A 54,033-nucleotide genomic window follows, 5' to 3' on the forward strand; every position below is an offset into this window, starting at 1 on the left:
TCCGGCGGCGGCGGCAATGCGAGGGGTGCGGTGCGCGCTTCACCACCTTCGAGCGGATTCAGCTCCGCGAGTTGACCGTGGTCAAGAGCGAAGGCGCGGGCGGCGGCTTCAAGCGCGAGCCGTTCGATCGCGAGAAGCTGTTGCGCTCGGTCTCGATCGCGGCCCGCAAGCGCCCGATCGAGGCGGCGCAGCTTGAGAAGCTGGTGTCGGGCATTCAACGCCAGCTCGAGACGCTGGGCGAGAACGAAGTGCGCTCGGGCAAGATCGGCGAGATGGTGATGGAGGGGCTGAAGGGCCTCGATTCGGTCGCCTATATCCGTTTTGCCAGCGTTTATAAGGATTTCCGCGAAGCGCGCGATTTCGAGGAATTTGCCGGCACGGTGAGCGAGGTCGGCAAGGGGTGAGCACACCTTCGATCATCCCACCGCCCGTGCTCGTTCTCGTTCGTCCGCAGCTTGGTGAAAATATCGGCAAGGCCGCGCGCGCAATGCTCAATTTCGGGCTGGTCGAGATGCGCCTCGTCAGCCCGCGCGACGGCTGGCCCAACCCGAGCGCAGGCCCCGCCGCGAGCGGTGCCGATGTCGTGTTGGAAGAGGCGCGGGTGTTCGAAACCGTGTCCGACGCCGTGGCCGATTGCGCGAATGTCTATGCGACCACCGTGCGCAAACGCGGCGTGACCAAGCCGGTGGTGACGCCCGAGGGGGCGGCGCGCGCGATCCATGCCGGGCCGGGGCGATCGGCGATTTTGTTCGGGCCGGAACGCTCGGGGCTCGAAACCGACGATATCGCGCTGGCGCGGACCATCATCACCGTGCCGATCAACCCGGAATTCGGATCGCTCAATCTGGCGCAAGCGGTCATCCTCATCGCCTATGAATGGTCGAAGGCGGAGCGCCTGGCGAGCCCACCCCAGGTCGATCTGCCGCCGCCGGCACCGCAGGAAGAGCTGGACGGGATGATCGCACAGCTTGACGCGATGCTGGGCGAGACCGATTTCTTCTTCCCGCCCGAACGCACGCCGGTGACGCGACGGACCTTGCGGACCTTGCTGACCAAGCCTGGCTGGTCGGCGCAGGAGGTTCGCACCGTGCGCGGCGTGCTGAGCGCGCTGGCAGGAAAGCGGCCGCGGGACCGCTAAGCGCGCGGCACAGATTATTCTGCTTTGACGGCATCTTGCGGGCTGGTTACACCGGCGCATCGCATAAGTCGGAGATCTTCATGCTGGTCCGTTCTGCCTCGATGATGGCTGCCATCGCGCTTGCGGCATCGCCGGTGATTGCGCAAACATCCGCTGAGGGAACGTCGTCGGGTCCCACCCCGACGGCAAAGCCCAGCAAACCCGCCAAGCCGCGCAAAATTTGTCGTTCGGAAGCGACGACCAGCTCGCGGGTGCGGGCCAGCATCTGCAAAACTGCGGAGGAATGGGAGCGCGAGGCAGCGGGCAGCGAGCATATGGCTGGGGTTCTCGGCCGTTAAGGCTCGGGAATGGAGGCCGGTTGGCGTTCCGCTCACGGGTTCTCCGGCCCTACGAAGCGTCGCGGTGCCTTGATGGCGGCGATTGCCCATTATATCGCGCAGACCGTTCACTGTCGGCGCACTGGATCTCGATCGGGAGGGTATATGAAGACGTTACTCGCTGCGACTCTATTATGCCTTCCAATGGCCGCGCAGGCCATGGACACAGCCGGTTCCACAGCGGACGCGGCTAAAGAAAAGAAGATTTGTCGCTCCGAGGAAGTGACCGGCTCGATGTTTACCAAGCGCGTCTGCCACACCAAGGCCGAATGGGTCGCGCTTGAAGCCGAACGGGAGCGTGGTGCCGCGGAGCTGCGCAATCGGCGCGACGGGAACGGCTCGGATATTCCCCGCTAACCGAAAGGGATGCGCGGTCAGCGCCGGTCGAACGCCACGAGCTCATAGGCGATCGATGCTTCGACCAGCCGTTCCCACAAATCGGCGACGACGCTCTCGGGAATCCCGGCGGCGTGCGCCTCGGCGCAGGCGTTGGCGATGACTTGCGCCTTGCGCCCCTCGTCGCGCACCGCGCCGCGTTCGGGTTTGATCCGCGCCGCTGCGTCCATATAGGCAAAGCGCTGGGCGAGCAGCGCGATCAGCGCGCGGTCGACATGGTCGACGCCAGCGCGGACCTCCGCCATATTGGTGCAATCGGGGCCGGTGAGGATCGCGTTCGTCATGCGCTCCCCCTTGGCGAGCCGCGGCGCGCCTGTCCAGCTTGACTCATGCGACCGGTCCCGCTAACCGCCCGCCTTCGCATTTGGCCCCACACCCCGGTGAAGTGGTGGCCCTGCCCGCATCCCTTACAGGTTCGGATAGAGCGATACCGGGTATCGATCGTTTGCGCAGGCAGGCGGTCTTGTCACGAAGCATTTGCCAAGGAATATCTCATGTCGAAGCGTTCATCCGCAAAGTACAAGCTCGATCGCCGTATGGGCGAGAATATTTGGGGCCGCCCCAAATCGCCCGTCAACAAGCGTGAATATGGCCCCGGCCAGCACGGCCAGCGCCGCAAGGGCAAGGTCTCGGACTTCGGCATCCAGCTGCGCGCCAAGCAGAAGCTCAAGGGCTATTATGGCGACGTGACCGAGAAGCAGTTCCGCGCTTGCTACACCGAAGCCGCGCGCATGAAGGGCGACACCGGCCAGAACTTGATCGGCCTGCTCGAGCAGCGTCTCGACATGATCGTGTATCGCGCCAAGTTCGCGCCGACCGTCTGGGCTGCACGTCAGCTCGTTTCGCACGGCCACGTTCGCGTCAACGGCGTGAAGTGCAACATCGCATCGCGCCGCTGCTTCGTCGGTGACGAGATCACGCTCGGCTCCAAGGCCAAGGAAATGGCACTGGTGCTCGAAGCGCAGCAGCTCGCCGAGCGCGAAATCCCCGATTATGTCGCCCCCGATGGCGCGGCCAAGGTCACCTTCACGCGCGTTCCGACGCTCGACGAAGTGCCCTATCCGGTGAAGATGGAACCGAACCTGGTCGTCGAATTCTATTCGCGCTGATCGTTCGATCCCGATCGAGACTGCAAGAGGGCGGCCCGGCAACAGGCCGCCCCTTTTATTTGGCGGGCGGCAACGCCAGCGCGGTGCGCAGAAAGCCATCGGCCTTGTCGAGCATCGTGGCGCGCACGTTGCTGTCGTCGAGCTGGTGGTCGAGCGCGTGGAACTCGACCAGTTCGACCGACTTGCCCGCTGCTTTCAGGCGACCCGCCATCAGCCGTGATTCGCCGATGCCGACATTCTGGTCGCGGTCCCCGTGGAACAGCAGCACGGGTGCGGTGATCCGCGCGGCATTCTGCGCCGGGGAGCCTTCGCGAACATGCGGGCCCTTGCCGATCCGCGCATCCTGTTCCGTAAAGTCGGTGAAGTCATGCCGTTCCTGCCGCAGCGTCTCCAGATCGGTAACGGGCGCGACCGCGATGATCGCCTTGAACAGGCTTGGATCGAGCACCGCCGATTGTAGCGCGGCATAGCCGCCATAGGACCAGCCGACGATCGCCAGCTTGGCAGGATCGGCGATTCCCTGCTTGATCAGCCAGCGACCGCTATCGTTGACGTCGCCGATCGCGGTGCGCCACGATTTGAAGCCATTTTCCTTGAACCAGGCGATGCCGTAGCCGGTTGATCCGCGATAATTGGGCTGGAGCACGGCATAGCCGCGATTGGCGAAGAATTGCGACAGCCAGTCGAAGTTCCATTCGTCGCGCGCTTCGGGGCCGCCATGCGGCATCACGATTGTCGGCAGGTTTTTGCCCGTGCTGCCGGGCGGCAGCGTGAGATAGGCCGGAATCTGCGTGCCATCGGCGGCGGTGAAGGTGATCGGCGTGCGAGCTGCAAGGGTCGTCTTGGCGAGCGCAGCGCGCGCCGGAAAGGCTTCGGCGAGGTGGCGCGTCGTCTTGTCGTAGAGATAATAATGGCCCGGATCGACATCGCTGCCCGCGAACAGCAGCAGCTTGCTTTCGTCGGCGCTGGCATCGACGAACGTGACCAGTGGCAGGCCGGGCAAGGCGCGCGACAGCGAGGCGGCGAGCTTTTTCAGATCGGGGTCGAAGAAAATGCTTTGCCGCTTGTCGGTGACAAAGCTTGCGCCGACCACGCGGTTCTGGCGTCCGATGCGGATCACGTCATCGATATCGACATCGGGGCGGTCGAGCACCAACGTGCGCGTCAGGCTGCCGTCGAGCGCGATCGTGTACAGCGCCCTGCGCCCATCCTTGGTGTCGAAACCGTAGACAAGGTTGTGGTCGCGATCGACTGCATAGGGATTGAAGCCCGACAGCACGCCGCCCGTCGTCTTGAGCGTGCCGAGCGGCAGCCAGGTGCGGTCGCCGGACTTGCGATACGAATAGAGGATCGTATCGCTGTTATAGCCTGTGTTGAGCTTGGGGCGCTTGCCCATGATGCGGACGCTACCGTAACCGTCGCTGATATAATCGACAGCATCGTTATTGGGCGGCTCGACGTTTGCGCGGCGCAGCGAAACGGTGTCGATCCGGTCGACGCCCACACCTTCGCGACTCTCTGCGATCAGCGATCCGGTGGTTGCCTCCGGCACATAGCTACGCGTGACCAGCACCGTGCCGGGCGCACCGCCATTCCAGTCGATCACGTCGCCCCCGCCAAAGGAGGCCCCGAGCGACCGTTCGTTGGTCCGCGCGCTGAGCACCTTCAAATTCTTGCCGTCGCTGTCGACCGCGACGAGGCGGGTATAGCCATTGAAGCCGCCATGGGTCAGCCCGGTGTCGAGGATCATGTAGATCCCGCAGATCAGCCGCGTGTCGGTCGACCATTTGCAGGCGGTCAGCCGGTCGGGGTTGCCGCTGGACGCGAGTATGGGCTTTGGCACTCCGTCGGCGACCGACACCACGAACAAGCCGGCACCGTGCCCTTCAATGGCCGCGATATAGGCGATTGCCGTGCCGCTGGGCGAAAGGCTGACCTGCTGAATGTCTTCGCGCGCGCCGAAGCGCGTCGCCGCATCGCTGACGGGGGAGGGGGCGGCGGCGACGGCGGGCAGCAACGGTGTGGCGAGGCAAACGGCCAGCGCGGTCCCCAGCAGATATCGGTTCATGCTTTTCCCCTTTTTGCAGAGTGATACGCACTTTTAGGGGCGATGCAACGCGGCACCGCGCTTGGTTGCGCACGCGCACTGCGCCTGCCAAAAGGTGGCCACCCTAGCGACAGGATGATGGCCGATGCGCGCGATACCGACCCTTGCCCTCACTCTCGGTTTGCTGACAGCGGCAAACCCCGTGCTGGCCCAGAATGGGCCGCTGCCCACGATCAGCGTCGAGACGCTGAAGGACGTCACCAAGACGCTCTCCTCCGATGCGTTCGAGGGGCGCAAGCCGACCACGGCGGGCGAGGCAAAGGCGACAGACTATATCGTCGAGCGCTTCAAGGCCGCCGGGTTGAAGCCGGGGAATGACGGCAAATGGTTTCAGGACGTGCCGCTGGTCGAACTGACCGCGAAGAACGTGACGCCGCTCAGCTTCACCGGCGGCAAGGCCCCGGTGAGCCTCGCCTATCGCAGCGATGTCGTGATCGCCACCTATCGCGTTACGCCCAGGATCGACATTCGGAACAGCCCGGTGGTGTTCGTCGGCTATGGCATCACCGCGCCCGAGCGCGGCTGGGACGATTATGCGGGCGTCGATGTGAAGGGCAAGACCGTCGTCATCCTGGTCAACGATCCCGATTGGCAGACGCCGACCAACCAAGGCCTCTTCGAGGGGCGCGCGATGACCTATTATGGCCGCTGGACCTACAAGTTCGAGGAAGCCGCGCGCCACGGGGCGGCGGCCGCGATCATCGTGCACGAAACCGCGCCCGCCGCTTATGGCTGGGGCGTGGTGCAATCGAGCTGGACCGGCCCGCAATTGGAGCTGGACGAAGCGGGCGACCATGCCGACCAGAGCCAGGCGGTCGGCTGGATGCAATTGGCCAAGGCGCGCGAACTGTTCGCGAGCGCCGGGCAGGATTTCGATGCGCTGAACGCGGCGGCAAAGGTGAAGGGCTTCAAGGCGGTTCCGCTGGGCGTCACCGCGTCGGTATCGTTCGACAACACGATCAAGCGGCAGGCGTCGAAGAATGTGATCGGCATCCTTCCGGGTACGACGGCGCCGAACGACTATGTCTATTACACCGCGCATTGGGACCATCTCGGGCATTGCGATGCGGTGAAGGGCGACGACATCTGCAATGGCGCGCTTGACAATGCGAGCGGGGTCGCCGGGCTGGTGGCACTCGCCGAGGCGAATGTGAAGGCGGGCCCGGCGCGGCGCACGCTCGTATTCCTGTCGGTCACCTGCGAGGAATGCGGGCTGCTGGGGTCGCGTTATTATGCGCAGCACCCGATCTACCCGATCGCGCAGACCGTCGGCGGCGTGAACATGGACGGGCTTAACACCGTTGGCCGCGCCAAGGATTTTGTGGTGACGGGGGCTGGCAAATCCGAGCTGGAAGACCGCATGAAGCTGCTGGTCGAAGCGCAGGGCCGCGTGGTGAAGCCCGAACCCAATCCCGAGCGCGGCAGCTATTTCCGCTCGGACCATTTCAGCTTCGCCAAGCTCGGCGTGCCAATGTTCTACGGCGAATCGGGCGAGGATCTGCGCGTTGGCGGCGAGGCGGCGGGGCACGCCGCAACGCTCGATTATATCGAGCATCGCTATCACAAGCCGCAGGACGAATATAATCCGGCGTGGGACTGGTCGGGCGCGGTCGAGGATGTGCAGCTTTATTATGCGCTCGGCCGGTCGCTGGCGGATGGTGCCGATTGGCCGAATTGGTACAAGACCGCCGAATTCCGCTCGATTCGCGATCAAAGCCGGGCGGCTGCAGGAAAGTAACGCATGACTCGTCCCTTGCCGCCCGCCGAATGGGCCCCCCACGCCGCCGTCTGGATCGGTTTTCCGAGCCATCCCGAATTGTGGGAAGCCGATCTCGAACCCGCGCAGGAAGAAGTCGCGGCGTTCGCGCGCGCGGTGCATGCCGGGGGACGCGGCGAGCGCGTGCTGCTCGTCGCCGCCAACGATGCGGCGGCAGCGGCCGCCGAGCGGCTGGCGGGCGATGTCGCGAGCGTCGTGGTCGAGCCGTTCGGCGACATCTGGTTGCGCGACACCGGGCCGATCGTGCTGTCCGACGGCAGCGCACGTGACTTTGGCTTCAACGGCTGGGGCGGCAAATATGATTTGCCGGGCGACGACGATATCGGGCGGCGGCTGGCCGCGCGCAAGAAACTGCCGGTCGAAAGCTGCGACTGGGTGCTGGAGGGCGGCGCGATCGACGGCGATGGCACCGGGCTGGTGGTGACGACCGAGCAATGCCTGCTCAACCCCAATCGCAATCCGTCCTTGACCAGGAGCGAGATCGAGCAGCGCCTGCGCGACGATCTCGGGCTGGTCGACGTGCTGTGGCTGGGCGACGGGCTGATGCACGACCATACCGACGGGCATGTCGACAATCTGGCGCGTTTCGTTGCGCCTGGCGTGCTTGTGATCCCGGAAGCGGCCGAGAACGACCCCAATTGGCTGGTCTATCAGCGCGCCGCGCAAGCCGCATCCGCCAAGGACGGCATCGAGCTGGTGCGGATCCCGTCGCCCGGTCGCGTGCTTCGCGACGACGAGATCGTGCCCGCCAGCTATATGAACTTCTACATTGGCAATGCCGCCGTCGTGGTGCCGCTCTACGGTGCGCCCAACGACGATGCTGCGGTGGCGGCGGTGCAGGCGCTGTTTCCGGATCGCGCGGCGGTGGGCTTGCGGGCGGACGCAATCCTGACCGGGGGCGGGAGCTTCCACTGCATTTCGCAGCAACTGCCGGCGTAACGGGGGGCATTGGGCTCCGCGCGCCGCCACTCTACCCGTTCGTTTCGAGCGTAGTCGAGAAACCTGCGCGACCTGTGACAGGTTTCTCGACTACGCTCGAAACGAACGGACAGGGGTACGATGGTCGTGGGGCCTCCCTCTTATTGCAAAACGAAAAACGCCAGCGACGCCACTGCCATCACGGCGGTGGCGATCCAGCCGATGACGATCATCGGCCAGGGCAGCGTCAGGCGGCCCATGATGCGGCGGTTGGTGGCGATCAGCATCATCACCGCCATCAGCGGTGCAGCCAGCACGCCGTTGACCACCGCGCTCCAATAGAGCGCCTTGATCGGGTCGATCGCGGTGAAGTTGAGCGCGACCCCGCCCAATGTGGCAGCGGCGATGGTCGCGTAAAAGGCACGCGCCTCGCGCGGTTTGCGGCGCAGGCCCGAGGTCCAGCCCAGCATCTCGGACACGCCGTACGCAGCCGACCCAGCCAGCACCGGCACGGCCAGCATCCCCGTCGCGATGATCCCAACGGCGAACAGCGCGAAGGTAAACACCCCGGCGATCGGGCGCAGCGCTTCGGCGGCCTGCGACGAGGTCTTGATATCGGTCACCCCGTGCGCGTTGAGCGTGGCGGCGGTGGCGAAGATAATGAAGATTGCGATCAGGTTGGAAAAGCCCATCCCGATTACCGTGTCGTTGCGCACGCGCGCGAGCTCCGGGCCGGCCGCGCGGGGGGTGATGCACAAGGGCTTGGCATTGCGGCGGTGCATTTCCTCCACCTCCTGCCCGCTTTGCCAGAAGAAGAGGTACGGCGAAATCGTGGTGCCGAGGATCGCGACCAGCGCCATCGCATGGTCGGCGTCCCACGTCATGCCTGGCAGTACGGTGCTTTTCAGCGCGATCGACCACGGCACCTGCGCTGCAAACACCACCGCGACATAGGCGAAAAGCGACAGCGTCGCCCATTTCAGGATTGCGGCATAGCGTGGGTAACTGACGAAGGTTTCCAGGACGATACACACGAGCCCGAAGGCGATCGTATAAACCAGCTCCGGCCCGCCAAGCAGCAGACGCAACGCCGCCCCCATCGCGCCGAGATCGGCACCGAGATTGATGACATTGGCGACCAGCAGCAGCAGCACGACTGCGCGCAGCAGATAGGGAGAATAATGCCGCCGCAGATTCTGCGCGATGCCGCAGCCGGTGACGAGGCCGATGCGCGCCGCGATCTCCTGCGTCACCACCATCAGCGGGTAGCTGAACAGCATCGTCCAGGCGAGGCCATAGCCAAATTGCGCACCGATCTGGCTGTAGGTGGCAATGCCGCTGGGATCGTCATCGGCGGCACCCGTAACGAGGCCGGGGCCAAGGGCGGCCAATATGTTTGCGGGGGGCGCGTCGTCGGGGCGATCGTGAGAAGGGCTTGGCATAACAGAGGGCTAACAGGTCGTGGGCATGGAAGCGAGGATGGTGCGTTTGAAGAGTGGCAGCGCGGTGCACGCTCCCCTATATGGCGCGGCATGACCGAAATCACCGTCGCCGCGCTGCAGCTCGCCTTCACGTCCGATCTGGACGCCAACATCGCCCATGTCTCCGAGCTCGTGCGCGAGGCGGCGGGCAAGGGCGCGCAGGTGATCCTGCCGCCCGAATTGTTCGAGGGCGAATATTTTTGCCGGGTCGAGGATGAAGGGCTGTTCGCCAACGCCAAGCCGGTGGGCGAGCATAAGGCGGTGCTGGCGATGCAGAGCCTTGCGCGCGAACTGGGCGTGACGATCCCGACCAGCTTCTTCGAGGCCGATGGCCCGCACCATTACAATTCGCTGGCGATGATCGGGCCCGATGGCGCGGTGCAGGGCGTGTATCGCAAGAGCCATATTCCGGATGGGCCGGGCTATGAGGAGAAATTCTATTTCCGGCCGGGCAATACCGGCTTCAAGGTGTGGCCGGGGCCAGATGCAACGACGCTGGGCGTCGGCATCTGCTGGGACCAATGGTATCCTGAAACCGCGCGCGCGCTGATGCTGATGGGATCGCACGTGCTGTTCTTCCCGACCGCGATCGGCAGCGAGCCGCATGACACCTCACTCGACACCGCGCGGCTGTGGTGCCGCGCGATGGTGGGGCATGCGGTGTCCAACGTCGTGCCCGTGGTTGCCGCCAACCGCATTGGCGTGGAGCATGGCCAGACCTTCTACGGCACCAGCTTCATCACCGACGAGCGCGGCGACATCCTGGCCGAACTGGGCCGCGAGGAAACCGGTGTGATCGTAGCCACGCTCGACCTCGACCGGATCAAGCGCCACCGCGCCGCCTTCGGCTTCTTCCGCGACCGGCGGCCCGAACTGTACGGGCGGTTGGTGCAGGACATCTGAGGGAACAGCACGCCCGTTATCGGGCGGTGTCGCGCCGCTTCCGTTCGTTTCGAGCGTAGTCGAGAAACAGGCCGCGAGCGCAGTGACGGGTTTCTCGACTACGCTCGAAACGAACGGTTTGCTATACAGCCTTTTGCGTCAGGACTCGCATCATGGAAATCGAAGTCAGCGCCGAAGCCAAGGACAAGCGGCTCAATCGCTGGGTGGCGATGACCGTCGTCATCCTGTCGGTGTTCATGGGGCTGGGCAATATCAAGGACGGCAACATCGTCCAGAACATGGCGCAGGCCAAAGCCGATTCGGTCGATCACTGGGCGCAGTATCAAGCGACCAAGACCAAGATCCACATCAACGAAACCGCGCGCGCCGAGTTGGTGGTGCTTTCCACCACCCCCGCCGCGCGGGCGGCGGCGGGTAGCGCGATCGCCGGGCTCGATCGCGACATCGCCAAATATCGCGCCGAGGCACCGGTGCTGGCCAAGCAGGCGCAGGGCTTTGCCGATCGGTACGACGCGCTCAACGTCCATGACGACCAGTTCGACGCGAGCGAGGCGTTGATCGCCACCGCCATTTCGATGGCGGCGGTGGCGGCGCTGGCCGAGAGTTTCTGGTTGCTCGTCGCCGGTTGGGTGTTCGGCGGCTTCGGCCTGTTCATGGGGGTGTGCGGCTTTGCCGGCTGGGCGTTCCACCCCGATGTGCTGAGCAATTTCCTCGGCTGAAACGCGTCAGCGGCGCGGCGTCCCCACTTCGGCGCGCACCACCAGCGGTTTCTGGCAGCCATCGACCGTACGCAGCACCGCCGCGACTTGCTGCGCGGGCGGTTCTTGCCCAAGCGGGCGAATGCTGGCGGTGGGGAGCGTGTCACTAGCCACGATGGCACCGTAATGTTGACACATCGGCTTGACCGCAGCCGTTTTGGCCTCGGGCGCGGCCGCGATCATCATGGGTGCCAACACCATCAAAGGGACAATCCGCATTGAAAGCCTCCGTTCAGAAGGCCGGTTCATAACCGCAAGCCGCCGTTACTGCGAGTCCCGTAGTTCCAGCGCCCGCGCGAACACCGCTTCGAACATCTCGGTCGTCAGCCGCCCGGTATTCTGATTGTAGCTGGAGCAGTGATAGCTATCGATCAGGATGCGGCCATCGGGCATGCGGTGTTCGGCGAGGTGGCCGAAGCGGCATTTGGGCAGCTTGCCGCCGAGCATCTTGACCGCCGATTGATGCGCGGTCTGGCCCAGCGCCACGAAGATGCGCGCGTGAGGGAGTGCCGCCGCCTGCCCCTCCAGGAAGGGGCGGCAGGTGCGGATTTCCTCGGGCGTCGGCTTGTTCTCGGGCGGCAGGCATTTGACCGCGTCGAGGATCATCGCGCCGTCGAGCGCCAGCGTATCGTCGGGCTTGCCTTCATACTCGCCGGTGGCGAGGCCGAATTTGGCGAGCGTGCCGAACAGCAAGGGGGCGGAGCGATCCCCGGTGAACGGGCGGCCAGTGCGATTCGCGCCATATTGCGCGGGGGCGAGGCCGATGATGCCGAGCCAGGCGGCGGGATCGCCAAAGGCGGTGACGGGGCCGTTCCACCAATCGGGATGCTCGGCCTGCAGGCTTTCGCGCAGGGCGACGAGGCGCGGGCAGCGCGGGCAATCGCGTGGGGGTTCGGTTTCGGGGATTGGGCTGGGTGCGAAGTTCATCAAGGTGCGATAGGCGTGTTTCGGTGCAAAGCTCAACCTATGCCATCGCCTTGGGCTCCAACCGGCGTGGCCGCCACGGCGGCCCGGTCGCCGAAGTGCGCGCCGCGATCGCCGCGCTGGACGGCGTAGTCGCAACCTCCCCGATTATCGGTAGCGCGCCGCTCGGGCCGTCGATCCGGCGCTTCGCCAATGCGGCGGTGCTGCTGGAGAGTGCGCTGACGCCGCCGCAGATGCTCGCTCGATTGAAAGCGATCGAGCGCAGCTTCGGGCGGCGGCGTGGCGCGCGTTGGGGCGCGCGGGTGATCGACCTCGACATCGTGCTGTGGTCAGGGGGAATGTGGTCGACGGCAGGGCTGACCGTGCCGCATATCGCCTTTCGCGAGCGCGGCTTTGTGCTTGATCCATTACGCACGATCGCCCCCGATTGGCGCGATCCGGTAGCGGGCCGGACCGTCCGGCAGCTTCATGCGCGGCTGAACAAGCCGCAACCCCTGGGTTGACCGCGCCCGAACGCGCTCCTAACGCAAGCGCCGAGTGGGCCCGTAGCTCAGTTGGTAGAGCAACGGACTTTTAATCTGTAGGTCTCGGGTTCGAGTCCCGACGGGCCCACCATTCCCAACGATCGCTCTCCGTTCCTCGCACCGCTGCCTGCGCTGCCGACGGCATCGCGCCACCGGCAGCGGGGCTGGACGTTAGGCGATCGTCGGAATGATCCCGCCCTCGGCGCGGATCGCCGCACCGTTGGTGACGGCGGCGAGCGGGCTGGCGAGATAGGTCACGATCGACCCGATTTCGTCGGCCTCGATCAGGCGGCGGATCAACGAGAGCGGGCGCAGCTTTTCGAAGAACTCGACCTCCTGCTCGGCGGCCGAGGCATCCTTATTCTCGACCACCGAATGAATGAAATCGACGATCCCTTCCGACCGGGTCGGCCCCGGCAGCACCGAATTTACGGTAACCCCGGTTCCGCGCGTTTGCTCGGCCAGGCCGCGCGCAATCGACAATTGCGCGGTCTTGGTCATGCCGTAATGGATCATTTCGCCGGGGGGCAGCAGCCCGCTTTCGCTGGCGATGAAGATCACGCGGCCCCAATCACGCGCCAGCATGCGCGGGAAATAATGCCGGGCGAGGCGGATGCCGCTGACCACGTTGACCTCGAAAAAGCGATGCCATTCCGCATCGCTGACCTCGACGAACGGCTTGGCTTCGTAAATGCCGAGATTGTTGACCAGGATATCGACCTCGGGCGCGGCAGCGATCAGCGTGGCAGCCCCCTCGGCGGTGGCGACATCGGCGAGCACGCCGCGCACCGTGCCGATGGCGGCGACTTCGGCGACGGCGGCATCGAGCTTGGCCTGGTCGCGCCCGCTGACGATGATCTCGACGCCTTCGGCCGCCAGCCGTTTGGCGATCGCCAAGCCGATGCCGGCGGTCGATCCCGTTACGATTGCGGTTTTGCCGTTCAGTTGCAGGTCCATTGTGATTTCCTCGCGCTGTCTTGGATGCTGCGAAGATAAGGCGACCGGCCATTCGTGATTAGAAGGCAGGATTACATTTCAGAAGTGATTCGATATCATGAAAGCCGATGGACAATCGGCTGGGCGATATCGAGATTTTTCTGGCGGCGGCGCGCGCGGGCAGCCTGGCGGCTGCGGCCAAAGAGCTGCGACTGACGCCGTCTGCGGTCAGCCGCAGCGTCGCGCGGCTGGAGGCGCGGCTGGGGGTCGTGCTGTTGCGACGGACGACACGCTCGCTGGCCTTGACTGCCGAAGGCGAACGCTATCGCGAGCGCATGGCGCGACTGGTCGCCGACATGGCCGAGGTGGAAAGCGGCCTGGGGCGCGAGACGCAGGAGCCGCGCGGAACGTTGCGCGTCAACGCATCGGTGCCGTTCGGAACGCAGTGCCTGCTGCCGCTGCTGCCCGCCTTCACGGCGCGCTATCCCCATGTCCTGGTCGATCTCGCTTTGTCGGATGCACTCGTCGATCTGGTGGAGGAACGCGCCGACATTGCGATCCGGATCGGGCCGCTGCGCGACACCCGCTTGCGCGCGAAGAAGCTTGGGCACAGCAAGATGCTGCTGGTCGCCAGCCCGTCCTATCTCGCGCATTATGGCATGCCGCAAACGCCAGACGATCTCGATACGCATCGCTGCCTGCAGTTCAGCTTCCGGCGATCGATCGATGGTTGGCCGTTTCGGCTTGGGCAGCGCGTGGTGCATCGCGCGGTTGAAAGTGCCTTTCTCGGCAATTCGGGCGATGTCGTCCGCCTGATGGCGGTGGCCGGTGGCGGGATCGCGCGCCTCTCGCGGTTTCACGTCGCGGGGGACCTGCAAAGCGGGCGGTTGGTCGAAGTGCTGGCCGCCTATAATCCGGGCGACGGCGAGGATATCCATGCGCTGTATTCGGCGCAGGACCGTCTTGCCCCGCGCGTGCGGGCGTTGCTCGACTATCTGGACGAAGCGCTGATCCTGCCCGGCTGATTCGTCGCGAGTCGCAGAATGGAGCGCAAATGGGTCGTGTTTGCGGTATCCAAAACGGTGCTACGGCGTTCCACCCGCAGGGAGCGACAGTGATGACCCAGATAATGGTGGACGTAACGGCATTGGGCGGCGGCACTGTGCTGTTGCTGGCGGTGGTGCTGGCGGGCGGCTTTCTTGCGGTGCAGCGGCGCTGGTTGACGCTGGTGCTGGTGGTGGTCGGGACGACGTCGGGGTCGATCGCGGTGACGCTGATCAAGGGGCTGGTCGCGCGGGTGCGACCGCCGCTCGACGAACGGCTCGTTGCGGTGTCCTCGGCCAGCTTCCCGAGCGGCCATGCCGCCAACAGCGCGATCGTCTACCTCACCTTGGCGTTGCTGCTGGTGCAGACGGTGCATGGACACGCGGCGCGTGTCTATATTCTCGCGGCAACGGCGGTGCTGGTGGTGCTGATCGGGGTCAGCCGTCTCTATCTGCACGTGCATTGGCCGAGCGACGTCGTTGGCGGCTGGGTGTTCGGTACGATTTGGGCGCTCGGCTGGTGGGCGCTTGGCCGCAAATTGGGGGCGGACACCCGCGCTCAGCGGCCGTAAGTTCCGCCGCTTCATTCATCGCGCAGCAATCTTGTACGGCGCACCCGCCCACACGGTCGAATCGTTTCCGGGAGACGACGAATTGACCTTGATATAGTATTACATAACATCTATCGCACTGCAGCATCGTTCTCTGAAAGGCCGTCCCCCGCATGTTTCGAGCCACCTTGTTGTCCAGCGCCGCTCTGTTGTTTTTCGTGCCTGCCACTGCTTATGCCGATACGGTAGCCGCTCCGGCTGCGACGGCGGATGCGCCGGGTGCCGCGACCGACAAGACCAACGGCGGACCGGATATCGTCGTGACCGGGCGGCTTGATGCCGCGCGCGCCTCGATCCAGCCTAGCCTCGGTGCGACGACCTACACCATCACCAGCGAGACGATTCGCGCCTTGCCCGGCGGTGACAATCAGCAGCTCAACCAGATCCTGCTGCAATTGCCGGGCGTGGTGCAGGATGGCGGCGGCCAGTTCCATGTGCGCGATGACCATAACAACCTGCAATATCGTATCAACGGCACGATCCTGCCCGAAGGCGTCGCCGTGTTCGGGCAGACGCTGAGCCCGCGCCTGGTCGAGCGGTTCGATCTGCGCACCGGCGCGCTGCCCGCGCAATATGGGCTGCGCACGGCGGGCATCATCGACATCACCACCAAGAATGGCTTCAAAAATGGTGGCGAAGTGTCGCTTTATGGCGGCACCAACGACACCATCCAGCCGAGCTTCGACTATGGCGGCTCGACGGGCAAAACCAATTATTTCGTTACCGGCAGCTACAAGCACAGCAATATCGGGATCGAGGCGGTCGATGGCGGCCGCACCCCGCTGCACGACGACACCGACCAATATCAGGGCTTCGTCTATGTCGACCACACGCTGAACGAGAACAATCGCGTGTCGTTCATGGGCGGCTATTCCGACCAGAGCTTCCAGATTCCCAATCCGCGCGGCCTCACCCCCAGCCACGGCTATAACGTTGGCGGCGTTACCAATTTTCTCAGCGACACTCTCGATGAGCGGCAGCACGAGCGCACTGCCTTTGGCCTTGCCAGCCTGTTGCACGATGCCGGCCCGGTCACGCTGCAGGCATCGCTGTTCGCGCGCTATTCCAGCTTGCGCTACACACCCGATACGCTCGGCGAATTGCTGTTCAACGGCATCGCGCAAAAGGCGTTCAAGCAGGACTTCACCTTTGGCGGTCAGGTCGAGGGTGTGTACCGCGCCAGCGATGCGCATACCCTGCGCGGCGGCGTGATCGTGTCGCGCGACCGCAGCAACAGCCAGACCTCGAGCCAGGTGTTCCCGGTGGATGGCACAGGCGCGCAAATCGGCCAGCCGATCACGGTCGTCGACAATGGTGCCAAGACCGAAATGACCTACAGCGTCTATCTGCAGGACGAATGGAAGATCGCGGACCCGCTGATCGTCAATTTCGGCGGCCGCTTCGACCATTATGACGGCTACCGTTCCGAATCGCAGTTCTCGCCGCGCATTAATGCCGTGCTCACACCGTCCAAGGGGCTCACGCTCCATGCCGGCTACGCGCGCTATTTCTCGCCTGCGCCGTTCTCCAATGTCGCCACCAACAGCGTGTTGAAGTATCGCGGCACCAGCGCGCAGGCACCGGGCGATGACGGCGTCAACCCGCCGCTCGCCACCGTGCCCTTTGCCGAGCGGCAGGACTATTTCGATATCGGTGCCGAACAGAAGATCGGGCGGGTCACGCTCGGGATCGACGCGTACCACCGGCGCTCGAAAAATCTGGTCGACGAAGGCCAGTTCGGTGCGCCGATCATCCTGACGCCGTTCAATTATGCGCGCGGGCGGATCGACGGGATCGAAGGCAATATTTCCTATCAGCACGGCCCGTTGCTGGCTTATGCCAATTTTTCCTACGCCAAGGCCAAAGGGTTTTCGATCGCGTCGGGCCAGTTCAATTTTTCGCCCGATGACCTGGCCTATATTGCGAAGAACTACATCTATCTCGACCACGACCAGACCTATACCGGGTCGGCAGGCGTGTCGTACCGGTTCGATCAGGGCTTTCTGCGCGACAGCCGCGTGGGCGGCAGCATGATTTACGGGTCTGGCCTGCGCAAGGATGGCGACGTGCCCAATGGCGGCAAGCTGACGCCCTATGCGGTGTTCAACCTGACCGCGAGCCATGAGTTCAAGGGGCCGGGCGTGACGATCCGTGCCGACATCATCAACGTGGCCGACCGCGTCTATGAAATCCGCGATGGGTCGGGCGTGGGCGTGGGCGCACCGCAATTCGGTGCGCGCCGCGGCTTCCTGTTCGGGATCAGCAAGACGATCTGATGCGGTGTCCCCCTCCCGCGTGCGGGAGGGGGAGCGCGCCATCAGCCGATGGTTACCCCGACGATCTGCCAGCGGCCATCGACGCGGTCGAGCGTGACCGTTTCGATCGCGTCGGCCTTGTTGGCGAAGCTGGTGCGGAATTTGACCATCGTATAGCCGGCCGGCGGTGCCGGGACGTCCTCCTCGCTGACGAATCCCCGCGAGATCACCGCGCCAAGCGGCACGCGAACCTGCTGCGAGGTCCGCGACCAGACCTGCAACGTGTTCTGCTTGCGGAACGCCGGGCCGGTGCCGCGATAGCTCGCGTCCCAGTCATAATGGTCGACAAGGTCGAGCCAGTTGAGCGCCGCCGCCACCGCCTCGGCATGTGCCGGTGCAGTGGTCGCGGTTGGCGGCGCGGTCGTGGGTCTCTGCGGCAGCGCGACAAGCACCAGGAGGGACAGGACAAGCGTCATGAGAACGACTCCGATCAGACGGGAGGTGGGGCGGTAGGTGCGCCCCGCGCCGACCACCGGCACGCCGTCCTGATCGTCGTGGGAGTCGATCGCGTCGTCCCCGATTCGCACGTCCCCTAAGAAATCGGGGGGCGGAAACCCCGCGCTGCCCTCGGCGTCGAGCAACAGGCGCGCGGCCTCGCGGCTGCTCGAAACCGCCATCTTCCGCCGCGCATCGCGCAGGCGTTCGTTGATTGTATGGACCGACAGGCCAAGGTTGCGCGCGACCGATTTCGCGTCATGCCCGCGCACGATCAGACGAAGCGTCTGCTTTTCCTTTTCGGTGAGCGCCCAAAAGGCGTCTTTCCCCGGCATCTCCATGCCTTGGCCTAGGTCGCGGACGGTAGTGCGACTACCCCCAAAAATTCGTGGGTGCGCGCGGCGGTCTAGCGATCGCCCAACTTGCGTTCCCACGCCAGCGCATCGCGCACGATGAGATCGAGATCGGCACGCTGGGGCGTCCAGTCGAGCGTCGCCAGGATCGCGCGATTGTCGGCGACCAGTTCTCCCGCATCGCCCGCGCGGCGGCCCTCGATGACGCGGTTGAGCTTGCGGTTGGTCACGCGGTCGACCGCATCGAGCACTTCGAGCACCGAGAAGCCCTTGCCATAACCGGCATTCAGTGTGTGGCTCTTGCCCGGTTCGGCGATCAGCAGGTTGAGCGCCGCGACATGCGCCGCCGCCAGATCGCTGACATGGATATAGTCGCGCACGCCAGTGCCATCGGGCGTGTCGTAATCGGTGCCATAGACCCCGACGGTCTCGCGCTTGCCGAGCGCCGCCTCTACCGCGATCTTGATGAGGTGGGTCGCCCCGATGGTCGATTGCCCGCTGCGCTGCTGCGGATCGGCCCCCGCCACATTGAAATAGCGCAAGGCGGCATAGTTCATCGGATGCGCGGCGGCGACATCGCGCAGCATCGCCTCGGTCATCAGCTTGGAGGTGCCATAGGGGTTGATTGGCACGGTCGGGTCCGTTTCGGCCACCGGCACCTTGGCGGGTGTGCCATAGGTTGCGGCGGTCGAGGAAAAGATGAAGTGCTTCACGCCCGAAACCACCGCGCTTTCAATCATCGCGCGGCTGGCGACGGTGTTGTTGCGATAATATTTCAGCGGATTGCTGACCGATTCGGGCACGATGATCGATCCGGCGAAGTGCATCACCGCCTGCACGCCGTGGTCGCCCAGCGTCGCGCGGACGTGCGCATCATCCTCGATCTCGCCGCGCACCAGCGTCGCACGGGGGTCGACCAGCCAGTCAAAGCCGGTGCTGAGATTGTCATACACCACGACGCGGTGCCCCGCATCGAGCAACGCCAGCACCGCATGGCTGCCAATATAGCCCGCTCCGCCCGTTACCAGTACCGATCCGTCCAGCATTCTACCCTCGCTCTTTTTGTCCGGGCCCCGCGTCCCTATCTTGCAGCCCTAAACGAGGAGCGAATGATGGCAAGCGAAGTCGCAACCCTGGCAGGCGGATGTTTCTGGTGCACCGAGGCGGTGTTCAAGGACGTGATCGGCGTGGAGCGCGTCGAAAGCGGTTATATTGGCGGCAGCGTTCCGCATCCGACCTACAAGCAGGTGTGCGGGGGCGATACCGGCCATGCCGAGGCGATCCGCGTGACTTTCGATACCGATCAGGTGTCCTATGGCGACATCCTCGACATGTTCTTTGCAACGCATGATCCGACGCAGCTCAACCGCCAGGGCAATGACGTCGGCACGCAATATCGCTCGGCAATCTTCCCGGCGGATGATGCGCAGCGCGCCGAGGCCGAGGCGGCCAAGGCGCGCGCGGTGGCGGACTGGCCGGCCCCGATCGTCACCACGATCGAGCCGATGGGCGAATGGTATCCGGCCGAGGATTACCACCAGCAATATTGGGAAGGCGAAGGCCAGCGGAACCCTTATTGCCTGGCGGTGATCCCGCCCAAGCTCGCCAAGCTGCGCAAGAGCTTCGCCGCGCGGTCCAAGGCGGCGGTGAGCGCTTAGGGCTTGTTCTCTCTGCGCGAACAGAAGGTTTGTTCGCGCAGAGGCGTGGAGGACGCGGACGGTGTCAGGTGTCGCGGTGCGCCGCGCGCCGCAGACGGTCGTTAATGGCTTCGCCGATGCCGTCGTTCGGGATTGGCGCGATCGCTATGGTCGTGCTCGGTGATGCGTCGGCCAAATGGAGCGCGTCGAACAGCTTGGCGGCGGCTTCGATGAGGTTGGCGGTGGGCGACAGGTTGGTGTCGCCCGCGATTGTGCCGAAGCCGATCAGATAGTCTCCCTGCGTCGCTTCGGTCGCGTTGAGGCGGAGCGCTTTGCGTGGCGCATAATGGCTGGCGAGTTGGCCGGGGGCGACGATTGTTGCCCCCTCCCTCCACCCCGGCGAAAGCCGGGGCCCAGGAGAGACGGCGGTTGTGGCGGGTGCTGCACGCAATGATTCCCCGCCCGCAACTGGGCCCCGGCGTTCGCCGGGGTGGTCGTCCGGGGTTGGGAGGGTGCCAAGAACCCCAGCCAGCGCATCCGCCGTAATCGGCCCCGGTCGCAGGATCTCGCGCCCCAGCACGATCGTCGATTCGAGCCCCGCCTCGGTCGCGCCATCGTCCACCACCAGCGGAATGCGCCCGCCGAGGCTCGCAACGACATGCTCGGCGCGGGTCGGGCTGATCGCGCCGCTGGCATTGGCCGAGGGCGCGGCGAGCGGCTTGGCGGTGGCGGCGAGCAGCGCGCGCATCGCGCGGTGGGCGGGGACGCGCAGCGCGATCGTCGGAAGGCCCGCCGTCACCAAAGCGGCAATCCCGGCATCGGCGCGGAGCGGCAGCACCAGCGTCAGCGGTCCCGGCCAGAACGCCGATGCCAGCGCCAGCGCGGTATCATCGAACGTGGCGATCGCCTGCGCGGCTGCCAGATCGAGCACATGCACGATCAGCGGGTTGAAGCTCGGGCGTCCCTTGGCCGCATAAATCCGCGCGACCGCGTGCGAATCGGTGGCGTCGGCGGCAAGGCCGTAGACCGTCTCGGTCGGGATCGCGACGGGCTGGCCCTCCGCGATCAGCGCGGCGGCGGCGGCGATGGCAGCCGCGCCGTAGGGTAAGGTCTGCGTCTCGCAAGGCGGGTTTGGCGTGGTCATTATCGCGGGCTATAGCCGGGCAAAGCCTGTTGCATAAGAGGATGCCCGATGTTCACCCCCGCCACCGCCGATCAGCGCTTCGTGCTCGATCATGTCGTCGGCATTGCCGATCTCGCCGCCACCGACCGCTTCGCCGCTGCGAGCGATGACGTTGTCGATGCCGTGCTGGAAGGCGTTGGGCAACTCGCGGCGGGCGAATGGGCACCGCTGCTGCGCGCGGGCGACACCGTCGGCGCGAAATGGACGCCCGACGGCGTGGTGATGCCCGCAGGCTTCGTGAAGGCCTATCAGGATTATGTCGAAGGCGGCTGGGGCACGATCGGCGTCCCAGAGGAGTTCGGTGGGCAGGGCCTGCCCTTTGCGATCCAGACCGCGGTGCTCGATACGCTCGGCAGCGCCAATATGGGCTTTGCGCTCGCCCCGACGCTGACGGTCGGCGCGATCGAGGCGCTGGCGCATCATGGCAGCCCCGAACAGCAGGCGCAGTATCTGCCACACCTCGCCACCGGGGAATGGACCGGCACGATGAACTTGACCGAGCCGCAGGCGGGTTCGGACGTCGGTGCTTTGCGCACCCAGGCCAAGCCGCTCGGCGACGGCAAATGGAGCATCAAGGGCACCAAGATCTACATCTCGTTCGGCGACCATGACATGGCCCCCAACATCGTCCACCTCGTGCTCGCGCGCACGCCGGGGGCACCCGCCGGGACCAAGGGGATTTCCTTGTTCCTGGTGCCGAAATATCGGCTGAACGCCGATGGCACGCCGGGTGCTTTCAACGACGTTCGCGTGGTGTCGATCGAGCATAAGATGGGGCTGCACGCTTCGCCGACCTGCGTGCTGAGCTTTGGCGATAACGATGATTGCATCGGCGAGCTGATCGGTGGCGAGTTTGGCGGAATCCGCGCGATGTTCACGATGATGAACAATGCCCGGCTCAATGTTGGCCTGCAGGGGGTGCAGGTGGCGGAAGCCGCAACGCAGGCGGCGGTGGGCTATGCGCTGGAGCGCGTGCAGAGCGCGCGCGCCGGATCGGGCAGTGCCGAGCCGGTCAAGATCGTCGAGCATCCCGATGTGCGCCGGATGCTGCTGCGCATGAAGGCGCAGACCCAGGCGGCGCGCGCCTTGGTCTATTATGCCGCGAGCCAAGTCGACCGCGCGACGCTGGGCCAAGCCGGCGGGCAGGAGCGGCTCGATATCCTGACCCCACTCGCCAAGGCGCATGGCACCGACATCGGTAATGAAGTCGCCAGCCTCGGCATCCAGGTGCATGGCGGCATGGGCTATATTGAGGAGACGGGCGCGGCGCAGTTCTTCCGCGATGCGCGCATCACCCCGATCTACGAAGGCACCAACGGCATTCAGGCGGCCGATCTGGTCGGGCGCAAGCTCGGGCTCGACAATGGCGGGGTGTTTGCCCGCCTGATCGCCGATATGCGCGGCGAGGCCGAGGATGCGGCGCTGCGCACGCTGATCGACACGTGCGACGAGATCGGGCGCGGCATGGCGGGGCTGTCGGCGGACGACAAATTGGCCGCGAGCTATCCGTTCCTGACGATGCTGTCGGTCGCGGTGTGCGGCTGGCTGATGGAGCGGTCGGGCCGGATCGCTGCCACCGCCGAGGGCGACCGCGCTTTCCTGAGCATGAAGGTGGCGGCGGCGCGCTTCTATGTCGCGCAGATCGTGCCCGAGGCGCTGGGGCTGAAGGCGGCGGCGACGGCAAAGGCGGATGTGCTCTATTCGGTCACGGCCGAGGCATTTGCCGCATGAGCGACGCCGCCTTCGATCTCGACGGCTATCTCGCCCGTATCCGCCTGCCAGCACGCCCGACCGTCGATTCCTACGGTCTGGCGGCGCTGCAGCGCGCGCACCGGCTGGCGATTCCGTTTGAAAATCTCGATGTGCTGCTGGGGCGTGGGATTGCGATCGACAGCGATGCTGTGTTCGCCAAATTGGTGCGCGCGGGGCGCGGCGGCTATTGTTTCGAGCATAACCGGCTGTTCCTCGATGCGCTGGCGGCGTTGGGCTTCGTCGCGAGCCCGGTGCTCGCGCGGGTCTGGCTGGGGGCGAGCGATGTACCGCCGCTGACGCACACCTTCAGTTTGGTGACGCTCGGCGATGAGACATGGATCGCCGATGCCGGATTCGGCGGCAGCTACACCCCGCCAATGCCGCTGATCGCCGGGGCAGAAGTGACCGCGCCCGATGGCGCGACCTTCCGGCTCGAGCAGCACGACGCGCATGGCTGGATGCTGCTGCGCGACGGCGACCCCGCGACCACCGATGGGCGCGGCACCGGCAGTGGGTTTCAACCGCAATATAGCTTTGCGGCGGTGCCGGTGCATGCCACCGATCTCGCGCTCAGCAACCACTGGACGTCGACCGCGCCCGAAAGTCGCTTTCGCCAGATGGGCGTGGTCAGCGTCGTGCTGCCCAACGGCCTGGCGTCGCTGACCGACGCGCGCTACCGCCGCCGCGCCGGGGGCGAGGAAACGCAAGCGACGATCACCGATCCGCGCGTCTACCGGATGCGGCTGAGCATGATGTTCGGGATTACGCTGAGCGCCGAGGAGGTGGCGGCGTTGGGGGTGGTGGAGGCGTAGCGGACGAGGCGGTGGCCCTCATTCCGTTCGGGCGAACGCACTGGTCCGTTCGGGGCGCTCCCCCTCATCCGTTCTGGCTGAGCTTGTCGAAGACCTGCTCTCCACAGGCGCGGCGTTCGCGCGGGGAGAGGTGCCCTTCGACAGGCTCAGGGCGAACGGAGCGGGTGCGGGCGCTCAGGCCTTTTCGCGCTCCAGCAGATCCGCGGCATCGAGCCCGAGCAGGTCGATATGCGCGGCGATGCGCGGCCAGCTGGTCTTGACGAAATGCTCGCGCTCGGCCGCGCGCAGCTTTTCGGCGGCCCCGGGCAGCACGAACATGCCGACGCCGCGCCGCACCTCGACATAGCCATCGTCCTGGAAGCTTTGATAGGCCTTGGCGACGGTCAGCGGGTTGGCACCATGTTCGGCGGCAAGCGCGCGGACCGAGGGAAGCTGGTCGCCGGCACGAAAGTCCCCGCGCAGGATCGCCGCGGAAATGGTGCCGCGCAGCTTGATATAGACCGGGCTGTCTTCGCTGTTCAGGGCTGTCATGCTACCCTAATACAGCAAGCGACGTTTTTGTCCAGTGCTTCACCCCTCCCACTTTGTGATGATCGCGCTCAGATCGGGGCGGGGGCGCTCTTCCAGCGGGCGGCTGGGCGTGCCGACAAAGAAGAATCCGGCGATGCGTTCCGGCGCTGCGCCGAAGGCATCGCGCACCGCGTCCGAATAGCTCGGCCAGCCGGTCAGCCAGCCCCCGGCAAAGCCCAACGCATGGGCTGCGTGCAGCAGGTTCATGCCCACCGCGCCGACCGACAGTTCCTGCTCCCACAGCGGAATATGGCTGGCGGTGCGTGGCGAGAAGAGCAGGACGACGAGCGTGGGGGCCTGCTGCGCGAACTGTTCGAGCGCGGCGATTTCGGTCGCGGCGGCCTGCGGGCGTTCGGCGCGATAGGCCGTGGTGATCACCGTGGCGAGCGCGTCGCGCTGTTCGGGCCCCACCACGACGAAGCGCCACGGGGCGATCTTGCCATGGTCGGGCGTGCGCGCGGCGATTTCCAGGATCTGGTCAAGCTGCGCTGCATCGGGGCCGGGCGCGACCAGATCGCGCGGGCGGCCCGAGCGGCGGGTGGCGAGGAGCGAGAGCGGGCTGGTGCGGTCGTTGAGCATGAGGCTCCTGTAGCCGGGTGCTAGCGTATTTACACCTCCGCCCGAGGCGTTAGTCTCACCTGCAACCAACGGGTGCCGGATCAATCGGTGCCGATATGCCTTTCAGGGAAACATAATGGTAGAAACGCCGACCGCGAACAGTCCGGTAGAGCCGGATATCAGCCACGTCGATCCGGCCCAGCTCACGTGGCTAGGCCATCCGCGCCAATTGCGGCGGCTGTTCACGATCGAGATGTGGGAGCGCTTCGGCTTCTACGGCATGCGCGCGGTGCTGGTGATCTATCTCACCAAGCATTTCCTGATGGCCGATCACGAAGCGAGCGGCATCGTCGGCGGTTATCTCAGCCTGGTCTATCTGACCCCGGTGGTCGGCGGATTGCTGGCGGATCGCTATCTTGGCTCGAAGCGCGCGGTGAAGTTCGGCGCGCTGGTGATGGCGGTCGGCTATTTGCTGCTGTGCTTTGGAGGGCCGCAAGGCACGCCCTATGCGACGATCGATGGCCAGCGCTATGCGGTTGCGCAGGCACCCGCTGCGACCGTCATGGGGACGAGCGACGCGCCGCAGACGGTGCAGGTCGGCGGCAAGACGCTGACGATCCACGGCCTGTCCGACGGGTCGGTCGAACTGCTCGACGGTAAGACCGTCACTCGTACCGTGCCTGCCGCATCGTTCAGCTCCGGTGCCGATCGTTCGCCCTTCTACACCGGTTTGCTGCTGCTCGCGCTCAGCCTGATTGTGATCGGCAACGGGTTCTTCAAACCCAATATCGCGACGATCGTCGGCGCGCTCTACGCCAAGGACGACCGACGCCGCGACGCGGGCTTCACGATCTTCTATGCCGGGATCAACATTGGTTCGATCCTCGGGCAGATTTTCTGCCCGTTGCTGGTCGAGCTGTTCGGCTGGTGGGCAGGGTTCCTCATCGTTTCCGCGGTGCAGGTGGTCGGCTGGGCGATGACGCAGTTCGATGGCGGACGCCTTGCGGGCTATGGCGAGCCACCGGTCCAGTCGGGGCGCGACCGCGCGCCGCTAATCTATGGGCTCGCCCTCGCCTCGGTGGCGGTGTTCTGGTTCGTCTTTCACAATGTGATGACCGCGCCGGTCGCGGCGGCGGGCAGCGGTCTCGCCGGTTATATCGCGGCGACGCCGTTCCTCGGCAAAGTGCTGTTCGTCGCCTTCCTTGGCGCGGTGATCGGCATTCCGATCTGGGCGGCACGGGTCGGCAACAGGCAAGAGTTCCAGATGATGCTCGCGGCGATCATCCTGGTTGTGTTCAACGTCACCTTCTGGACGCTGTTCGAGCAGGCTGCTTCGTCGCTGACGCTGTTCGCCGATCGCAACACCGATCTGTCGATCTTCGGCATCACCATGTCGGCGGCGACGACGCAGCAGTTCAACCCGTTGTTCGTCGTCGGCTTCGCGCCGGTGCTGAGCTTCCTGTGGCTGGCACTCGCCAAGAAGGGCTGGGAGCCGTCGATCCAGGTCAAGTTCGGCCTGGCGCTGCTGTTGGTTGGCCTCGGCTTTGTCGTGCTCGCGCTGAGCGGATCGACCGCTGACGGCGCGTTCCGCGTGTCGCTATGGTGGCTGGTGTTGACCTATTTTCTCCACTCGATCGCCGAATTGTGCATCTCGCCGGTCGGCATGTCGATGATCACCAAGCTGTCGATCGGGCGGATCGTCGGCATGATGATGGGGGTGTGGTATCTGTCGATCTCGGTTGGCGAATATCTCGCCGGGGCGGCCGCGCAGGCGGCGGCGGTGCAGACGGTGGGGGGCAAGTGACCAATCCCGAGCTCGCGCTCAACACCTATCTCGCGACCTTCATGACCGGTGGCGAACTGACGATCGGCGCAGGCATCGTGCTGCTCGTGATATCGCCTTGGCTAAAGCGGTTGATGCACGGGGTCGACTGAGCGTGTGGGTGTTTCGCGGGCGGCGGTGTATGGAGCTAGGCTAAACCAACGGGGGAGAAGCGCGAGTGGACGGTCTGGAACAGGTGGCCGCGGCGGCGGTGGCGTTTGTGGGGACGCATTTCCTGCTGTCGCATCCGCTGCGCAGCCCGATCGTCAAGGCGGTCGGGGCGAACGGGTTCATGGGGATCTACGCGCTGGTCGCCTTCGGCACGCTGGGCTGGCTGGCGCATGCCTATCGGGCCGCCCCTGCCACCGCGCCGCTCTGGGCGGTGGGCGAGGGGATTTGGGGGCCGGTGACGCTGGTGATGCTGCTGGCGAGCGTGCTGCTGATGGGATCTCTGCTCGGCAATCCCGCGTTGCCCGGGCCACCGATTGCCGCCGCGCCCGCCACCGCGCGCGGGGTGTTCAGCATCACGCGGCACCCGATGCTGTGGGCGTTCGCCTTGTGGGGGCTGTGCCACATCGCGGTCTATCCGATCGCCGCCAACATCATCGTCGCGGTGGCGATTATCGTGCTGGCGCTGGTCGGCGCGGCGCTGCAGGACCGCAAGAAGGAGGCGCTGCAACCCGATCTGTGGCGCGATTGGGAACGCAAGACGAGCTATTGGCCGTTCCTCGCCATCGCGCAGCGCCGCGCGCGCTTCGGCGGCTTCCGCCCGCATGACCTTGCGGGCGGGGTAGTGATCTGGCTGGCCGCAACCTGGGCGCATATCCCCATCGCCGGCGTGGCGGCGGGGCTATGGCGCTGGGTTTACCGCTAGAGCCGCACCATCTTCATCATCGGGGCCCCATAACGCGGCCCCGCCGTGCCGCCGCGCGGCGCGGCGCGGTCGAGCGCGGCCAGATCCTCGGCGGTCAAGCTGACCTCCACCGCCGCCATGCTGTCCTCCAGCGTCGCGCGGCGCTTGGAACCGGGGATCGGCACGATATCGTCGCCTTGTGCCAGCAACCAGGCGAGCGCGACTTGCGCCCCGCTGACGCCGTGGGCGGCGGCGATCTGCTTGACGACATCGACGATCTTGAGGTTTTCCGCGAAATTCTCTTCCGAATAGCGCGGGTCGTTGCGCCGATAATCGCCCTCGGGCAGATCGTCGCGCGACGTGATCTGACCGGTCAGGAAACCGCGCCCGAGTGGGCTATAGGGCACGAAACCGGTGCCGAGTTCGCGGCAGGCGGGCAAAATCTCCTCCTCAATATCGCGCTCCCACAGCGAATATTCGGATTGCAGCGCCGCGATCGGATGCACTGCCGCTGCCTTGCGCAGCGTGGCGGCGCTCGCCTCGGACAGGCCAAGAAAGCGGACCTTGCCCTCGCGCACCAGCTCGGCCATCGCGCCGACAGTGTCCTCGATCGGCACGTTCGGGTCGACGCGGTGCTGGTAGAACAGGTCGATCGTGTCGATGCCAAGCCGCTGGAGCGAGCCTTCGCACGCGCGGCGGATGTTGGCGGGGGTGCTGTCGACACCGGATACCTTGCCGTCGTCGCCGAAGCGGAAGCCGAATTTGGTCGCGATCACCAGGCGGTCGCGCTTGCCGCGGATGGCGCGGCCGACCAGCTCCTCGTTGATGAGCGGACCATAGACTTCGGCGGTGTCGAACAGCGTCACGCCCAGCTCGATCGCGCGGTGGATCGTGGCGATGCTCTCGGCTTCGTTTGCCGCGCCGTACATATTGGCACCGACGCCCGCCATCGGCATGCAGCCGAGGCCAAGCGCGGAAACCTTCAGATCGGGGCCAAGCGTGCGATATTTCATCAATGGTGTTCCTGCAGGAAGGTGTCGGCGGCGGATAGCGGGACCTTGTCCCCACGCGCTGCCACGGTCAGCGTAACCGCCAGATCGAAGATGACGTTCCCGAGGGTTCGGAAAATATCCGGCATCGTCTCGACCGCAACCAGCAGCCCAAGCGGGGCGACGGGCACGCCGAGCGTCACCGCAATCGGCGCAATCGCGCTGATGAAGCTGATTTGCCCCGGCAGGCTGACCGAGCCGAGCGAGGTCAGCACGGCGACCACGGTCGCTGCCGCCAGCGTTGCGAAGGTCATCGGCACGCCGAACCACGCCGCGACATAGATCGCCACCGCCAGGTTCATCGCCGGGCCAGTCGCGCGCATCATCGCAACGGCGAGCGGCAGCACCACGCCCGAAGTGGCCACCGGTACATCCATCTCTTCCGAACTGCGCAACATCGCGGGCAAGCTGGCGAGCGAGGATTGCGTGCTGAGCGCGACCGCCAGCACCGGCAGCGAGGCGCGGATGAACCGCCCAAGCGCCATGCGGCCGCCCCAGATGGCGACGGGCACCGCAAACAGGCTGACCACGATCCCGACCGAGGACACCGTCACGATATAGTGGAACAGTGCGCCGACCGCTGCCGTCCCGGTCTTGGCGGCGACGGTCAGGGCGAGCGCAAACACACCGATCGGCGCGATCCAGATGATCCAGCCGATCATCACCAGCATCGCGTCGCGGATCGCGGAAAAGAAGGTCAGCAACGCGGTACGGCCCGTGGCGTCGATCCGGGTAAGGGCGAAGGCGAAGATCAGCGCGAACAGAATCAGCGACAGGAAGCCGCCATTGGCGGCGGCGGCGATGACGTTATTGGGTACCATCCCCGCCAGAAACTCACCGAGCGGCGGCACCGCGCCCGGCGGGCCGACATTCACCAACGCGCCGCGCAAGGCAGTGGCGGAGGCGGCGGGCATCGGCACCAGGCCGAGGAACAGCGGCGTGAGCAGCGCCGCCGCGACCGCGCTGCTGACCATCACCACCAGAATGATGCTGATCGCGCGCGCCGCGACTGCGCCGCCGCGTGCCGCCTCGGCGGTCGACGCGATGCCGGTGACCAGCAGCGAGAACACCAGCGGAATGACGGTCATTTGCAGCGCGTTGAGCCAGGCCGAGCCGATCGGTTGCGCCACTGCGGTCGCTCCGGGCACTGCAGCCGGCAGCCAGGTGGCAAAAGCAATGCCAAGGAGTAATCCAGCGCCCAGCGACACGAGGATCCGTGTCGACGGGCTATTCAACGTTGCAGACATACTCGCCCTTATCCGTAAGCGGCGCTATCAGGCACCTCTGAAGATACGGGCATAACCCAATGGATGAGGGCTGATGGCAAGAAAATATTTCGGGACTGATGGGATTCGTGGCCTGACCAACAAAGCCCCGATGACCGCGGCGATGGCGATGCAGGTCGGTATGGCGGCCGGTGCGCATTTCCGCCGCGGCGACCACAAGCACCGCGTGGTCATCGGCAAGGATACACGCCTGTCGGGCTATATGCTCGAATCGGCGATGGTGGCGGGCTTCACCAGCGTGGGCATGGACGTTGTGCTGTTGGGGCCAATGCCGACGCCTGCGGTCGCCATGTTGACCCAGTCGATGCGCGCCGATCTGGGCGTGATGATTTCGGCCAGCCACAATCCCTTCTTCGATAATGGCATCAAATTGTTCGGTCCCGATGGCTATAAGCTGTCTGATGCTGACGAAACCGCGATCGAGGCGCTGATCGACGGGGATATCGCGCTGTCGGCTGCCGCCGAAATTGGCCGTGCGCGGCGCGTGGATGACGCGCAGGGGCGCTATATCCATTTCGCCAAATCGACCTTTCCCGAAAATCTGCGGCTGGATGGCCTGCGCATCGTGGTCGATTGCGCCAACGGCGCGGCCTATCGTGTCGCGCCGACTGCCTTGTGGGAATTGGGGGCCGATGTCGTTGCGATCGGCGTGACGCCCAATGGCAAGAACATCAATGACGGCGTCGGCTCGACCGCGCCGCAAACCCTGTGCGAGACGGTGGTGGCAAGCGGCGCGCAGCTCGGCATCGCGCTCGATGGCGATGCCGACCGGCTGATCGTGGTCGACGAAAAGGGCCATGTCGTCGATGGCGACCAGTTGATGGCGACGATCGCTAGCGGCTGGGCGCGCAGCGGGCGGTTGAAGAATGGTGGGCTGGTCGCGACGGTCATGTCCAATCTCGGGCTCGAGCGACATCTCGCCGCGCAGGGCATCGGCCTGGTGCGGACCGCGGTCGGTGATCGGCATGTGCTCGAGGCGATGCGCGCTCAAGGGTATAATGTCGGCGGCGAGCAATCGGGGCATATCATCCTGTCGGATTATGCGACGACGGGCGACGGGCTCGTCGCGGCGCTGCAGATCCTGGCCGAACTGGTGTGGGCCGGGGCTCCGGCGAGCGAATTGCTGCACCGCTTCGAGCCATTGCCGCAATTGCTGAAGAATGTGCGGTTCGCGGGCGGCAAGCCGTTGGAGGCCGAGGCGGTGAAGGCGGTGATCGCGCAGGCTGAGGCCGAACTGAAGGGCAAGGGCCGGCTGGTGATCCGCCCGTCGGGCACCGAACCCGTTATCCGCGTGATGGCGGAGGGCGATGACCCCGCCCAGGTCGAGGCGGTGGTCGATCGCATTTGTGACGCTGTGCGCGTGGCGGCTGGCTAACTTCGTCCTCCCCTCCCGCTTGCGGGAGGGGCTGGGGGAGGGCATGTCATCCCGTGCCGTCCGCGACAGCCCTCCCCCGACCCCTCCCGCAAGCGGGAGGGGAGAAAGATACGAAATGCTCGAAATGCGCCCCGATTGCGAACGCTGCGGCGTGGATTTGCCCGCCGATGAAGCGGGCGCGTTCATTTGCTCGTTCGAATGCACCTTCTGCGCCGAATGCGCCGAAGCGCTCGACGATCGCTGTCCCAATTGCGGCGGCGAATTGATGGACCGTCCGGCGCGCGTCGATGACGCGCTGGCGCGGCATCCGGCGAGCACCGTGCGCCGGTTTAATTCCCCTCCCGCGCGCGGGAGGGGGTAGGGGAGGGCCTGTGACGAACCTCCCCGACCAAGACAGCCACTCCCCCAACCCCTCCCGCGCGCGGGAGGGGGGCTTTGTCCCGCGCATCCTGATCATCGCGGGGTCGGATTCGGGTGGGGGCGCTGGCATCCAGGCCGATATCAAGACCGTGACGATGCTCGGCGGCCACGCGATGACCGCGATCACCGCGATCACCGCGCAGAATACGCTGGGCGTGCAGGCGGTGCTGCCGGTGCCGACCGAGATGGTGATCGCGCAGATCGAATCGTGCGTGTCGGACATTGGGGTCGATGCGGTGAAGATCGGGATGATCGGCTCGGCGGCGACCGCGCATGCGGTGGTGGACTATCTCGAACGCCTTAGCCCCGCCCCTTCAGGGGAGGGGTTGGGGTGGGGCCTCTCCCCGGATGCGCCCACTATAGGCACGGCCCCACCCCCAACCCCTCCCCTGAAAGGGAGGGGCTTACGCATCCCCATCGTCTTCGATCCGGTGATGGTTGCGACCAGCGGCGATGTGCTGGCCGATGCCGATACGATTGCGGCGTTCGAGCGGTTGATGCGGATCGCGACGGTGGTGACGCCGAATCTGCCGGAACTGGAGGCACTGCAAAAATCCCTCTCCCAGCGGGAGAGGGAGGGAGCCGCGCAGCGGCGGAAGGGTGAGGGTGACCCGGCGGCTGGAGCAGACCCTCACCCTTCCCACGCCTTCGGCGCGGGCCCCTTCCCTCTCCCGCTGGGAGAGGGATTTTTGCTCGTCAAAGGCGGGCATGGCGAAGGGGACGAGATCGTCGATCGGTTGATCGGCCCCCAAGGCGAGGTCGCGTCCTGGTCTGCCACGCGAATCGAAACCCGCAGCACGCACGGTACCGGCTGCACGCTCGCCTCGGCGATCGCGACGTTGCTGGCACAGGGGCAGTCGCTCACCGCAGCGATCGCTGGCGCGCGGCACTTTGTGCGGCTTGCCTTGCACGATGCCCCCGGCCTTGGCGGCGGACATGGGCCAATGGGGCATCAGGCGGTGCGGCTCGATATCGGGCCGGAGCGGCGGCTCAACCAGATCACGCTCGGTCTGTCCGATTATGCCGCTTCGTGCGATTTCTACCGCACGCTCGGCCTTACCCAGATCGTTGCTACCGACGATGCGCATTATGCGCGGTTCGAGGCACCGGGCGGCGCGACGCTGTCGATCGAGCAAGGCGCGGAACCGACAGTGTTTTTCGAATGCGCCGATCTCGACGCCGAAGTCGCGCGCTTGCAGACGGCGGGGGTGGTGTTCGACCAGCCGCCGACCGACCAGCCCTGGGGCTGGCGCGAGGCGCGGTTGCGCGATCCCGCAGGCAATGCGGTCTGCCTCTATCAAGCTGGCGAAAACCGCCGCTATCCGCCATGGCGCTTGCGCGATGCCTAGCCTGAAACACGAGAAACTGTGCCTTGCGCCTGTCGCCGGGGTGGACGAGGCCGGGCGCGGGCCGCTGGCTGGGCCGGTGGTTGCCGCCGCGGTGATCCTGCCGGCCAAGGGTATCCCACGCGGTATCGATGATTCGAAGAAGCTGGCCCATGCCGACCGCGCGCGGCTGCATGACCGGTTGCGTGCCTGCGCGATCGTCGGGATCGGGATTGTCGAGGCCGAGGAGATCGACACGCTCAACATCTATTGGGCGACGATGAAGGCGATGACGCTGGCGGTGGAGGCGCTTGGCTGCGCGCCGGGGCATGTGCTGGTCGATGGCAACCGCTTGCCCAAATGGGGCTTTGCCGCGACCCCGATCGTCAAGGGCGATTCGATCAGCCTGTCGATCGCCGCCGCCTCGATCATCGCCAAGCATACCCGCGACACAATCATGCTCGCGCATGCCGAGGCGCATCCGCAGTATGGCTGGCACAGCAACAAGGGCTATGGCGCGCCCGACCATTTGCGCGCGCTGCGCGAGCATGGCCCGTGTCCGCTCCACCGCCGCAGCTTCGCGCCGGTCGCGGAGGCCTATCGCGCGCGGGAAACGCTGCTGGTGTGATTCGGGTCGGAATTCGTTCCGGGGCCATCTTTTTTTATCGCAAGTGAGTCCTCGCGGCGACACCCCAGCGGTTGGGCCTGTGGATAACTCCGGACTCAACATCTGCCCTGCTTCCCGAAATGTTCCGCCTTGTTAACGATTTGGCAGAGGTTTTCGTTAACCAATGTTCGCTTGACGGGAGTCCCCACATTCGCAGGGATGCGCGCGACAGCGAATAAAGGCGGGCATGATGGGCGTTTTGGAAAAGATCAGGGTCGGGACGAAGCTCGACACGGTGCCGCGCGTGCCGATGGCGGAATTGCCGCTCGACCAGATCCTGCAGGGGGATTGCATCGCGGCGATGCGCGCGTTGCCCGCCAAATCGGTCGACCTGATCTTCGCCGATCCTCCCTATAATCTGCAGCTCGGCGGCGACCTGTCGCGGCCCGATGGCAGCCATGTCGATGCGGTGACCGACGAATGGGACAAGTTCGATTCGCTCAGCGCCTATGACAAGTTTACGCGCGAATGGCTGGTCGAGGCCAAGCGGATCCTGAAAGACAATGGCGCGATCTGGGTGATCGGCAGCTATCATAATATCTTCAAGGTCGGTGCCGCGATCCAGGATCTCGGCTATTGGATCCTCAACGACATCGTCTGGCGCAAGGCCAACCCGATGCCCAATTTCAAGGGCACGCGCTTCACCAACGCCCATGAAACGCTGATCTGGGCGTCGATGGGCGAGAAGGCCAAATACACCTTCAACTATCGCAGCATGAAGACGCTGAACGACGAATTGCAGATGCGCAGCGACTGGGAATTTCCGGTGTGCGGCGGGCAGGAGCGGCTGAAGAAGGACGGGGTCAAGGTTCATCCGACGCAGAAGCCCGAGGCGTTGATCTATCGCATCCTGCTCGCCTGCACCAAGCCGGGCGACGTGGTGCTCGATCCGTTCTTCGGTACCGGCACGACCGGCGCGGTGGCCAAGCGGCTCGGACGGCGCTGGATCGGCATCGAGCGCGAGGACGACTATATCGCCGCCGCGCGCGAGCGTATTGCTGCGGCGCTCCCGCTCGACGAATCGTCGCTGAAGACGATGCAAAGCCCCAAGGCCGCGCCGAAAGTGGCGTTTGGCGTGCTGGTCGAAAATGGGTATCTGACGGCGGGTCATGTGCTGTGCGATGCCAAGCGCAAGCACCGCGCGCTGGTGCGTGCCGATGGCAGCCTGGAAAGCGTGTGCGGCGCGGTCGGGTCGATCCACAAATTGGGCTCGACGCTGCAGAACGCGCCTGCGTGCAACGGCTGGACGTTTTGGCATTATGAAACGCCCGAGGGGCTGAAGCCGATCGACGTGCTGCGCCAGACCTATCTGCTGGCGACCCAGCCTTAAGCGTATCGGCTCTTCCCCGGCGAAGGCCGGGGCCCAGTTGCGAAGGTGGCTGTAACGACGCGCTGCCTTCTCCTATTGGCATTCCTCAACTGGGCCCCGGCCTTCGCCGGGGAAGCAGGTAAGGAAAGCGCATGACCCTCCACCTCCGCCCGATCCAGTTCGTCGACACCCCGGTGGATCGCGACGGCGCGGTCGCGCGGCTGGCGGGCGGGATGCTGTGGTTCTCCGCTTATGAAGTGATTGAGGATGGGCGGCGGCGCACCGTGCCCGTGGCCGATCTGGCCACGCTGCTGCGCGACGAGCGCGCCACCCGGCTCCACGCCGCGATCACCGCGCCGCGCGCGCCTTTGGTGCTGGGCGAGCGGACGTTGCGCTTCGATCAGCCGCTGGTGGCGGGCATCCTCAATGTGACGCCCGACAGTTTTTCGGACGGCGGCGCAGTGCATGACGATCCGGCCGCCGCCGCCAGTGCGGGCGTGGCGATGGCGGAGGCGGGCGCGGCGCTGATCGACGTTGGCGGCGAATCGACCCGGCCCGGGGCCGCGACGGTGTGGGAAGGCGATGAGATCACGCGTGTCGTGCCGGTGATCGAACGGCTCGCGCGCAGCGGAACGCTCGTTTCGATCGACACGCGCAAGGCGGGGGTGATGGAGGCGGCGCTTGGTGCGGGCGCGGCGATCGTCAACGATGTCGCCGCGTTATTGTGGGATGATCGCGCGCTGGAGGTGGTGGCGAAGGCCGGATGCCCGGTCGTGCTGATGCATTCGCCCGATCCGGCCAAGGGCGGCCATGGCAGTGTCGGCTATCGGGACGTGCTGCTCGAGGTGTTCGACTGGCTCGAGACGCGGATCGCGGCGGTGGTTGCGGGCGGCGTGGAGCGGTCCCGGATCATCGTTGATCCCGGCATTGGCTTTGGCAAATCGCTGTCGGACAATCTTGCGCTGATCAACGGCCTCGCGCTGCTGCACGGGCTTGGCTGCCCGATCCTGCTGGGTGCCAGCCGCAAGCGCTTGATTGGCGCACTGTCCAATGAAGCGCCCGCGCGCGAGCGCCTGGGCGGATCGATCGCGCTGGCGATGGCGGGGGTGGCGGCGGGCGCGCAGCTGCTGCGGGTGCATGATGTCGTGGAGACGGCGCAGGCGGTGCGCGTCTGGCGTGGCTTGCGCGATCGGGCACTGGTCGGACGCTAGCGGCACGGCTAACCCAGCCGTCAGGTTGGAGGGAAGACGCCCATGATTATCGATTCCGGCCCGCGCCTGCGCCAGATTTTCGCCGAGGTGTGGCGACCGCTGCTCGTGCTGTTCGTCTGGGATGTGGTGGTGACGGTGGGCTATTATTTGCTCCCCTTCCACGCGCCGTCGCTGCCGTTGACGCTGTTCGGGTCGGCGCTGGCGCTGTTTCTCGGCTTTCGCAGCACCTCGGCCTATCAGCGCTGGTGGGAGGGGCGTGTGCTGTGGGGCGCGATGATCAACGCCTCGCGCAGCCTGTCGCGAACGGTGCGCAGTTACTTGCCCGATGCGGAAGGCCGCGATCTGCAGCGCGCGATCATCCTGCGCCATGTGACTTATGTGAACGTCCTGCGCTGTCAGTTGCGGCGGCAGGACCCCAGGCCCGAGGTAGAGCGCTTCCTGTCCCCGGACGAAGCCAAGCCCTCGCTGGCGCGCACCAACACCGCCAATGGCATCCTCGACGGCACCGGCCGCCGGATCGACCATGCGCGCTTGCTCGGCTGGATCGACACGGTGCAACAAGCGGCGATCGAGCGGATCCTGGTCGATATCACCAACGCGCAGGGCGGTATGGAGCGGTTGAAGAACACCCCTTTGCCCAATCAATATCGCTTCTTTCCCGAGCTGTTCACCCGGCTGTTCTGCGTGCTGCTGCCGATCGGGCTGGTCGAAACGCTGGAATTCGCCACGCCGATCGGGTCGACCGTGGCGGGGGCGATGTTCCTCGCGGTGCTGCGCATTGGCGACGATCTGGTCGATCCCTTCGCCAATACCGTGCACGACGTGCCGCTGAGCGCGATGTGCCGCACGATCGAGATCGACTTGCTGCAAGCGCTGGGCGATCCAGCCCCCGAACCGATGCGTCCCGTCAAAGGGATCCTCTGGTAGGAAAAGGGCGGTAGTCGCCTACCGCCCCACCACAATCAGCAGCCGTTCTTGCGATTCTGTGCCGCGTCATGCTTCTTGTCGAGATGCTTGCCGAGCAGGGCACCGCCAACGCCGCCCGCCAGCGTGCCGAGCACGCCGCCGCCGAGCACATTGCCCGCGACCGCGCCGCCAACGCCACCGGCGATTGCTCCGGTGGTGCCGCTGCTGCGTTTGCAGCGATAATAACGGCCGTCCTCGCCGCGATAGGTCCGCTGATCGTCGCGACGATCATAGCGACGGTCGTCACGATCCTGCGCGACGGCCATGGTCGGCATGGCCGCCGGGACCAGCGAGAGCGCGGCCAGCGCCGCGAAAACGGATTTCTTCGACATGGGTAATCTCCTCGACGCTGTAACACACAGCGCTGCGGATATTTCCGCATCGGCCCTGAATTTGCGGTGAAGCGATCGTACAGGCGCGGTTAGGCTGCGGCGTTGTCGATCCCCAATTCGCCAAGCTTGCGGTACAGCGTCGAGCGGCCGATGCCGAGCCGTCGCGCCACTTCGGTCATGCGCCCGCGATAATGGCCGATCGCAAGGCGGATGACATCGGCCTCGATTTCCTCGAGCGCGCGCAAATTGCCATCGGCATGGAACAGCGTGACGCCGCCGCTGGTCGCCATCGGCACCGGGGTCGGCGTGGTGTGGCGCTGCCCGCCAAGCGCCGCGATCTGCGGGAAGTCCGCGCGGGTCAGCGCCGATCCGTCGCACAGCACGGCGGCGCGAAACAAGGCGTTCTGGAGCTGGCGCACGTTGCCGGGCCAGTCATACCGTCCCAGCAAGGCGAGCGCATCGTCGGTGATGCCAAGCTGGCGCAACCCCGGCTGTTGCGCGATCCGCGCGAGCAGATGGCGGGCGAGCGCCGGAATATCGCCGGTGCGTTCGCGCAAAGGCGGGATCGTCACCTGCACGACGTTGAGGCGGTAATAGAGGTCTTCGCGGAAGCGCCCGGCCTCGACTTCCTCGATCAAGCGCTTGTTGGTGGCGGCGATGACGCGAACATCGACTTCGCGGACGTGGCGTGCGCCGATCGGCTGGATCTCGCCCGATTGCAGCACGCGCAGCAATTTGACCTGCGCATCGAGCGGCATTTCACCGATTTCGTCGAGGAACAGCGTCCCGCCATCGGCAAGCTGGAAGCGGCCGATCTTGCGTTCGAACGCGCCGGTAAACGCGCCCTTTTCATGGCCGAACAGCTCGGATTCGACGAGGTTGGGCGGCAAGGCACCGCAATTGACCGCGACCATCGGCTTCTTGTTGCGCGGCGACGCGGCATGGATCGCCTCGGCGACGACTTCCTTGCCGACGCCGCTTTCGCCTTCCAGCAACACCGGCACGCGCGCCCGCGCCGCTTTGGCAGCGATGGCGAGCGCGGCCCGGAAATCCGGCGCGGAACCGACGATCTCGTCAAACGCCAGCAGTGCCGGGATCTTTTCGGTCAATGGTCGCAATTCACCCGCCGCCTTGCCCGCGACCGCCGCGTCGAGCGCGCCAAGCAGCCGTTCGGGCGCGAGCGGTTTCACCAGAAAATCGGTGGCACCGCTGCGCATTGCGGCGACGGCCTGCGCGACCGAGCCATTGGCGGTCAGCAACAGCAGCGGCAAATCGGGGCGGCGGGAGCGGATTTCCTCGATGAGGGCGGTCGGATCGGCCTCGGGGGCCCATTGGTCGAGCAGCACGGCATCGAGCTGCATCCCGTCCGGCGTGCCCAGCATCGCGATCGCCATTTCGCCGTCGGCTGCGAACACCGCGCGCCAACCGCGCCGCACCGCGATCGCCGCGACGAGGCGGCGCTGCGCAGGTTCGTCGTCGATCAACATCAGCAGGCGCTGTCCGTTGCGCGTCATGCTTTACCCCAATGCGTGCCAAATCCAGCCGCCAGCCATAGCGACAAGGTATGAAAGCGGGCTTAAACGCCCCGTCATGGGACGGGTGGGACAAAGTCGACCGATACAAAGGTAGCGCTGTAACAAACCTATGAGGGGTTGAGGGGCTAGCCTGCGCGGGCTAAGCACGGGTCCGAAGCGGGGGTAACCCTGGATCTTCGAGGGGAGAAACGATGGCTGCCGATAGCGAGCTGCAAGTTCACCGCGCGACCTATGAAAAGGTCATTGCTGTCCTGAAATATGGTGCGATCGCGTGCTTCATCATCGCGTTCGTGGTGGTGTGGCTGATCTCGGGCAAATAAGCGTGAAGATCGCTGTCCTGCGTGAAACCGCCGAGGGCGAGCGCCGCGTTGCCGCCACTCCGGAAACCGTCAAAAAATTCATCGCGCTCGGCGCGAGCGTCGCGGTCGAAAGCGGCGCGGGGCTGACCGCGTCGATCGCCGATGCCGATTATGCCGCTGCGGGTGCAACGCTGGGAGACCGCGCGGCGACCTTGGCGGGGGCCGAGATCGTGCTGGCGGTGCAGGGGCCTGCCGCCGATACGCTGAGCGGTGTCGCTCCCGGCGCATGGCTCGCCGCCGCGCTCAACCCCTTTGCCGACCGCGCGCGGATCGAGGGTTATGCCACTGCGGGCCTCGAAGCGCTGGCCATGGAATTCATGCCGCGCATTACGCGCGCGCAATCGATGGATATCCTGTCGTCGCAGTCGAATCTCGCAGGCTACAAAGCGGTGCTCGATGCGGCCAGCGTCTATGGCCGCGCCTTTCCGATGATGATGACGGCAGCGGGCACCGTCTCCGCCGCGCGCGTGTTCGTGATGGGCGTGGGCGTTGCCGGGTTGCAGGCGATCGCCACCGCACGGCGCCTCGGCGCGCAAGTCTCGGCGACCGACGTGCGCTCGGCGACCAAGGAGCAGATCCTGTCGCTGGGGGCGAAGCCCGTCTTCGTCGAAAGCGTTGCGGGGATCGAGGGCGAAGGCTCGGGCGGCTATGCCGGCGAGATGAGCCCGGAATATCAGGCGGCGCAGGCCGAACTGGTGTCGTCGCACATCGCCAAGCAGGACATCGTCATTACGACCGCGCTGATTCCGGGACGCCCCGCGCCACGGCTGATCTCGGCGGCACAGGTGGCGAGCATGCGGCCGGGCTCGGTGATCGTCGATCTCGCGGTCGAAAGCGGCGGCAATGTCGAGGGCGCGGTGGCGGGCGAAACCGTGGTGGTGAACGGCGTATCGATCGTCGGCCACCGCAACGTCGCGTCGCGGCTGGCGGCGGATGCCTCGGCCTTGTTCTCGCGCAATTTGTTCAATTTCCTCAGCGCCTTTTGGGACAAGGAAGCGGGCAAGCCCGTGCTCGATGCCGAGATCGGCGATGCGATCCGGCTGACGCAAGGCGGCAAGATCGTCAACGCGCGGTTGCTCCCGGCGGTATGAGCGCTGCTGTCCTACACGCCCCGGTTTCGCTACCCGTGATCGGGTGCAAGCCTGCCCGCATTTCTTCTTTTTTCTCTGCGATACGGGCGAGCATCCTGAAATTTGAGAGGTTCTGATCGGCCATGGACTTTATCTCGATCCTTTCGATCTTCGTGATGGCCTGTTTCGTCGGCTATTATGTCGTCTGGTCGGTCACCCCCGCCCTACACACGCCGTTGATGGCGGTGACCAACGCGATTTCCTCGGTGATCATCGTCGGGGCGCTGATCGCGGCGGCGGCGGCCGGGATCGGTGAGGGCGGGGCGACGTCGAAATGGCTCGGGCTGCTCGCGGTGGTGCTGGCGAGCGTCAACATCTTCGGTGGCTTCGCCGTCACCGCGCGGATGCTGGCGATGTACAAGAAGAAGGTGCCGAGTGCGGCCGCCAAACATTGATTTCGTCACCCCGGCTTTATGCCGGGGTCCACTCATCCACTGACGCCGGGGCTGATGGCGCGGTGGACCCCGGCACAAGGCCGGGGTGACGGTAAGGGGTTGAAGGCAAGTGGAACAGATAACGGTCAATCCCTGGGCATCGCTCGCTTACCTCGTCGCGGGGGTGTGCTTCATCCTCGCGCTGCGCGGGCTGTCCAGCCCGGCGACGAGCCAGCGCGGCAACCGCATGGGCATCATCGGCATGACCATTGCGGTGGTGACGACGCTGGTGACGCATGTGCCTTTCAAAGATTATCAAGACTTCGGTCAATTGGGCTTCATCGCGCACGTTGACGGCCTGACATTGATCGAAATCCTCGCAGCAATCGGCATCGGCGCGGCGATCGGCATCACCACGGCGCGCAAGATCGCGATGACCGACATGCCGCAGCTTGTCGCCGCCTTCCACTCGCTGGTCGGTCTGGCGGCGGTGCTGGTGGCGTGCGCGGCGTTCCTCAATCCGGGTGCGTTCGGCATTGCCGAGGGCGGCGTGATCTTCGCGCAAAGCCGCATCGAAATGGGGCTGGGCGTCGCGATCGGCGCGATCACCTTTTCGGGCTCGGTCATCGCCTTCCTGAAACTCAACGGCAATATGGGCGGGGCGCCGATCCTGCTGCCGGGCCGCCATGTGATCAACCTCGGCGTGCTCGCCGCGATCCTGGGGCTGGTCGCCTATTTCACCGTCGACCAGAGCGCGTGGGTGTTCTGGACGATCACGGTGCTGAGCTTCGCGATCGGCTTCCTGCTGATCGTGCCGATCGGCGGGGCGGATATGCCGGTCGTGGTGTCGATGCTGAACTCCTATTCGGGCTGGGCGGCGGCGGCGATGGGCTTCACGCTGCACAATACGGCGATGATCATCACCGGCGCGCTGGTCGGGTCGTCGGGCGCGATCCTCAGCTATATCATGTGCAAGGCGATGAACCGCAGCTTCCTCAGCGTGATCGCGGGCGGCTTTGGCGGCGAAACCGCGACGGCGGGCGGCGCGCCCAAGGAACAGCGGCCGTGGAAGCGCGGATCGGCCGAGGACGCCGCCTTCCTGCTCGAACAGGCCGAACAGGTCATCATCGTGCCGGGATACGGCATGGCGGTGAGCCAGGCGCAGCACGCTTTGCGCGAAATGGGCGACAAATTGAAGGCGCATGGCGTGCGCGTGAAATATGCCATCCACCCCGTCGCCGGGCGTATGCCGGGGCATATGAACGTGCTGCTGGCCGAAGCGAACGTGCCCTATGACGATGTGTTCGAGCTGGAGGACATTAACAGCGAATTCGCGCAGACCGATGTCGCTTTCGTGATCGGCGCGAACGACGTGACCAACCCGGCGGCCAAGACCGACAAGACCTCGCCGATTTACGGGATGCCCGTGCTCGATGTCGGCAAGGCCAAGACCGTGCTGTTCATCAAGCGCTCGATGGGCGGGGTCGGCTATGCCGGGGTCGATAATGACGTGTTCTATATGGACAACACCATGATGCTGCTGGGCGATGCCAAGAAGATGGTTGAAGAGATCGTCAAATCGCTGGACTAAGCCGGGCTGATCCGCTCAACCTGCTGATCGAACACGCAAATGGGGGCTGAGCGATGGCGACGAATGGCGCGGCATATGAGGGCGCGAGCTATGACGGGCGGACGGCAAATGGCGTGACGGTCGGCGGCATTGTCGCCGGTGGGTTTCGCCTGATCCGCGAGCGCATTGCCGCGGTTTCGGCCTGGGCCTTGCTGTATCTGGTGATGAACGTGCTGGTGGTGCTGGCGATGCGCCAGATACTGGCAGGGGTGGGGGCTGAGACGGTGACGGCGCAGACGACCGGCGTCGCGCGCGATCCCGCGCTGATGATGGCCCATATGAGCCAGATGTTCGGCGTCTACCTTATGCTGATGATCGGGCTGCTGGTGCTCTATACGGCGGGCCTGCGCGCAGCGTTGCGGCCGGGCGAGGGGCGCTTCGCCTATCTGCGCCTGAGCATGGACGAAGTGCGCATGCTGCTGGTGGCGTTGCTGCTGTGGGTCGGCTTCTTCCTGCTGTATCTGGTGCTGGCGCTGGTAGTTGGCCTGGTCGGCGGGGTGGTGGCGGTTGCCGCGCGCGGGGCGATGGTGCCGGTGTTCATCCTGCTCGGCCTCGCCGCCTTTGCGGTACTGATCTATTTCTATGTGCGCTTCTCGCTCGCCTTCGCGCTGACGATGCAGCGCGGCAAGATCATGATCGGCGAATCGTGGAACCTGACCAAGGGGCGGTTCTGGACGCTGTTCGCTGCCTATCTCGTCGTTGGCCTGATCGTGACCGTGGTGTCGGTGGTTTTGCTTGGGCTTACCCAGGGCAGCTACATTGCGGAGATGGCACAGGGCGGCTTCCGGCCCGAGGCGGTGCAGGCGGCGCAGCGCCACCAGATGGAGCAGCAATTCGGCGCGATTACCGGCCTGACCGTGGTGGGTTGGGTGCTCGGCGCGGTGCTGATGACGTTGTGGATCACGCTGGCGGCGGGCGTGGCGGGCGCGGCGACGACCGCATTGCGCGACGATGCCTTTGCCGACATCGGTGCCGTCTACGAATGAACGACGCGGCTTTGCTCCATTGCGGAGCAAAGACACGCATTCGCGTACCTTTCGCTGCCGAAACGGCGCGGCTTTCGCTGTTCCGCCTTTGGGAAATACGTACTTTGCGTACTCAGCCGCGGCCCTAGCCCGGCGTAGCGGAGCGGCAGCGATGGACAAAGACGGGCAAGCGACAGGCGGGGCGTTTCCGATCGGCGGAGTAAGAAGACAGGCCCCGGACATTCTGGCGATCGTCGCGGACGATCGGCGCGCGGTGGTGGCGGAGGTGTGCGACGCCGTGCGCGGGGAACGCTGGGCGTGGACCGACTGGCACGGCGCGACCGAGCGTTTGGAGCATGCCGGGTCGGTCGGGATCGTCCTGGCGGAGACCCGTGGGGTTAGCGAGGCGCAGCTTGCACCCGTCCTGCCGCAGCTCGACGCCTTCGCCCGCGGTGCGGGGCAGCGGGTGATCGTCGCGCTGGATTTCGAGCAGATCGATCTCATTTCCGCCGCGCTCGCGACGCCAGGGATCGAATTGTTGTGCGCGCCGAGCCTTGCCGAATATGTCGCGGCGTCGTTTGTGGCGGGGGGCGGCACCGGCGGCGTGCGCGACAGCGGGCGCGAGGCGGAGGCCGAGCGGTTGCGGCAATTGCACGAACAGGTCGCGCGCATTGCCGAAACGCTCGCCCGCTTGACCGGCGAAGCGACCGACCTGCCCGCGCGCGAAAGCGGCCATGTCGGCGAACATGGCATGTCCTATCGCGGCGGGCCTGCCCCTGCCGCTGCCAGCCCCATCGCCGCGCGCGACATTCGCGATGCGATCCGCGCGCGGCGCATGCGCGACCAGCATTTCGGGAGCGGGCTGTTCGAGGATCCGGCATGGGACATGCTGCTCGACCTGTTCGCCGCCGAGCTGGAGCGGTCGCAGGTTTCGGTCTCCAGCCTCTGCATTGCCGCAGCGGTTGCGCCGACCACCGCGTTGCGCTGGATCGCCAAGCTGACCGATGCCGGGCTGTTCGAGCGCCAGCCCGACCCGTTCGATCGCCGCCGCGCCTTTATGGCGCTGTCCGCCCGCGCAAGTGCGGCGATGCGCGCCTATTTTGGGGCGGTGCAACGGATCGGCGCGCCGATCGCGTAATTGCGCTTCGTGTCGGCGCAGAGGCTTGCAGTGTCGGCCCGGTGATGGCACAGGGCGCTTCTTCGTTCCCGCAAGCGGGTTCGCGGGCGATTAGCTCAGTTGGTAGAGCGTCTCGTTTACACCGAGAATGTCGGCGGTTCGAGCCCGTCATCGCCCACCACGCCCTGCACGGCTATTTCAGCACCAACGGCAAACCGGCGGCGACGAACACCACCGAATCGACGGTGCGTGCGATTGCCTGGTTGATCGTGCCCGCCATATCGCGAAAGCGGCGCGCGAGCGCATTGTCGGGCACGATGCCAAGGCCGACTTCATTCGATACGAGCAGGATTTTCCCCGGCGCAGCGGCGATGGCGGCGGTGAGGTCGTCGATTGCCGAGGTCAGATCAGCCTCTGCGAACAACAGGTTGGACGCCCATAGCGTCAGGCAATCGATCAGCAGGACGGTTTCGGGGCGACTGTGCGCGGCAATCGCCTCGGCCAGCGCGAGCGGCACCTCGAGCGTTTGCCAGCGCGCACCACGCTCGGCGCGATGCCGCGCGATGCGATCGTCCATCTCGCCATCGAGCGCTTGCGCGGTGGCCACATAGAGCAGCGCCCCCGGCAGGCCTTCCGCCTGGCGCTGGGCAAAGGCACTTTTGCCGGAGCGCGCGCCGCCCAGGATCAATTGTGTCCGTGTGAATGCAATCGACATCGCTTTGGCGGTTCCAACAGAGTCGCGTTGCCCTATAGCGCGGACGCGGCACTCTGCACCGTTCGATCGAGCGCGGGTGGGGCCAGACGACGGGATACTGTACGCTTGCGGGAATGGACCATACATGGCGGTCGGCTTGCGGAAGCGCAGCTTCATTACCGCGACGCGCCGACACCGTGGCTGGATCTGTCGACCGGGATCAATCCAGAGCCGTGGCCGGGGGCCGACGCGCTGACCTTCGACTGGGCGCGTTTGCCGGATGACGCCGCGCTTCGTCAGCTTGAAGCGGTCGCCACGGCCTATTTCGGAGCGCGGGGGCCGCAGGTTCTGGCGCTGCCCGGCACCGAATTCGGCTTGCGCGGTTTGGCGACGCTTGGCCTGCCCGCGCCCTTCCGCCATGTCTGGCCGGGGTATCGCACCCATGCCGAAGCGTTGCCGGGGAGCCTCCCCGTCTCCTTCGACGCCGCGATCGAGCTGGCGGGGCAGGGCGGCACGATCGTGCTGGCCAACCCGTCCAACCCCGATGGGCGCTTGCTTGCGCCTGCCGATGTGATGGCGCTGGCGGCGGTGCTCGCGCGCAGCGGGGGGTGGCTGGTGGTCGATGAGGCGTTCATCGATGCGCAGGACGGCGGCAGTATCGTGCCGTTGCTGGACGGGACCGAGCCCGTGTTGGTCATGCGCTCGTTTGGCAAGTTCTTCGGTCTGGCGGGCGTGCGTTTGGGCTTTGCCGTGGGGCCAGCCGCGATGATCGCACGTTGGCGCGCGACGGTCGGCAGTTGGCCGCTCTCCGCCGCCGCGATCGCGATTGGCACGGCTGCTTATGGTGACAGCGGCTGGATCGCCAGCACCCGCGCCGCCCTGTTCGAGCGGGCAGCGGCGCTGGACCGGGTGTTGCGCCGCCACGGACTGGAGCCGATCGGCGCTTCGCCGCAGTTCCGGCTGGTGGCGTGCGAGGCGAGCGCGCTGTTCGACCGCTTGGCGCGCGTCGGTATCCTGACGCGACCGTTCGACTATGATCCGCGCTGGTTGCGGCTGGGTGTGCCCGCATCGCACGCGGATCTCGCGCGTCTCGATCGGGCCCTGGCCGGTGGCTGAGCCGGTCGCGCTGGTGGCGCTGGCCCTGGATGCGGCGATCGGGTGGCCCGCCTGGCTGTACCGGCGGATCGGTCATCCGATCGGGCTGTTCGCCCGAATCCTGGACGCGTGTGAACAGGCATGGAACCGGCCCGACCGTTCCTTTGCGGCGCGCCGGGCGCTCGGGGTTCTCACGATGGCGCTGCTGATCGGGACGGTCGGCGGGGCAAGCTGGTTGCTGCAACGCGCGGTGCTGGAGGGGCTTGGCCCAGTCGGGTGGCTGGTGTGCGCGCTGCTCGCCTTTCCCGCGCTGGCGCAGCGCAGCCTGGAGGAGCATGTCCGCGCGGTCGCAGAGGCGCTAGAGCAAGGCGACCTGCCCGCAGCGCGCGCTGCGGTCGGACGGATCGTGGGGCGCGATCCTGACGCCCTCGATGCCGCCGGGGTCAGCCGTGCCGCGATCGAAAGCCTGGCGGAAAGCTTTTGCGACGGCGTTGCCGCGCCGTTGTTCTGGTTGCTCGCGTTGGAGCTGCCGGGTGTGTGGATGTACAAGGCGATCAACACCGCCGACAGCATGATAGGCCATCGCGAGCCGCGCTGGCGCGCGTTCGGCTGGGCGGCGGCGCGGATCGATGATGTGGCGAACCTGATCCCGGCGCGCCTTGCCGGGATCGCGATTTGCTTTGCCGCAGGCAAAGGGTGGCGGACGATGGCGCGCGATGCGGGCAAGCACGCCTCCCCTAATGCCGGCTGGACCGAGGCGGCAATGGCGGGCGCGCTTGATCTGCGGCTGGTCGGCCCGGTCTGGTATGATGGCGTTCTGCACGACAAGCCCTGGATCGGCGCGCACGGGCGCAGCGATGCGGGGGCCGTCGACATTCGCCGGGGGCTGACGATCTATCGCCGGGCGTGCCTGTTGCTGTGGGCAATCGCGGGAGGGCTGGCATGGGCGCTGTAATGTTGCAGGGGACCGGCTCGGATGTCGGCAAATCGGTGCTGGTGGCGGGGCTGTGCCGCGCGCTTGCCAATCGCGGGTTGCGTGTGCGTCCGTTCAAGCCGCAGAATATGTCGAACAACGCTGCCGTTACCGCCGATGGTGGCGAGATCGGGCGGGCGCAGGCGACCCAGGCGATTGCCTGCCGCACCGAGCCCACCACCGACATGAACCCGGTTCTCCTGAAACCGCAGGCCGACCATACCTCGCAATTGATCGTCCATGGCCAAGTGCGCGGCACCTTGCGCCCAGGCAATTACCGGCAAGCGCGCGGTGCCCTGCTGGAGGATGTGCTGGCGAGCTATCGCCGGCTGCGCGCCGAATGTGATGTGGTGGTGGTGGAGGGGGCGGGGTCGCCCGCCGAGATCAACCTGCGCAGCGGCGACATCGCCAATATGGGGTTTGCGCGCGCCGCCGGGGTGCCGGTGGTGCTGGTCGGCGATATTGATCGCGGTGGCGTGATTGCGGCGATCGTCGGCACGCGCGCGGTGATCGACCCCGACGACGCGGCGATGATCCGGGGATTTCTGATCAACAAGTTTCGCGGCGATCCGGCCCTGTTCGAAGACGGCTATCGCCAGATCGAGCAACTGGCGGGCTGGCGCGGCTTCGGCGTGGTGCCGTGGCTCGCCCCGGCAGCGCGCTTGCCGAGCGAGGATGCGGTCATTCTCGAACGCCCGGTCGTCAGCGAACAACAGCGAATCGTCATCGCTTGCCCGATCACGCCGCGCATCGCCAATTTCGACGATCTCGATCCGCTGAAACTGGAGCCGGATGTGGAGGTGCGGATGATCGCGCCCGGACAGCCAATCCCGGTGGAAGCCGCTATGGTGGTGTTGGCCGGGTCGAAGGCGACCATCGCCGACCTTGCTTTCCTACGCGCCGAAGGATGGGACATCGATATTCTGGCGCACTACCGGCGCGGTGGCCATGTGCTGGGCCTGTGCGGCGGGTATCAAATGCTGGGCGACACGATCAGCGATCCACACGGGGTCGAAGGTCCGTCCGGCCGCGTGGCCGGGCTGGGCCTGTTGAAGGTCGATACCGTTCTTGCCGGGCGCAAGACATTGGAGCGGGTGAATGGCACTGCGTTTGGTACGCCGTTCCAGGGCTACGAAATTCATATGGGCGAAACCACGGGCCCCGATACCGCTCGCCCGGTTGCCCGCATGGCCGATGGACGGAGCGACGGTGCGATCAGCGCCGACGGGCGCATCGCGGGCAGCTACGTCCATGGTCTGCTCGATCTTGCCGGTCAGCGCGCGGCATGGCTCGCGCGCATCGGGGGGACGGGCCGTGGCATCGACCAGCACGCGGCGGTTGACCGGGCACTGGACGAAATTGCCGCTTTGCTCGAAATCCATCTCGACATCGACGCGCTGGTCGCGATGTCACAGATGGCGCAGGACTAAGATCGCGACCAGTAACCCGGTTTCGACGAGTTCGATCCCCGCGCCGTGGCAATCGCCCGAAACACCACCCAGCGTTCGCCGCAACCACAGGCCCCACAGGCCAATCAACGGCAGCACGAGCAGGATCGCGGGCACCGCCACGGCGCTGGCCGCGAGCAGGACGGACCATCCGACGATGTGCGATATGCGCACATGCTCGACGAAGCGCGCGCCAAGCCCTGCATGCAGCGGCGGCAGCCACAGCGCCCACACCAGCGGCCCGATGCGCGCGGCAAAGGGCAGCAGGATCAACGCAGGGAAAACATCGCCCGCCGCGATCAGGGCGTGGACCAGCACCAGCTTGGCGAGCAATTGCAGCACGATCACGACCACGCCGAAGCTGCCGACATGCGGATCCGCCATCACCGCCAGCAAGCGGGCGCGATCCTTGTGCGCAGCCCCGCAGCCATCGGCGAGGTCCGCCAGCCCATCGAGATGCAGCGCCCCGGTCACCCCCACCCACACCGTTACCGCCGCCAGCGCCGCCACCCAGCCATCCAGCTGCGCGCCCAGCCCCGCCGCGCCCGCGACCAGCGCCCCGACGATCAGCCCGACGGCGGGGAACCAGCGCATCGATCGGGCAAAATCGCGTTCGCTCGCCACCACGCGCGGGGTGGGCAGCCGGGTGAGGAACTGGATCGCAACGAGCAGGCTTTTCATGGGCGCAGGCCAATGATCTGCGCAGCGCGCGTTTCACCGGGCCACACGCGCACCGACAACAGGCTGGCATATGGCAGATCGATTGCCCAGCTCTGGCGGGAATCGAAGCCGCACAGCACCGCCAGCGCCGCCCGCATCGCCCCGGCGTGCGTCACCACCAGAGTTGGAGCCGCCGCCAGATCGGCCAGCGCCCGCGCCACCCGCCCGACGAGATCGGACCAGCGCTCGCCCGCCGGCGGCGCGCAGCCATCGGGATCGTCCCAAAAGCGCGAGAGCGCGGCACCGTCCACTGCGTTGGGGGGCAGGCCGTCCCACTGCCCGAAGTCCAATTCGCGCCAACGCGGATCGATCACTAGCGGGATCCCTCTCATCGCCGAAATTGCCGCGCCCGCACGCCGGGCGCGCGACAGGTCCGATGCGATCAGCACCGTGACATCCAGCTCGCGCGCCTGCGCCACGCACGCGGCGATGCCAGGCGGCAGCGGGGTCGCGTCGGTGTGGCCGATCAAGCGCCCCGCGCCTTCCGGCTCGCCATGCCGCAGGAGATGCAGGACGAAGCTGCTCACAACGCCTCCGCCACCCCCGCCTCGGCAAAGGTCGCCATGCCGTTATGCGCGGCGAGCGCGCTGCGGATGACCGACACGGCCACCGCGCCGCCGCTGCCCTCACCCAGCCGCATCCCGAGCGACAGGAGCGGCTCCAGTCCCAATTGGCCGAGAAGGCGGACATGCCCCGGCTCGGCCGAACGGTGCCCGGCGATGCAGTGATCGGTGATGGCAGGCGCGTGCACGGCCAGCGGTGCCAGCGCCGCGCAGGTGATAAAACCATCGAGCACCACCGGCACGCGCTGCCGCCGCGCGGCAAGTATGGCACCCGCAATCGCGGCGATTTCGCGCCCGCCCAGTCGTCGCAACGTTTCAAAGGGGGTGCGCGGTGCCCCCGCGTGGAACGCCAGCGCGCGTCCGACCACCGCGACCTTGCGGGCGATGCCGGTCGGGTCGACACCGGTTCCCGGCCCGACCCAGTCCGCCGCCGCACCCCCGAAGCTGCGCGCGCACAGGGCGGCGGCGGCGGTGGTGTTGCCGATGCCCATCTCGCCGACCACCAACAAATCGAGCTCCGGCGTGACCACTGCGGCCCCGGCGGACAGCGCGGCCAGGCATTCGTCCTCCGTCATTGCGGGGCTTTGCGTGAAATCAGCCGTCGGACGATCGAGCTCCAGCGCGACCACCGAAAGCTCCAGCCCCGCCGCCGCCGCCAGGGCATTGATCGCCGCGCCGCCCTTTGCGAAATTGGCGACCATTGCCTCCGTCACGCTGGCGGGAAAGGCGCTGACGCCGTGGACGACAAAGCCGTGATTGCCCGCGAAAATGGCGGCGCGGCCGCAGGTGATGCGCGGTCGTGCGGTCCCTTGCCATCCAGCCATGAACAGCGCGAGATCCTCCAGACGACCGAGCGACCCCGGTGGCTTGGTCAATGCCGCTTGCCGCGCGCGCGCAGCGTCTGTCGCCGCCCTATCGGGTGTGGGCAAATCGGCCAGCGCGGCATCGAACGCGGCGGGTGTGGCAAAACCGCTCATTGCGCGACAAAGCCCGGCGGTGGCGTGCGGGTGATGAAATGCCCCTTCACGCCCTGCGGCCACTCTTTGAAGGGCACGCGGCCATGCTCGCTCTCGGCATAGGCCAGCGCGTAGTCGAGCAAGGCGGTTGCGGCATCGGCATCCGGCGTGAACCGGCCCAGCACATAGCCGACCTTGCCCGGCGCGCGCAGATGCACGGTGCAGAATTCGGCACAGGCGAACAGGCACGGCATTTCCTGCACGGCGATGCCTGCATAGCGTGGGTCACCAGCCTGTGCTTCGCGTAACGCCGCGACCAGCCGCGCGCCGCCGCGCAGGCCGACCGCATCCTCTTTCGCATCGGCGCTGTGGCGACAGGTGTTGCAGGCGACGATGGCGGGGCCATCCTCCACGGGGGTCAGCATTAGGGACGGGCCTTTTCTGTTGGGGTCATCGTTCGAAAATCCGGTCGTCCATGGGTTCGCGTGCCTGCCAGCCGTGCCGTTCGAGTTCGGGCGTAAGGGAGGCCTCGCTCGGGTAGCCGACACACAACACTGCAATCAGCGACCACTGCGCCGGCACGTCGAGCAGCGCCTGAACCTCCAGCGGATCCACGATCGATACCCAGCCTATGCCGATGCCGCGCAGCCGCGCCGTCAGCCACAGCGTGTGGATCGCCATGACGCACGAATAGCGCAGCATTTCGGGCATGGTCGCGACGCCGAGGCCGTGCCCGGCGGCGGGTTGCTCGTCGCAGAAGACTGCCAGCACTTCGGGGGCCTCGCGCAAGCCGTGCAGCTTCAGCGCCTGATAGTGATCGTACCGTTCGGTGCCGCGATAACGCGTTGCCGCTTCGGCCTTTTGCGCATCGACATGGATGGCCAGCGCGTCGCGCAGTGCACGCGTGCGCACCCGCACGAAGCGCCACGGCTGCGCATTGCCGACCGACGGCGCGAAAGCGGCCGAATGCAGGATGGCGCGTATGTCCGCTTCCGCCACCGCGCGCGGATCGAAATGGCGCACATCGCGTCGCCAGCGCAGCAGGTTGCCGAAGCGCGCCTGAAACGCGACATCGAAGGCGGGCGGTCCGTCGGTCAAAATTCGATCCCCGCCTGCGCCTTTACGCCCGCGCGAAACGGGTGTTTGACCATCGTCATATCGGTGACGAGATCGGCTGCGTCGATCAGCGCCTCGGGCGCATTGCGGCCGGTGACGATGACGTGCTTCCTCTCGGGCTTGGCAGCGAGCACCGCCAGCACCTCGTCGAGCGGCAGATACTCGTAACGCAACGCGATGTTCATCTCGTCGGCCAGCACCATGTGATAGGCGGGGTCCGCGATCATGCGCTGCACTTCGTCCCACGCACGGCGCGCGGCGGCGATATCGCGCGCGCGGTCCTGCGTGTCCCAGGTGAAGCCCTCGCCCATCGGCTTGAATTCGACATTGTCGGGAAAGGCGGCGAAGACGCGCGCTTCCCCGGTCTGCATCGCGCCCTTCACAAACTGGACGACGCCCACCTTCATGCCGTGCCCGATCGCGCGCACGACCATGCCCAGCGCGGCGCTGGTCTTGCCCTTGCCCTTGCCGGTGTGGACGATCAGCAGCCCTTTTTCGCGGGTCTTGTCGGCCATGATCTTGGCTTGCGCGGCCTGCTTCTTGCGCATCTTCTCGGCGTGGCGGGTTTCGATCGCCAAGGCAGCGTCTTCGGGTTCAAGCGACATCGGCGCGGTTCTTTCGCAAGAGGTAGATATCCATGATCCAGCCATGGCGCGCGCGCAGGTTGGCTCGCGCGGCGGCAATGCGCGGCGCGACGGTGGCGAGCGGTCCGTGGATCAGCGTTTCCTGTGGCATCCCGACATAGGCACCCCACCAGATCGAAATGCCCTCCGGCTCCAGCACCTCGAACGCGCAGCCGCTGTCGAGCATAACCACAACCGTGTCGGCCGCGTCGGGCCAGCCACAGGCGCGCAATAACCGCCCGGTGGTGATCGTGACGGCACCCGCGAGGGCATTGAGCGGGATGGCGTGCGCGGCGGTGAGCAGCTGCAGGCTGGTCAGTCCCGGCACGACGCGCACGCGGAGCGGCAGGCCGCTCGCCCGCAACCGCTCCGCGATGCGCAAGCTGCTGTCATAGAGCGCGGGATCGCCCCAGACGAGCAGCGCCAGCCGCCCGCCCTCGGGCAAATGCGCCACGATCTGAGCGCGCCATGCGGCGGCGATGGCGTCGTGCCAGTCGTCGACGGCGTGGGCATAGTCCCCGCCTGCTGCGCGCACCGGCATGTCGAAGGCGACGATCCGTGTCGGCCCGGTCAACACCCGCGCGCAGATCGCGCGGCGCAGGTCGATCAGGTCGGATTTGGCATCGCCCTTGCGCGGCAGCAGGATCAGGTCGGCGCTGTTCATCGCCTGCACCGCCTCTGCTGTCAGATGGTCGGGATTGCCGGTAGCGACGCCGATCAGGTCGAGATCGATCATGCGTCCTCCATCAACGGGCCATAGAGGATCAGCGCGGGGGCCGATCCCGCGCCCGTGGTCAGCGCATCGGCCAGCGCGGCGACCGAGCTGCGCGTTATTTGCTGACTGGCATGGCCGACATTTTCGGCCAGCAACGCGGGTGTCTGCGGCGGCAATCCGGCGGCGATCAGACGCGTGGCCAGCGCGGGGAAGGTGCGCTTGGGCATGAACACCACCGTCGTCGCCTCGGCATCGGCGAGCGCCGCCAGATTGAGGTCGTGCGGCAGCGCCCCGGTCGCATCGTGCCCAGTGATGAACTGAACGCGCCGCGCCAGCGCCCGCCGCGTGAGCGGGATCGCCGCCGCCGCCGCTGCGGCGCTGGCCGAACTGACGCCGGCAATGATCTCGAAGGGGATGTTCGCCAGCCGCAACGCCTCGATCTCCTCCTCCAGCCGACCGAAGATCCCGGCGTCGCCCGACTTTAGCCGCACCACACGCCCACCTGTGGCAGCATGGGCGACGAGCAAGCGGTTCACTTCGGCCTGGCTGGGGGAGGGGCGTCCGGCGCGTTTGCCGACATCGATCAAGGTCGTACCGGCGCGGACGTGGTCGAGCATCGCACCGGAGGCGAGATCGTCGAACAGCACGGCATCGGCCTGTTGCAGCCGCGACAGGCCCTTCAGCGTCAGCAATTCGGGATCGCCGGGGCCTGCGCCGACAAAGGAAACAAAGCCGGTCATTGTGCGGTGGCGATCATATGAAAATAGCTGCCGGTGACGCGGTCGCGC

General features: G+C 66.1%; 58 protein-coding genes, 2 tRNA genes and 1 pseudogene (2 of these 61 running past the window's edge). 35 read left to right on the forward strand and 26 right to left on the reverse strand.

Features of this window, described 5'->3' with window-relative positions; all coding sequences use genetic code 11:
• A protein-coding gene (nrdR, locus tag EJC47_RS05890; RefSeq protein WP_033964431.1) for a transcriptional regulator NrdR crosses the window boundary here: on the forward strand, positions 1-404 show its 3' portion. Its footprint begins 73 nt before the window's first position; only the last 404 of its 477 coding nucleotides appear in the window; its start codon lies off the left edge, out of view; the stop codon is at positions 402-404.
• Positions 401-1,138: an RNA methyltransferase gene (locus EJC47_RS05895; RefSeq protein WP_033964432.1), complete on the forward strand. Its 738-nt coding sequence runs from the start codon at positions 401-403 to the stop codon at positions 1,136-1,138. The genes nrdR and EJC47_RS05895 overlap by 4 nt, the downstream gene beginning before the upstream one ends.
• A gap of 46 nt (positions 1,139-1,184) precedes the next feature.
• On the opposite strand, the gene EJC47_RS05900 is transcribed toward EJC47_RS05895, so the two are convergent.
• Positions 1,185-1,403 (reverse strand): hypothetical protein, encoded by a 219-nt coding sequence (locus EJC47_RS05900; protein ID WP_033964433.1) that lies wholly within the window; start codon positions 1,401-1,403, stop codon positions 1,185-1,187.
• 217 nt (positions 1,404-1,620) lie between these two features.
• On the opposite strand from EJC47_RS05900, the gene EJC47_RS05905 reads away from it, so the two are divergent.
• The gene (locus EJC47_RS05905; protein ID WP_126845979.1) at positions 1,621-1,872 is read left to right on the forward strand and encodes a hypothetical protein; all 252 of its coding nucleotides are present in this window, start codon (positions 1,621-1,623) and stop codon (positions 1,870-1,872) included.
• 17 nt (positions 1,873-1,889) lie between these two features.
• Here EJC47_RS05905 and EJC47_RS05910 read toward each other — a convergent pair whose 3' ends face one another.
• A complete protein-coding gene (locus EJC47_RS05910) occupies positions 1,890-2,195 on the reverse strand; it encodes a chorismate mutase (RefSeq protein ID WP_126845981.1) in 306 nt (101 codons plus the stop codon).
• A gap of 210 nt (positions 2,196-2,405) precedes the next feature.
• Between EJC47_RS05910 and rpsD the strand changes: the two genes are divergently transcribed.
• Positions 2,406-3,020 carry a 30S ribosomal protein S4 gene (rpsD, locus tag EJC47_RS05915; RefSeq protein ID WP_126845983.1) on the forward strand — a complete coding sequence of 205 codons (615 nt, stop codon included), beginning with the start codon at positions 2,406-2,408 and terminating at the stop codon, positions 3,018-3,020.
• Between the two features lie 55 nt (positions 3,021-3,075).
• On the opposite strand, the gene EJC47_RS05920 is transcribed toward rpsD, so the two are convergent.
• A complete protein-coding gene (locus EJC47_RS05920; protein WP_126845985.1) occupies positions 3,076-5,088 on the reverse strand; it encodes an alpha/beta hydrolase family protein in 2,013 nt (670 codons plus the stop codon).
• A gap of 124 nt (positions 5,089-5,212) precedes the next feature.
• Here EJC47_RS05920 and EJC47_RS05925 point away from each other — a divergent pair, with 124 nt between their 5' ends.
• Together EJC47_RS05925 and EJC47_RS05930 are read left to right on the forward strand one after the other, a co-directional pair.
• Entirely contained in the window at positions 5,213-6,865 is a 1,653-nt protein-coding gene (locus EJC47_RS05925; RefSeq protein ID WP_185867574.1) for a M28 family metallopeptidase, read from the forward strand.
• Between the two features lie 3 nt (positions 6,866-6,868).
• Positions 6,869-7,843 carry an agmatine deiminase family protein gene (locus EJC47_RS05930; RefSeq protein WP_126845987.1) on the forward strand — a complete coding sequence of 325 codons (975 nt, stop codon included), beginning with the start codon at positions 6,869-6,871 and terminating at the stop codon, positions 7,841-7,843.
• A 140-nt stretch (positions 7,844-7,983) separates the two neighbouring features.
• On the opposite strand, the gene EJC47_RS05935 is transcribed toward EJC47_RS05930, so the two are convergent.
• Positions 7,984-9,213: an NRAMP family divalent metal transporter gene (locus tag EJC47_RS05935; RefSeq protein ID WP_312845337.1), complete on the reverse strand. Its 1,230-nt coding sequence runs from the start codon at positions 9,211-9,213 to the stop codon at positions 7,984-7,986.
• A 141-nt stretch (positions 9,214-9,354) separates the two neighbouring features.
• Here EJC47_RS05935 and aguB point away from each other — a divergent pair, with 141 nt between their 5' ends.
• Together aguB and EJC47_RS05945 are read left to right on the forward strand one after the other, a co-directional pair.
• The gene (gene aguB, locus EJC47_RS05940; protein ID WP_126845991.1) at positions 9,355-10,206 is read left to right on the forward strand and encodes an N-carbamoylputrescine amidase; all 852 of its coding nucleotides are present in this window, start codon (positions 9,355-9,357) and stop codon (positions 10,204-10,206) included.
• A gap of 152 nt (positions 10,207-10,358) precedes the next feature.
• A complete protein-coding gene (locus tag EJC47_RS05945) occupies positions 10,359-10,925 on the forward strand; it encodes a DUF4337 domain-containing protein (RefSeq protein WP_126845993.1) in 567 nt (188 codons plus the stop codon).
• 6 nt (positions 10,926-10,931) lie between these two features.
• Here the strand turns inward: EJC47_RS05945 and EJC47_RS05950 are convergent, their stop codons facing one another.
• Positions 10,932-11,183 carry a hypothetical protein gene (locus EJC47_RS05950; protein ID WP_126845995.1) on the reverse strand — a complete coding sequence of 84 codons (252 nt, stop codon included), beginning with the start codon at positions 11,181-11,183 and terminating at the stop codon, positions 10,932-10,934.
• Positions 11,184-11,228: 45 nt separating this feature from the next.
• A complete protein-coding gene (locus EJC47_RS05955; RefSeq protein WP_126846184.1) occupies positions 11,229-11,891 on the reverse strand; it encodes a uracil-DNA glycosylase in 663 nt (220 codons plus the stop codon).
• Between the two features lie 23 nt (positions 11,892-11,914).
• Here EJC47_RS05955 and folK point away from each other — a divergent pair, with 23 nt between their 5' ends.
• Both folK and EJC47_RS05965 read left to right on the forward strand, forming a co-directional pair.
• The gene (folK, locus tag EJC47_RS05960) at positions 11,915-12,391 is read left to right on the forward strand and encodes a 2-amino-4-hydroxy-6-hydroxymethyldihydropteridine diphosphokinase (protein WP_126845997.1); all 477 of its coding nucleotides are present in this window, start codon (positions 11,915-11,917) and stop codon (positions 12,389-12,391) included.
• A 36-nt stretch (positions 12,392-12,427) separates the two neighbouring features.
• Positions 12,428-12,503, forward strand: a tRNA-Lys gene (locus tag EJC47_RS05965).
• An 80-nt stretch (positions 12,504-12,583) separates the two neighbouring features.
• On the opposite strand, the gene EJC47_RS05970 is transcribed toward EJC47_RS05965, so the two are convergent.
• Positions 12,584-13,369, reverse strand: a complete 786-nt coding sequence (locus EJC47_RS05970) for an SDR family NAD(P)-dependent oxidoreductase (RefSeq protein WP_126845999.1) — start codon at positions 13,367-13,369, stop codon at positions 12,584-12,586.
• Between the two features lie 107 nt (positions 13,370-13,476).
• Between EJC47_RS05970 and EJC47_RS05975 the strand changes: the two genes are divergently transcribed.
• From EJC47_RS05975 to EJC47_RS05985, 3 genes are all read left to right on the forward strand, one after another.
• On the forward strand, positions 13,477-14,373 hold the full coding sequence (locus tag EJC47_RS05975) for a LysR substrate-binding domain-containing protein (RefSeq protein ID WP_126846001.1): 897 nt from the start codon (positions 13,477-13,479) through the stop codon (positions 14,371-14,373).
• Between the two features lie 92 nt (positions 14,374-14,465).
• On the forward strand, positions 14,466-14,963 hold the full coding sequence (locus tag EJC47_RS05980; RefSeq protein ID WP_033966791.1) for a phosphatase PAP2 family protein: 498 nt from the start codon (positions 14,466-14,468) through the stop codon (positions 14,961-14,963).
• A gap of 152 nt (positions 14,964-15,115) precedes the next feature.
• Positions 15,116-17,278 carry a TonB-dependent receptor gene (locus EJC47_RS05985; RefSeq protein ID WP_126846003.1) on the forward strand — a complete coding sequence of 721 codons (2,163 nt, stop codon included), beginning with the start codon at positions 15,116-15,118 and terminating at the stop codon, positions 17,276-17,278.
• A 41-nt stretch (positions 17,279-17,319) separates the two neighbouring features.
• Here EJC47_RS05985 and EJC47_RS05990 read toward each other — a convergent pair whose 3' ends face one another.
• Both EJC47_RS05990 and galE read right to left on the reverse strand, forming a co-directional pair.
• Complete coding sequence (locus EJC47_RS05990; RefSeq protein ID WP_126846005.1) at positions 17,320-18,087, reverse strand: helix-turn-helix domain-containing protein; 768 nt, start codon at positions 18,085-18,087, stop codon at positions 17,320-17,322.
• A gap of 71 nt (positions 18,088-18,158) precedes the next feature.
• Entirely contained in the window at positions 18,159-19,151 is a 993-nt protein-coding gene (gene galE, locus EJC47_RS05995; RefSeq protein WP_126846007.1) for a UDP-glucose 4-epimerase GalE, read from the reverse strand.
• Between the two features lie 66 nt (positions 19,152-19,217).
• Between galE and msrA the strand changes: the two genes are divergently transcribed.
• Positions 19,218-19,763: a peptide-methionine (S)-S-oxide reductase MsrA gene (msrA, locus tag EJC47_RS06000; protein ID WP_126846009.1), complete on the forward strand. Its 546-nt coding sequence runs from the start codon at positions 19,218-19,220 to the stop codon at positions 19,761-19,763.
• Positions 19,764-19,827: 64 nt separating this feature from the next.
• On the opposite strand, the gene EJC47_RS06005 is transcribed toward msrA, so the two are convergent.
• Positions 19,828-20,886, reverse strand: coding sequence for an L-threonylcarbamoyladenylate synthase (locus tag EJC47_RS06005; RefSeq protein WP_185867575.1), 1,059 nt, complete (start codon positions 20,884-20,886; stop codon positions 19,828-19,830).
• A gap of 48 nt (positions 20,887-20,934) precedes the next feature.
• On the opposite strand from EJC47_RS06005, the gene EJC47_RS06010 reads away from it, so the two are divergent.
• On the forward strand, positions 20,935-22,656 hold the full coding sequence (locus EJC47_RS06010) for an acyl-CoA dehydrogenase (protein ID WP_126846013.1): 1,722 nt from the start codon (positions 20,935-20,937) through the stop codon (positions 22,654-22,656).
• On the forward strand, positions 22,653-23,489 hold the full coding sequence (locus EJC47_RS06015) for an arylamine N-acetyltransferase family protein (protein ID WP_126846015.1): 837 nt from the start codon (positions 22,653-22,655) through the stop codon (positions 23,487-23,489). Before EJC47_RS06010 ends, EJC47_RS06015 begins: the two co-directional genes overlap by 4 nt.
• 174 nt (positions 23,490-23,663) lie before the next feature.
• Here EJC47_RS06015 and EJC47_RS06020 read toward each other — a convergent pair whose 3' ends face one another.
• Positions 23,664-24,020 (reverse strand): GntR family transcriptional regulator, encoded by a 357-nt coding sequence (locus EJC47_RS06020; protein ID WP_010406195.1) that lies wholly within the window; start codon positions 24,018-24,020, stop codon positions 23,664-23,666.
• A 39-nt stretch (positions 24,021-24,059) separates the two neighbouring features.
• Positions 24,060-24,638, reverse strand: a complete 579-nt coding sequence (locus tag EJC47_RS06025) for a nitroreductase family protein (protein ID WP_126846017.1) — start codon at positions 24,636-24,638, stop codon at positions 24,060-24,062.
• Positions 24,639-24,753: 115 nt separating this feature from the next.
• Here EJC47_RS06025 and EJC47_RS06030 point away from each other — a divergent pair.
• Positions 24,754-26,552 (forward strand): annotated as a pseudogene (locus EJC47_RS06030) (peptide MFS transporter).
• 65 nt (positions 26,553-26,617) lie between these two features.
• Positions 26,618-27,313, forward strand: coding sequence for an NnrU family protein (locus EJC47_RS06035; protein WP_126846019.1), 696 nt, complete (start codon positions 26,618-26,620; stop codon positions 27,311-27,313).
• On the opposite strand, the gene EJC47_RS06040 is transcribed toward EJC47_RS06035, so the two are convergent.
• The gene (locus EJC47_RS06040) at positions 27,310-28,305 is read right to left on the reverse strand and encodes an aldo/keto reductase (RefSeq protein ID WP_126846021.1); all 996 of its coding nucleotides are present in this window, start codon (positions 28,303-28,305) and stop codon (positions 27,310-27,312) included. The two genes, EJC47_RS06035 and EJC47_RS06040, sit on opposite strands and share 4 nt — an antisense overlap.
• Positions 28,305-29,588, reverse strand: coding sequence for a dicarboxylate/amino acid:cation symporter (locus tag EJC47_RS06045; protein ID WP_126846023.1), 1,284 nt, complete (start codon positions 29,586-29,588; stop codon positions 28,305-28,307). Before EJC47_RS06045 ends, EJC47_RS06040 begins: the two co-directional genes overlap by 1 nt.
• A 73-nt stretch (positions 29,589-29,661) precedes the next feature.
• Between EJC47_RS06045 and glmM the strand changes: the two genes are divergently transcribed.
• The 7 genes from glmM to EJC47_RS06080 all read left to right on the forward strand — a co-directional run bounded on the left by glmM (position 29,662) and on the right by EJC47_RS06080 (position 36,861).
• A complete protein-coding gene (gene glmM / locus EJC47_RS06050) occupies positions 29,662-31,002 on the forward strand; it encodes a phosphoglucosamine mutase (protein ID WP_126846025.1) in 1,341 nt (446 codons plus the stop codon).
• 115 nt (positions 31,003-31,117) lie between these two features.
• The gene (locus EJC47_RS06055) at positions 31,118-31,363 is read left to right on the forward strand and encodes a DUF1272 domain-containing protein (protein WP_126846027.1); all 246 of its coding nucleotides are present in this window, start codon (positions 31,118-31,120) and stop codon (positions 31,361-31,363) included.
• A gap of 85 nt (positions 31,364-31,448) precedes the next feature.
• Positions 31,449-32,771 carry a bifunctional hydroxymethylpyrimidine kinase/phosphomethylpyrimidine kinase gene (locus tag EJC47_RS06060; RefSeq protein WP_126846186.1) on the forward strand — a complete coding sequence of 441 codons (1,323 nt, stop codon included), beginning with the start codon at positions 31,449-31,451 and terminating at the stop codon, positions 32,769-32,771.
• Positions 32,764-33,375 (forward strand): ribonuclease HII, encoded by a 612-nt coding sequence (locus tag EJC47_RS06065; RefSeq protein WP_033965841.1) that lies wholly within the window; start codon positions 32,764-32,766, stop codon positions 33,373-33,375. Before EJC47_RS06060 ends, EJC47_RS06065 begins: the two co-directional genes overlap by 8 nt.
• Positions 33,376-33,604: 229 nt before the next feature.
• Entirely contained in the window at positions 33,605-34,744 is a 1,140-nt protein-coding gene (locus tag EJC47_RS06070; protein WP_126846189.1) for a site-specific DNA-methyltransferase, read from the forward strand.
• Positions 34,745-34,875: 131 nt separating this feature from the next.
• Positions 34,876-35,934, forward strand: a complete 1,059-nt coding sequence (folP, locus tag EJC47_RS06075) for a dihydropteroate synthase (protein WP_126846029.1) — start codon at positions 34,876-34,878, stop codon at positions 35,932-35,934.
• A 42-nt stretch (positions 35,935-35,976) separates the two neighbouring features.
• Complete coding sequence (locus EJC47_RS06080) at positions 35,977-36,861, forward strand: bestrophin family protein (protein WP_126846031.1); 885 nt, start codon at positions 35,977-35,979, stop codon at positions 36,859-36,861.
• A 35-nt stretch (positions 36,862-36,896) separates the two neighbouring features.
• Here the strand turns inward: EJC47_RS06080 and EJC47_RS06085 are convergent, their stop codons facing one another.
• A complete protein-coding gene (locus tag EJC47_RS06085) occupies positions 36,897-37,232 on the reverse strand; it encodes a hypothetical protein (protein ID WP_033965839.1) in 336 nt (111 codons plus the stop codon).
• A gap of 89 nt (positions 37,233-37,321) precedes the next feature.
• Positions 37,322-38,746: a sigma-54-dependent transcriptional regulator gene (locus EJC47_RS06090; RefSeq protein WP_126846033.1), complete on the reverse strand. Its 1,425-nt coding sequence runs from the start codon at positions 38,744-38,746 to the stop codon at positions 37,322-37,324.
• A 212-nt stretch (positions 38,747-38,958) separates the two neighbouring features.
• Here EJC47_RS06090 and EJC47_RS06095 point away from each other — a divergent pair, with 212 nt between their 5' ends.
• From EJC47_RS06095 to EJC47_RS06125, 7 genes are all read left to right on the forward strand, one after another.
• Complete coding sequence (locus tag EJC47_RS06095; RefSeq protein WP_086010570.1) at positions 38,959-39,087, forward strand: aa3-type cytochrome c oxidase subunit IV; 129 nt, start codon at positions 38,959-38,961, stop codon at positions 39,085-39,087.
• Positions 39,088-39,089: 2 nt separating this feature from the next.
• Positions 39,090-40,217 (forward strand): NAD(P) transhydrogenase subunit alpha, encoded by a 1,128-nt coding sequence (locus EJC47_RS06100; protein ID WP_126846035.1) that lies wholly within the window; start codon positions 39,090-39,092, stop codon positions 40,215-40,217.
• 122 nt (positions 40,218-40,339) lie between these two features.
• Complete coding sequence (locus EJC47_RS06105; RefSeq protein WP_033965836.1) at positions 40,340-40,651, forward strand: NAD(P) transhydrogenase subunit alpha; 312 nt, start codon at positions 40,340-40,342, stop codon at positions 40,649-40,651.
• A gap of 109 nt (positions 40,652-40,760) precedes the next feature.
• Entirely contained in the window at positions 40,761-42,221 is a 1,461-nt protein-coding gene (locus tag EJC47_RS06110) for an NAD(P)(+) transhydrogenase (Re/Si-specific) subunit beta (RefSeq protein ID WP_126846037.1), read from the forward strand.
• A 53-nt stretch (positions 42,222-42,274) separates the two neighbouring features.
• A complete protein-coding gene (locus tag EJC47_RS06115) occupies positions 42,275-43,246 on the forward strand; it encodes a hypothetical protein (RefSeq protein ID WP_126846039.1) in 972 nt (323 codons plus the stop codon).
• Between the two features lie 151 nt (positions 43,247-43,397).
• Positions 43,398-44,363 carry a hypothetical protein gene (locus EJC47_RS06120; protein WP_126846041.1) on the forward strand — a complete coding sequence of 322 codons (966 nt, stop codon included), beginning with the start codon at positions 43,398-43,400 and terminating at the stop codon, positions 44,361-44,363.
• An 84-nt stretch (positions 44,364-44,447) separates the two neighbouring features.
• Positions 44,448-44,523 (forward strand) — tRNA-Val (locus EJC47_RS06125).
• A gap of 12 nt (positions 44,524-44,535) precedes the next feature.
• On the opposite strand, the gene cobU is transcribed toward EJC47_RS06125, so the two are convergent.
• On the reverse strand, positions 44,536-45,057 hold the full coding sequence (cobU, locus tag EJC47_RS06130; RefSeq protein ID WP_126846043.1) for a bifunctional adenosylcobinamide kinase/adenosylcobinamide-phosphate guanylyltransferase: 522 nt from the start codon (positions 45,055-45,057) through the stop codon (positions 44,536-44,538).
• 105 nt (positions 45,058-45,162) lie between these two features.
• On the opposite strand from cobU, the gene EJC47_RS06135 reads away from it, so the two are divergent.
• From EJC47_RS06135 to EJC47_RS06145, 3 genes are read left to right on the forward strand one after another with little or no spacing between them, the layout of a single operon-like run.
• A complete protein-coding gene (locus tag EJC47_RS06135; RefSeq protein ID WP_126846045.1) occupies positions 45,163-46,152 on the forward strand; it encodes an aminotransferase class I/II-fold pyridoxal phosphate-dependent enzyme in 990 nt (329 codons plus the stop codon).
• Positions 46,145-47,086 (forward strand): adenosylcobinamide-phosphate synthase CbiB, encoded by a 942-nt coding sequence (cbiB, locus tag EJC47_RS06140; RefSeq protein WP_260591489.1) that lies wholly within the window; start codon positions 46,145-46,147, stop codon positions 47,084-47,086. Before EJC47_RS06135 ends, cbiB begins: the two co-directional genes overlap by 8 nt.
• The gene (locus tag EJC47_RS06145; protein ID WP_126846048.1) at positions 47,074-48,534 is read left to right on the forward strand and encodes a cobyric acid synthase; all 1,461 of its coding nucleotides are present in this window, start codon (positions 47,074-47,076) and stop codon (positions 48,532-48,534) included. Before cbiB ends, EJC47_RS06145 begins: the two co-directional genes overlap by 13 nt.
• Here EJC47_RS06145 and cobS read toward each other — a convergent pair.
• The 9 genes in view from cobS to EJC47_RS06190 are tightly spaced (at most 25 nt apart) and all read right to left on the reverse strand, a layout consistent with a single transcriptional unit that may run on beyond the window.
• Entirely contained in the window at positions 48,514-49,233 is a 720-nt protein-coding gene (cobS, locus tag EJC47_RS06150; RefSeq protein ID WP_126846050.1) for an adenosylcobinamide-GDP ribazoletransferase, read from the reverse strand. The two genes, EJC47_RS06145 and cobS, sit on opposite strands and share 21 nt — an antisense overlap.
• Positions 49,230-49,799: a histidine phosphatase family protein gene (locus tag EJC47_RS06155; RefSeq protein WP_126846053.1), complete on the reverse strand. Its 570-nt coding sequence runs from the start codon at positions 49,797-49,799 to the stop codon at positions 49,230-49,232. Before EJC47_RS06155 ends, cobS begins: the two co-directional genes overlap by 4 nt.
• Positions 49,796-50,812, reverse strand: a complete 1,017-nt coding sequence (cobT, locus tag EJC47_RS06160; RefSeq protein WP_126846055.1) for a nicotinate-nucleotide--dimethylbenzimidazole phosphoribosyltransferase — start codon at positions 50,810-50,812, stop codon at positions 49,796-49,798. Before cobT ends, EJC47_RS06155 begins: the two co-directional genes overlap by 4 nt.
• Positions 50,809-51,216 carry a DUF1636 domain-containing protein gene (locus tag EJC47_RS06165; protein WP_033966163.1) on the reverse strand — a complete coding sequence of 136 codons (408 nt, stop codon included), beginning with the start codon at positions 51,214-51,216 and terminating at the stop codon, positions 50,809-50,811. The genes cobT and EJC47_RS06165 overlap by 4 nt, the downstream gene beginning before the upstream one ends.
• A gap of 25 nt (positions 51,217-51,241) precedes the next feature.
• Positions 51,242-51,889, reverse strand: a complete 648-nt coding sequence (gene bluB / locus EJC47_RS06170) for a 5,6-dimethylbenzimidazole synthase (protein WP_126846057.1) — start codon at positions 51,887-51,889, stop codon at positions 51,242-51,244.
• Positions 51,886-52,512, reverse strand: coding sequence for a cob(I)yrinic acid a,c-diamide adenosyltransferase (gene cobO / locus EJC47_RS06175; protein WP_126846059.1), 627 nt, complete (start codon positions 52,510-52,512; stop codon positions 51,886-51,888). The genes bluB and cobO overlap by 4 nt, the downstream gene beginning before the upstream one ends.
• Positions 52,502-53,266 (reverse strand): precorrin-6A synthase (deacetylating), encoded by a 765-nt coding sequence (gene cobF, locus EJC47_RS06180; RefSeq protein ID WP_126846061.1) that lies wholly within the window; start codon positions 53,264-53,266, stop codon positions 52,502-52,504. The genes cobO and cobF overlap by 11 nt, the downstream gene beginning before the upstream one ends.
• Positions 53,263-53,985: a uroporphyrinogen-III C-methyltransferase gene (cobA, locus tag EJC47_RS06185; protein ID WP_126846063.1), complete on the reverse strand. Its 723-nt coding sequence runs from the start codon at positions 53,983-53,985 to the stop codon at positions 53,263-53,265. Before cobA ends, cobF begins: the two co-directional genes overlap by 4 nt.
• Positions 53,982-54,033: the 3' end of a cobyrinate a,c-diamide synthase gene (locus tag EJC47_RS06190; RefSeq protein WP_126846065.1), read on the reverse strand. The gene runs 1,262 nt beyond the window's last position; the window shows 52 of its 1,314 coding nt (coding positions 1,263-1,314); the start codon falls outside the window, past its right edge; it ends in the stop codon at positions 53,982-53,984. The genes cobA and EJC47_RS06190 overlap by 4 nt, the downstream gene beginning before the upstream one ends.

This window comes from Sphingomonas sp. TF3, assembly GCF_003985085.1.
Classification (GTDB): domain Bacteria; phylum Pseudomonadota; class Alphaproteobacteria; order Sphingomonadales; family Sphingomonadaceae; genus Sphingomonas.

Excerpts from the sequence above, each read along its gene's own strand:
- EJC47_RS05900 (WP_033964433.1), bottom strand. The coding sequence starts at position 1,403 with ATGCTGGCCCGCACCCGCGAGCTGGTCGTCGCTTCCGAACGACAAATT.
- EJC47_RS05905 (WP_126845979.1), top strand. The coding sequence starts at position 1,621 with ATGAAGACGTTACTCGCTGCGACTCTATTATGCCTTCCAATGGCCGCG.
- EJC47_RS05910 (WP_126845981.1), bottom strand. The coding sequence starts at position 2,195 with ATGACGAACGCGATCCTCACCGGCCCCGATTGCACCAATATGGCGGAG.
- rpsD (WP_126845983.1), top strand. The coding sequence starts at position 2,406 with ATGTCGAAGCGTTCATCCGCAAAGTACAAGCTCGATCGCCGTATGGGC.
- EJC47_RS05920 (WP_126845985.1), bottom strand. The coding sequence starts at position 5,088 with ATGAACCGATATCTGCTGGGGACCGCGCTGGCCGTTTGCCTCGCCACA.
- EJC47_RS05925 (WP_185867574.1), top strand. The coding sequence starts at position 5,213 with ATGCGCGCGATACCGACCCTTGCCCTCACTCTCGGTTTGCTGACAGCG.
- EJC47_RS05930 (WP_126845987.1), top strand. The coding sequence starts at position 6,869 with ATGACTCGTCCCTTGCCGCCCGCCGAATGGGCCCCCCACGCCGCCGTC.
- aguB (WP_126845991.1), top strand. The coding sequence starts at position 9,355 with ATGACCGAAATCACCGTCGCCGCGCTGCAGCTCGCCTTCACGTCCGAT.
- EJC47_RS05945 (WP_126845993.1), top strand. The coding sequence starts at position 10,359 with ATGGAAATCGAAGTCAGCGCCGAAGCCAAGGACAAGCGGCTCAATCGC.
- EJC47_RS05950 (WP_126845995.1), bottom strand. The coding sequence starts at position 11,183 with ATGCGGATTGTCCCTTTGATGGTGTTGGCACCCATGATGATCGCGGCC.
- EJC47_RS05955 (WP_126846184.1), bottom strand. The coding sequence starts at position 11,891 with ATGAACTTCGCACCCAGCCCAATCCCCGAAACCGAACCCCCACGCGAT.
- EJC47_RS05970 (WP_126845999.1), bottom strand. The coding sequence starts at position 13,369 with ATGGACCTGCAACTGAACGGCAAAACCGCAATCGTAACGGGATCGACC.
- EJC47_RS05975 (WP_126846001.1), top strand. The coding sequence starts at position 13,477 with ATGGACAATCGGCTGGGCGATATCGAGATTTTTCTGGCGGCGGCGCGC.
- EJC47_RS05980 (WP_033966791.1), top strand. The coding sequence starts at position 14,466 with ATGACCCAGATAATGGTGGACGTAACGGCATTGGGCGGCGGCACTGTG.
- EJC47_RS05985 (WP_126846003.1), top strand. The coding sequence starts at position 15,116 with ATGTTTCGAGCCACCTTGTTGTCCAGCGCCGCTCTGTTGTTTTTCGTG.
- EJC47_RS05990 (WP_126846005.1), bottom strand. The coding sequence starts at position 18,087 with ATGCCGGGGAAAGACGCCTTTTGGGCGCTCACCGAAAAGGAAAAGCAG.
- galE (WP_126846007.1), bottom strand. The coding sequence starts at position 19,151 with ATGCTGGACGGATCGGTACTGGTAACGGGCGGAGCGGGCTATATTGGC.
- msrA (WP_126846009.1), top strand. The coding sequence starts at position 19,218 with ATGGCAAGCGAAGTCGCAACCCTGGCAGGCGGATGTTTCTGGTGCACC.
- EJC47_RS06005 (WP_185867575.1), bottom strand. The coding sequence starts at position 20,886 with ATGACCACGCCAAACCCGCCTTGCGAGACGCAGACCTTACCCTACGGC.
- EJC47_RS06010 (WP_126846013.1), top strand. The coding sequence starts at position 20,935 with ATGTTCACCCCCGCCACCGCCGATCAGCGCTTCGTGCTCGATCATGTC.
- EJC47_RS06015 (WP_126846015.1), top strand. The coding sequence starts at position 22,653 with ATGAGCGACGCCGCCTTCGATCTCGACGGCTATCTCGCCCGTATCCGC.
- EJC47_RS06020 (WP_010406195.1), bottom strand. The coding sequence starts at position 24,020 with ATGACAGCCCTGAACAGCGAAGACAGCCCGGTCTATATCAAGCTGCGC.
- EJC47_RS06025 (WP_126846017.1), bottom strand. The coding sequence starts at position 24,638 with ATGCTCAACGACCGCACCAGCCCGCTCTCGCTCCTCGCCACCCGCCGC.
- EJC47_RS06040 (WP_126846021.1), bottom strand. The coding sequence starts at position 28,305 with ATGAAATATCGCACGCTTGGCCCCGATCTGAAGGTTTCCGCGCTTGGC.
- EJC47_RS06045 (WP_126846023.1), bottom strand. The coding sequence starts at position 29,588 with ATGTCTGCAACGTTGAATAGCCCGTCGACACGGATCCTCGTGTCGCTG.
- glmM (WP_126846025.1), top strand. The coding sequence starts at position 29,662 with ATGGCAAGAAAATATTTCGGGACTGATGGGATTCGTGGCCTGACCAAC.
- EJC47_RS06055 (WP_126846027.1), top strand. The coding sequence starts at position 31,118 with ATGCTCGAAATGCGCCCCGATTGCGAACGCTGCGGCGTGGATTTGCCC.
- EJC47_RS06065 (WP_033965841.1), top strand. The coding sequence starts at position 32,764 with ATGCCTAGCCTGAAACACGAGAAACTGTGCCTTGCGCCTGTCGCCGGG.
- EJC47_RS06070 (WP_126846189.1), top strand. The coding sequence starts at position 33,605 with ATGGGCGTTTTGGAAAAGATCAGGGTCGGGACGAAGCTCGACACGGTG.
- folP (WP_126846029.1), top strand. The coding sequence starts at position 34,876 with ATGACCCTCCACCTCCGCCCGATCCAGTTCGTCGACACCCCGGTGGAT.
- EJC47_RS06080 (WP_126846031.1), top strand. The coding sequence starts at position 35,977 with ATGATTATCGATTCCGGCCCGCGCCTGCGCCAGATTTTCGCCGAGGTG.
- EJC47_RS06085 (WP_033965839.1), bottom strand. The coding sequence starts at position 37,232 with ATGTCGAAGAAATCCGTTTTCGCGGCGCTGGCCGCGCTCTCGCTGGTC.
- EJC47_RS06090 (WP_126846033.1), bottom strand. The coding sequence starts at position 38,746 with ATGACGCGCAACGGACAGCGCCTGCTGATGTTGATCGACGACGAACCT.
- EJC47_RS06095 (WP_086010570.1), top strand. The coding sequence starts at position 38,959 with ATGGCTGCCGATAGCGAGCTGCAAGTTCACCGCGCGACCTATGAAAAG.
- EJC47_RS06105 (WP_033965836.1), top strand. The coding sequence starts at position 40,340 with ATGGACTTTATCTCGATCCTTTCGATCTTCGTGATGGCCTGTTTCGTC.
- EJC47_RS06115 (WP_126846039.1), top strand. The coding sequence starts at position 42,275 with ATGGCGACGAATGGCGCGGCATATGAGGGCGCGAGCTATGACGGGCGG.
- EJC47_RS06120 (WP_126846041.1), top strand. The coding sequence starts at position 43,398 with ATGGACAAAGACGGGCAAGCGACAGGCGGGGCGTTTCCGATCGGCGGA.
- cobU (WP_126846043.1), bottom strand. The coding sequence starts at position 45,057 with ATGTCGATTGCATTCACACGGACACAATTGATCCTGGGCGGCGCGCGC.
- EJC47_RS06145 (WP_126846048.1), top strand. The coding sequence starts at position 47,074 with ATGGGCGCTGTAATGTTGCAGGGGACCGGCTCGGATGTCGGCAAATCG.
- cobS (WP_126846050.1), bottom strand. The coding sequence starts at position 49,233 with ATGAAAAGCCTGCTCGTTGCGATCCAGTTCCTCACCCGGCTGCCCACC.
- cobT (WP_126846055.1), bottom strand. The coding sequence starts at position 50,812 with ATGAGCGGTTTTGCCACACCCGCCGCGTTCGATGCCGCGCTGGCCGAT.
- EJC47_RS06165 (WP_033966163.1), bottom strand. The coding sequence starts at position 51,216 with ATGCTGACCCCCGTGGAGGATGGCCCCGCCATCGTCGCCTGCAACACC.
- cobO (WP_126846059.1), bottom strand. The coding sequence starts at position 52,512 with ATGTCGCTTGAACCCGAAGACGCTGCCTTGGCGATCGAAACCCGCCAC.
- cobF (WP_126846061.1), bottom strand. The coding sequence starts at position 53,266 with ATGATCGATCTCGACCTGATCGGCGTCGCTACCGGCAATCCCGACCAT.
- cobA (WP_126846063.1), bottom strand. The coding sequence starts at position 53,985 with ATGACCGGCTTTGTTTCCTTTGTCGGCGCAGGCCCCGGCGATCCCGAA.